The following is a 56,063-nucleotide window of genomic DNA, read 5'->3' as shown; positions in this document are numbered from 1 at the left end:
GATGCGGACCGGCTCTGGTGGACCGTAATCCACCAAAGCCGGAATCTTGGCGTTCGGATTCAGCTCGACGAATCCTGAGCCGAACTGATCGCCTTTGAATATGTCAATGAGCCATGCATCATAGTCTGCGTCTTGAACGCCAGCTGCCAAGAGTTCCTCCAAAAGGATCGTTACTTTCATGCCGTTCATCGTCCCCTGCGAATATAGTTGCAGGGCATGTCGTCCACGCGGCAGGTCCTGCTGATGCCTCGCACCTGAGACAGGACTATTAAGGGGCGCAAAGATTCCGCCATATTCCGTATTTTTTGTCCAAACTCGAGGAGGCGTATATGTATCGGCGTCGTTCACTTCGATTCTCCTTGCCGCGCGCAAACATCACGTGACTGCCACCGTGACGAAACCGCCGCCGTCCCGAGGACAACTCGGTTCCTTCCCGTTGAGCCCCTGAGCTTTTGCTCGGCCCCCCCCTGCGAGGTTGACAATTAATGCGAGTTGCGTTGCCACTCAGTCTTTCAACATAACGGCCGGAAGATTTCGCCCGTGAGGCCTCAAGCAACGACCATGGCGAGCCGACTCGCGGTCGGGTAACTCTATCTACTGATAGATTGATGCCGCTGTCAACTCAACTTTTGTTCTTTGTCTCTCTGGCGGTAGATAGAATGAGCAGACTCATGTATGATCGCTGCCGGATTGCGAGCTCAGCTTGCGATTGCCTTCGCCAGCTTGCGGGGCAAGCAGTGACTCGTCAATCTAAGAACAAAGGTCAAAAGCAACGCGGGCACCTGACGGTAGGTGCGAAATTGAGATACCGATCCGGGAAAAGCTTTGAGTGCACCTTTTGCCGCGCATGCGCCGATTCAAAATTACTGGATCGATTAATTTTATCGACCCATGAGCGAGGGAGGCGATCGATCTAATGTTAGATAGGCAAATCGATTTTCTGAAACCTACCCAACCGATCTTGCCGCCAGAGCAATTACTAATCGCGGCGCGTTTGTGAAGCGGTCAGCCCTTGGGCATTTTGCCTCACCGGCGAACGCAGAATGCTTACTCGGAGCAACGTCTCAGGAGATTACGCTAATAATCGATTTCGTCTCACTTTCACAGGCACTAGTCGTCCTCGATCATGGAAGTTTCAGTCGGGCGGCGAAGACTCTCGCTGTCCGACAGTCCGCTGTCAGTCGTCGGATAGCATCGCTAGAAAACGAACTTGGTGTTTCGCTGTTCGAACGCCATTCGGACGGAATTCGACCGACAATAGCGGGAAGACGGTTCCTCGAAAGGGCGCGCGCTGCGCTCTTGGAAATCGATGCTGCGGTAAAGAATGCGTCTGCTGCGGGTCGTGGTGACCAGGGCACGATTCGGATTGGACTTCTTCCGTCCGAAGATTGGAAATTCATATTTGACGTGGTTTGTGCGTTCCGTGATAGGCATCCAGCCGTCTATTTTGAATTCATTGAGAACTCTCCCAGGCAACTTATCTCGGGAATCTCAGGCAGAAGTCTTGATGTTGCAATACTGACGGACAATATCGGGGCTCCGGGCTGCGACACAGAGAGGCTATGGGAGGCTCAAATTGGCGTCGCTTTGCCGGCGACGCATCCCCTCTCGGTCTGCGAGGCGATCGAATGGGAACTGCTCAAAGACGAATGTTTCCTTTTTGGGATGGAGGCGAGAGCGAGGGAACTTGATCGTCATGCGCTTGAGAATCTGAAAAGATTCAGAGGTCATGCAACGCTGGCAACGTATGAGATCTCACAAGATTTGCTTTTGACACTAGTAGCGCGAGGATTCGGGGTCACGCTTATCACGCTCCCGGGCACAGATGTTTCAATTCCTGGCGTTAACATTCGGCCAATTGCAGGCCACGCTGAACGCTTTTCCTTTTGCGCAATATGGCTTCCAAGAAATGATAATCCGGCTATGCGCCGTTTTCTTAGTCTCGTGCGTTCGACGTTGCGGGAGGGGTCGAAGGCTCTGGAGCTGGGTCAGCGGGGAGACGCGTCTTCCGCGCTTTGCGGAATGCCCGATCACTTGCAATGAATTTCTCCAGCATTGGCGCGATAAGCTTTTCCGGCTCGATCGCGTTCCCCAAGTCGCGCGCGAGTATTTCCGCGTAAGCGATCAAGTTCCGATGCAGCGTTGCGGACAGCGTCACGGTGACTTTTCTTGGTTTTTCGTCTTCGACCGCGGAGAGTTTCAGCTTGGTCATGGCGCGCTCCCTGTCGCTGCGACGTCACCGGGCTCGCGGTACGGAGCCAGCACGAGATCGCGCGTGACGATCACCCGCACCGGAAACCCTGGCCGAATGGTGAGCGTAGGCTGGATATTGAGATTGCGCCCAACGATCTGTTGTCCCGTCTGATTGAGGCTTTGCGCGCCGCCGCGGCGCAGCGCCTGAATGAGGGCGTTTTCGGTCCCTGTCGTCCCGATCTGCGTCCCGACGCCGAGGATGGTCGACAGCGCAGCGGCGCCGGCGAGACGAAGCCAGTGATGATCGACGCCATCTTCGAGGCCGGAATAACCAGCGACGTCGGCGCCGGGCTGGCGCTCGAGAACGATGGAGCGTCCGTCGGGGAGAATGAGGCGATTCCAGACAAGGAGCACGCGCGATTGCCCGAAGGCAATCTGCGAGTCGTAGACGCCGACGAGCTTTGAGCCCTGCGGGATGAGCAGGAAGCGCCCGGTGGGGCTGTCATAGACGTTCTCCGTGATTTGCGCAGTGATCTGCCCGGGAAGATCGGAGCGGATGCCAGTGAGGAGCGCGGCGGGAATAGCCGCGCCCGCCTGAAGGACATAGCGCGACGCCGGGGCGGCGAGACGATCGGGGCTGACGGTGCGCCGATCGGCTGGCGCATTGACGAAAGCGAGCTTGAGATCCTGCATGTTCTGAACGTCGCCGGGATCGACTGGGGCCGGCTCGGTTGGAAGCGGCAACGTTTGGACGCCTATCGATCTCTGAGCCGCCTCGGCACTTGCCAACGGCCGCTCGCGCACGTTCGTCGTCGCAAAGAGTTTCGCCGTCCGCGCCGCCTCGCGCTCCTGGCCGATGCGCTGCTGCTCGGGATCGGGGCCGGTCGACGGCAGTTGCCCCTGGGCGGCGAGGATCGGACGGCCGAGATCGCCCGGGAGCGGCGGCCCCAGCTTGGAGACGTTCTTCGGCAGGCCCGCGTAATCACGCGGCAGGGACGCAAGGCCGTCGGGAGTGATCTTCGCTTCCGTATTGATGAGCTCCGGCGCAGGGCCCGAGCGGGAGCGCCCCTGCAACGCCCAGATGGTCATGCCGAGAAAGGCGGCGGCGGAGACGCCGGCGAGCGCGATCAACACGCGCCGCGACAGGCGCGTCACCGGCGGGCGTTCGGGCCGCAGGCGCAACTCCTCCGCAAGCTTCTTCTCATGCTCCGGCGCGCTCATATAGCGGACCTTCCATCGCTGCGCACTATGCGGACGATCTTCTGGTCGTCGGAGCCGAAGCGCAGTTCGGCGGCGGCGAAGAGCCGGTCGACGATCATGTGATTGCCGCGCACGCGATAGTTGACGAGCTGGCTGTCGCCCGAAGCCCCGGTGACGAAGAGCGGGGGCATTTCGCCCTGAGAGACGCCACGCGGGAATTCAATATAGACCTTGCGGCCGTCGTCGAAGGCGCGCAGCGGCCGCCAGGGCACGGCGTCGCCATCGATCGCGTAGCGGAAATTGAGCCGGGCGAGATCGAGGCCGACATCGACCGGCGCGGCGGCCTCCGCGGCGACGTTCTGGCGGCGCAGCGCAATGAGTTCGTCCTGCGGATATTGCCATGAAACCGAGGCCATATAGGTCTTCTCGGTCGAGCGCAGCTCCAGATGATAGGTGCGCCGGTCGGAGTTGATGACGAGATTGGTCATCAGATCGGCTCGCGTCGGCTTGACCATGATGTGGGTCTTGCGGGCGTTCCCCGCGCCGCTCTCCGTGTCGCCGATGATCCAGCGCACCGTGTCGCCGGCGGCGACGGGGCCGGAGCCCACGAGCTGCTCGCCGTCCTGCAGGGCGATGTCGGTGATCTCGCCGGGGGCGGCATAGACCTGATAGAGCGCGCCTTCCGTGAAGGGATAGATCTGGACGGCGTTGATATAGCCGGCGCGGCGCGGCTCCATGCGCGCGGCGGCGTTGGCCTGTTCGATCCGCGCTTTCGGATCGATGGGTTCGGGGCGCTCGCTTTTGCCCCGCGCAAGGGATTTAAGCTGGCCGGGCAGCGGCAGGATCTTCGGCACTTCGACGATCTTGACCGGGCCGGGCGGATCGCTCTGCAGGCTCGCCGGAACCGGCAGATCGTCATAGGCGATCTCGGGCCGCTTGAAGCTCGAACAGGCGCCGAGCAAAGACGACAAGAGAGTGAGGCTCATGAAAGCCCGAAACGAGAGTGGCGTCATTGGCCAAGCTCCTTCGACCAGTTGATGGCGTGAATGAAAAGGCCGAGCGGGTTCTTGCGCAGGCGCTCGGCGTCGCGGGGCGGCTGAACGGCGATGGTGAGAATGGCGGTCCAGCGCTCGGTCGCGGCGAGGCTGGCGTTCTCGTAGCGTCGCTCGGTCCAGGCGACGCGAAAGGAATCGTCGGAAGCGCGAATGACGCTGGCGACGTCGACGGCGGTCTGAACCTGTCCGATCTTGGCGAAGGGATCGTTGGCGCGCGCGTAGTCGTTTAGGGCCAGCGCGCCCTTGTCGGTGACGAAGTCGTAGGCCTTGAGCCAGTTCTGCCGCACCACGATGGGGTCTGCTGGGATCGAGCGGACATGCTCGACGAAGCGGGCGAGAAGCCAGGCGATTTGCGGATCGGTCGGCCGATAGTCGGCGACAGCAGGGGCGACGGCCTGCGCTTCGCCAGATTTGTCGATCTGAACGACCCAGGGAACGACCAAGCCGCGCGCATTCTGCCAGACGAGGGCAACGGCGAGACCGCCCGCGAGGAAGAGATTGCCGAAGGCGATCAGCCGCCAGTTCTTGGCCTGCACGCGCGCTGAGCCGATGCGCTCGTCCCAGACCTGTGCGGCCTTCTGATAGGGCGTTTCGGGTTCGGGCGTGCGCCCGTAGCGGACGGAAGATCGTTTGAACATTAGCGGGCCTCGGACAGATTGACGGAAGCGCCCCCGCCATGGGCGTCGCCGGAGCGAAGGGCGTGGGCGGCGATGGAGACGCCGTGCGAGATGGATTGGGAGCGCTTAAATCGCTTCGCCCAGGCGGGTTCGACGGATGGCGCTGGATTGACGCCAACGCCTGCGGAGGCGCCATCAAGCGGAGGGGCCGACGCGGCGTCTGGCGCAGCGAAAGGCCGCGCAGCCGAACCTCCCGACCCTCCGCCAGGACCGCCAGGGGGCGCAGAGGGCGGCGCGCCGCCTGCGGGCGGCTGCGGTTCCCGCGAAGGCGGCAATGCCGCCGCGGCCTGCGTCTCGCTCCTTCCAGCAAGCCCCGAGACCGTCCCGCCCGCAAGACGCAGGGCCCCAAATCCGCCGGCTCCTGCGCCGCCCGCGACAAGCCCGGTCCCGACAACGGCACCGGCGCCAAGCTGGGGCCCGCCCGAGACGATCCCATTGGCGATGCCGGGGCCGAATATTCCAAGACCGAGAAGCGAGAGGGCGGCGAGCACCAGCGCCATGGCGTCGTCGACAGTGGGTTGGTCCGTGAACCCTTGCGTGAATTGCGCGAAGAGCGTCGAGCCGATGCCGACGATGACAGCGAGCACCAGCACCTTGACGCCCGAGGAGACGACATTGCCGAGAACGCGCTCGGCGAGAAAGGCGGTCTTGCCGAAGAGGCCAAAGGGAATGAGGACGAAACCGGCGAGCGTCGTCAGCTTGAATTCAATGAGCGTGACGAAGAGCTGGATCGCCAGAATGAAAAAGCTCAGGAGAACGATGAGCCAGGCTATGAGGAGAATGGCGATCTGGATGACGTTCTCGAAGAAGGAAACATAGCCCAGAAGCTGTGAGAGGGAATCGAGCAGGGGCCGGCCGGCGTCGATGCCGACCTGGGCGACGCGGCCGGGCCGTAGGAAGTCGGCGGCGGAAAGCCCGGCGCCGGCGGCCTTGAGGCCCAATCCCGAAAAGCTTTCGAAGACGATGCGAGCGAGATTATTCCAATTGTCGATGAGGTAGGCGAAGACGCCGACGAAAAGTGTTTTCTTGACGAGACGGGCGATGATGTCTTCGCCGGGGCCCATGCTCCAGAACAGCGCGGCGAGGGTGACGTCGATGACGACGAGCGTCGTCGCCAGAAACCCCACCTCGCCGCCGAGCAGGCCGAAGCCTGAGTCGATGTAGCGGGTGAAGGTCTCGAGGAAGCGATCGATGACGCCGGTTCCGGCCATGGCGCTACTCGCTCTTGCGCGCGGGCTTCGGCGACGCGCCGTCGGTGGGCGGGCGATAGGACGGGAACATATCGATGAGACGCTCGGCAGGTTGCGCCGGCACGCCATTCCGGAGAAACCTCTTGCGCTCCTTCGCCCACAGAGCCTTACAGGCGGGATCGCCAGCCTCTTCGATGGGAAGCTGGGCGCAGCGCAACAGCTCGGCGTCGATCGCAGGCTCTGTCGACGGCGGCCCGATCGGCGAGAGCGAGGCGGGTTTCGTCCGCGCCGCGACATCGGCGTCACAGGCGGACTCGACGCCAAGGAGCGCGATCGCGCCGATGACAATCCCAACGGCGACAAAGCCGATATTCTCGGGCGCGAGCCATTCTCTCCAGTTCATGACGTCGCCCTCGCTCAATGAAACATCGCGACATTGCCGGCCTGATAGGCCTGGCCGGGCGCAACGAAGCGGCGTATCTCTTCGCGCGCCTGTTCCTGCGCCTCGGCGTTGCGCGCGAGTTCGAGCGATTGGGCGCGGCCTTGCGAGGCGAGGAGCGCCGTGACGTCTGCGAGCTGCTTGCTTTGGAGCGCAAGAAGCTGATTGCCGGCCTGCGACGCCTGAAGCGCACCGAGAGCGGACTGGCTCGACGAAATCAGCGCGCCGGCTTCCGAGCGGGCGGTGTCGATGGATTGAACGATGCCGGCCTGAACGCGCATGGCGTCCTGAAACGCCGACAAGGAATTTTGCCAGCGCTGTTTAGCGCCGTCGACAAGGCTCGCCAAACTCGTTGAGGCGTTAATGGCGCCATATTGGGCCGAGAAGGCCTGATCGATCTGCTGCACGTCATAGGCGATGCGCTGGGCCTGTCCTAGCAACTGCTGTGTTTGGGAGACGGATTGCTGGATCGTCTGCAGCGACGAATAGGGAAGGCTCGCGAGGTTCCTCCCCTGATTGATCAGCATCTGTGCCTCGTTCTGGAGGCTGGTGATCTGATTATTGATCTGCTGCAGCGTATTCGCCGCGGTCATGACGTTCTGGGCGTAATTGGTCGGATCAAACACCATGAATTGCGCCACCGCGGGCGCGCTTAAGTATGCAAGCGACAATGCGAAGGCGCTTGCGGCTGTAAGGCGACTAATGCGGGTCATGACGACGTCTCCAACTCGGTGGGGGCAGGAAGAAGATCGGCGGCCCAATCGAGGCCGCGCACAGACAGCCAGGCGCGGGCGAAGCCTTCGCGTCCGGCGCTCGCTGAAATCTCGGCGATGAGTTTTTGGTCGGTCTTCGAAGACGCGGCGCAAACGGCCAGAGCCACGGAACCGAGCCCCAATTCGAAGAGGCGATTGCCGCGCCGCGACTGGCAGTAATAGTCACGCTTGGGCGTCGCCCGCGCGATGATCTCGATCTGCCGGTCGTTGAGGCCGAAGCGGCGATAGATCGACAGGATCTGCGGTTCGATCGCGCGCTCGTTGGGCAGAAAAATCCGCGTCGGGCAGCTCTCGACGATCGCCGGCGCAATCGGGCTCGTCTCGATATCGGCGAGCGACTGGGTGGCGAAGACGACGGAAGCGTTCTTCTTCCGCAGCGTCTTGAGCCATTCGCGCAATTGCGCGGCGAAGCCCGGATCGTCGAGGGCGAGCCAGCCTTCGTCGATAACGAGAAGCGACGGCCCGCCGTCGAGCCGGCCTTCGATCCGGCGGAAGAGATAGGAAAGGACGGCGGGCGCGGCGGCCGAGCCGATCAGCCCCTCCGTCTCGAAACATTGGATGTCGGCGGCGCCCAGAACCTCCGCGTCGGAATCGAGAAGCCGCCCATGCGGACCGCCGAGGCAAAAGGGTTTGAGCGCGCGCTTGAGCGGGTTTGATTGCAGCAGGACCGAGAGGCCGGTGAGGGTGCGTTCCTCGATCGGCGCGGAGGCGAGAGACGAGAGCGCCGACCAGAGATGCTCCTTCGCCTCCGGGGTGACGGCGACATTTTCGCGGGCGAGGATGGAGGCAACCCACTCGGCGGCCCAGCCGCGCTCCGCGGGATCGTCTACCGCGGCGAGCGGCTGCAAGGCGACCGGATCGACGTTGTCGGCCGATAGCGCGCCGCCGAGATCATGCCAGCTGCCGCCCATGGCGAGCGTTGCCGCCCGAGCCGATCCCCCGAAATCGAAGACGAAGATCTTGGCGCTTTCGTAGCGGCGGAACTGCAGCGCCATCAAAGCGAGCAGCACGCTCTTGCCCGCGCCAGTTGGCCCGATGACGAGCGTATGGCCGACGTCGCCAACATGCAGCGAGAAGCGAAACGGCGTCGAGCCCTCGGTCCGGCCAAAGAACAGCGGCGGCGCGTCAAGATGCGCGTCCGTCAGCGGTCCCGCCCAGACCGCCGAAAGCGGGATCATGTGGGCGAGATTGATTGTCGAGACGGGCGGCTGCCGGACATTGGCGTAGACATGGCCGGGAAGCGAGCCGAGCCAGGCTTCGATGGCGTTGACCGTCTCGACCATCGATGTGAAGTCGCGGCCCTGGATAACTTTCTCGGCGAGTCGCAGCTTCTCGTCGGCAAGCCGGGGATCTTCGTCCCAGACAGTGATCATCGCCGTCACATAGGCTTCGCCGATCAGATCGGAGCCCAAATCCTGTAGCGCCGCATCGGCGTCGAGCGCCTTGTTATGGGCGTCGGTGTCGAGGAGAACGGAGGACTCATTGGTCATCACCTCCTTCAGGATCGCCAGGATGGATTTGCGTTTCGCGAACCATTGCCGGCGGATGCGGGTGACGACTTTGGTGGCGTCCGTCTTGTCGAGCGTGATGGCCCGGGTCGACCAGCGATAAGGAAAAGCGAGGCGATTGAGCTCGTCGAGAATCCCGGGATGGGTCGCCGACGGAAAGCCCATGACGGTGAGAATGCGCAGATGCTTGCCTCCGAGCCGGGGCTCGAGGCCGCCGGTCAGCGGCTCATCAGCGAGGATCGCGTCGAGATGCATCGGCGTCTCGGGAGCGCGGACCTTGTGGCGTTTGGTGGAGACGCAGGAATGGAGATAGGTCAGCGTCTCGCTGTCGGAGAGCCATTCGGCTTCTGGCGCGAAGCCGTCGATCAGCTGCAACAGCCGGTCGGTTCGGTCGATGAAGCTGGAAAGAACGGCGTTTGGTGCGCCTTCCTGCGAGCGGCCTTCATAGAGCCAGCTCTCCGCTCCTGCCGCGTCGTCTTCCGGCGGCAGATAAACGAGGGTGACAAAATAGCCGCTCTCGAAATGCGCCCCTTCCTCTTCGAACTGGGCGCGGCGCTCTTCGTCGACAAGGGCGGAGACGGGATCGGGGAAGGCGCTCGCTGGATAATCCTGCGCAGAATTGCGCTGCGCTTCGAAGAAGATCGCCCAGCAGGACCCGAGGCGCCGCAGCGCATTGTTGAGCCGCGCCGTGACGCCGACGAGTTCGGCTTGCGTCGCGCTTTCGAGATCGGGACCGCGAAAGCGCGCCGTTCGCTGAAGCGAGCCATCCTTGTTGAGGACCACGCCCGGCGCGACGAGCGCCGCCCATGGCAGGAAATCGGCGAGGCTTTGCGGCTTCTTGCGATATTCGGCGAGGTTCAGCATGCTCGCTTCTCCTCACACCCCGAAATGTGCCGGGTAGCGCAGATGCCGACGCACTACCTCGACGAAGTCGGGATCGCGCTTGGCCGCCCAGACCGCCGCGAATTGTGCGAGGACCCAGAAGGCGAGGCCGGCGAGCCAGAGTCGCAGGCCGAGGCCGAGCGCGGCGGCGAGCGTGCCGTTCAGGATGGCGATCGACCGCGGCGCCCCGCCGAGAAAGATCGGTTCGGTGAGCGCGCGCCGGACGGGAACGCGAAAGCCCGCGATGGCGCCGTCGATGGGAAGGGCCTCGTTCTCCATCAGATCAGCGCTCCGCCGCCAAAGGAGAAGAAGGACAAAAAGAAGCTCGAGGCGGCGAAGGCGATCGAGAGGCCAAAGACGATCTGCACGAGCCGCCGGAAGCCGCCCGAGGTGTCGCCGAAAGCCAGCGTCAGGCCGGTCGTGATGATGATGATCACCGCGATGATCTTGGCGACGGGGCCTTCGATCGATTGCAGGATCTGCTGGAGTGGCTGCTCCCAGGGCATGTTGGAGCCGGCGGCGAAGGCCGGCGTGGAAAGTGCGGCGGCCGAGATGAGGAGGGAAAGCTCAAGACAAATACGAGCGCGCAACCGATTTTGGATCGGAAACCTATTCATGGACGTCTCCAAAGGTGACGGAGGTGAGGTCGGCGAGTGCGTAGTCGCCGCGGGCGTCGAGGCCTTGGACAGCGGCGAGTTCGATTAGCCGCCGCTCCTTCCCGCGGCCAGCGAGGACGGCGATGATCTGGATGGTCTCAGCGATCAGCGCGCGCGGTACGGTGACGATCGCTTCCTGAATGAGCTGTTCGAGACGTCGCAGTGCGCCAACCGCCGAGCCAGCGTGAATGGTGCCGACGCCGCCGGGATGGCCGGTGCCCCAGGCCTTGAGCAGATCGAGCGCCTCGGCGCCGCGCACTTCGCCGATCGGGATGCGGTCGGGTCGAAGCCGGAGCGACGAGCGAACCAGATCGGACAACGAGGCGACGCCGTCCTTGGTGCGGAGAGAGACGAGGTTGGACGCGGCGCATTGTAGTTCGCGCGTGTCTTCGATTAGGACAACGCGGTCGGAGCTCTTGGCGATCTCGGCGAGCAAGGCGTTTGCGAGCGTCGTCTTGCCGCTGGACGTGCCGCCGGCGACGAGGACGTTTTTGCGCTCAGCGACAGAGGCGCGAAGGATAGCTGCCTGATGTTTCGTCGTGACGCCAGCCGCGACGTAGTCCTCGAGCGAGAAGACCCCGACCGCCGGCTTGCGAATCGCAAAAGCCGGGGCAAAAACGATCGGCGGCAGAACCCCTTCAAAGCGTTCGCCTGACTCCGGGAGCTCCGCTGAGACGCGCGGCGTCCCGGCATGCACCTCGGCGCCGACATGGTGTGCGACCAGCCGGATGATCCGCTCGCCGTCCTCCGCCGACAAACGCGCGCCCGTATCCTCGAGCCCGCTGGTCAAGCGATCCAGCCAAAGCCGCCCATCGGGATTGAGCATGATCTCGACGACGCCTTTATCGTCGAGCCAGCCTGCGATCTCCGCGCCGAGCGCGGTGCGCAACATGCGCCCGCGGCGTGATAGCGCTTCGGCATTGTCGTTTTGAGAGCGCACGTTCGTCCCCGGTTTCCGCCGAACCGCGAGGCGGCGGTTCGGAGCCGGGGTCGATTAAGAAAGGCGCGAACGGGGGGAATGCAACAAGAGAGTCAACGGCGTAGGGTTCTGGCGAAAAATGACAGGGAAAAGGGAGGGAGGCAATGCCTCTAGCCGGGTCGTTGAAAACCACCGAGCCATCAAGGCTGCTTTGCGTCGATTTCGTTGAAAAACGTTGCGGTTCGGCGTCGACAGCCTCCGTTGAGGCGTTTTCCGAGACTTTGAGACTGCGGGTTCTTCGCCTGAATGGCCGTGAACCCGCCATCGCGGACGGCTCATGCCGCCACTTCAAGCACCTCCGCTCGCAGCCGGGCGAACCGTCGCAGTCTTGCGCGGTAACAGCGAGTAGGAATTCGTCTTTGGCGTCACACGAGCCCCGTAGCCGCAAGCGCCCAAGTCGCAATACGCGTTTGAAATGGGCGAACAACATCTCTATTTTCTTTCATCGTCGACAGGCCGTTTCATATTCACGCGTCCCAACGAGCGCCCGCGCAACGTCGTGGGAATCTTCATCCATGTCGCGAGGAATCTTCCGCGCCACTGCATTCGGGCAGCACCTCGCTTTGAGCTCACAGACGTCGTAATCTTTCTTGCTGGCGCGGTAACGGCGCGTGCCGTCGCTTGCGGCCGAAGCGCTCTGCCGCGCGCTCCAACATCGTTCGCGCAGCTTCGCGCCGCGCGGAACGCGCCATCTTTCTCGGCAGGATCCCAATCGCGGGTCGGAACCGAGTGCCGCTTGTTGGCGCCGGCGGCAATCACGAGATTGAGATGCACTTCTTCGCACAGGCGACGTTCGAGCGAATGTCCAGGCTGTAGCCGACACGAAGCATGCGGATCATCAGGTCCAGATCAACCGAAGGGCGGCCGGTGCTGCTGTAGAACGGCTTCGACGCGGCGCGGATGCCGTCGAAAGTGAGATGTCGATCGATCCCGCGCAACCGATGGTCCGTGGCGCCACCTGGAACCCGATGACCGGCTGCACGAAGATCACGGCCGGGTGCGGCCGCAGCTATGCGGCGCGCTCTGCCGAGCGATTTCGCAAGTCTCGGGACATCCCGTATGAACCGGGCGCAGATCTCACCCTACGACCCGAGCGATTAAAGCAGCCCCTGGGCTGGAAGCGGTCGCGGATGATCTTCGTCGATTCGATGAGCGACCTTTTCCATAATGATATCCCGCCAGCGCATATCGAGATGTTCGATACGATAGAGGCTGCCCACTGGCACTGTTTCCAAGTGACCAAGCGCGGCTCGCTGATGCACGACTACGCGCGGGACCGATACAGGAGGCGCTCGCCGCCTGCGCACATCTGGCTCCGCGTCTCCGTCGAGGACGCAGCGTTGAAGAGCCGGATCGAGCATCTGCGCCCGACGCCCGCGGCCGTGCGCTTTCTCTCGACCGAGCCGATGCTCGGGCCGTTGGGCTCGGTCGACTTCACCGGGATTCATTGGGTGCTGCTCGGCGGCGAGACCGGCCCCGGCACACGTCCGATCGACATTGCGCGGGTCAGCGAAATCCGCGTCCAGTGCGTGGCGCAGTCGGTGGCGTTCTATTTCGAGCGATGGGGCGGTTCACGGCCGAAGACCACCGGGATGTCGTTGGACGAGCGCGAGTGGAAGGGGTGTCCGCGCATGCCGATCGCCGAAAAAGTCGCCGCTTGAGTTCATCGGCGGCTCCGCGGCTCGCACCTCGCTGCGTGGCAAGCGGAAGCGGTCAGGGGCTCAGAACCGCACCGCTTTCGGTCGCCCGGCCACGCGCCTGCATGTAGTAGCCCCACAGCAACAGGGCGGCAATCCCGCGATATGGCTTCCAGATCTCGGCTCGCGCATAGAGCGCCTTTTCCGTCGGACGCGATTCCGAGCCTTCGAGCAACCGAAAGCCTTGCTGCAGCGCGATGTCGCCCGCGGGGAAGAAGTCGAGCCGTCCTTCCGAGAACATCAGATAGGTTTCTGCAGTCCATCGGCCGACGCCCTTGATTGCGACGAGCGCTGCGACCGCTTCCTCGTCCGACATGGAGTCCAGCCGCTCGAACAGGTCCGCGGCCTCCGCGATCGCGCGGACATAGCGTATCTTCTGGCTCGAGAGCCCGAAGCCCCGCAGTTGGGCATCGTCTGCGGAGAGTACCGTCTCGGGGCTGAGCGTGCCGAGGCCATCGATCATCTTTCGCCGGATCGCGTCGGCGGCGGCCATCGAGACCTGCTGGCCGACGATCTGACGCACGAGGCCTCGGAATCCCCGCTCGCGGACGACCCAGGTGCTTGGCCGCACCTCGGCATGAGCCTTTGCCATGAGTGGATCGAGTTGAGACAGCTTGGCGCGTGCGGCGTGAAGTTCAACGTCGGTGGGAATCATAGAATGAGAACCTTGTCGATGAAAATCGCAGTTCCTTGCACGTTCCGCTCGCACTCCCACTACGGAAGAGCCTCGCCCGTCCCGTCACGGAAGGATTCCCGAATCACCGGCAGACAGGTGTTCGTGCCCTACCGGTCCGTATCCGGCAGAGGTGCTGCGAGATTTTTCTGCGTGCAGTGGATCGGGTGGCGGCTCCTCGTAACACGGATAATCGGTATAGCCGCGGCTGTCGAAGCCGTAGAACGTGCTGCGATCATAGGGATTGAGCGGCAATCCGAGTTCGATCCGCTTGGGCAGGTCGGGATTGGCGATGAAGTGCCGGCCAAAGGCGATCAGGCTGGCATCGCCATTGGCGACGCTCGCCTCCGCGGTATCCGGGTTGAATCCGCCCGCGGCGATCACCGGTCCCCGGAAGATCTTGCTCAGTTCCTGCGCGGCGACGGGCTCCTGCGTTTCCGCGATCGTTTCGCCGCCCTTTACGCGCGGCTCGATGAGATGCAGATAGGCAAGGCCGAAGTCGTTGAGCCGTTCCGCAACGTGGCGGAAGAGGGCGCGCGAGTCGCTGTCGCCCATGCCGTTGAATGTGCCGCTCGGCGCGAGTCGGACGCCGACGCGATCCGCGCCCCAGACGTCGACCAATGTCTGCACAACTTCGGCAAGAAGCCGCGTCCGGTTCTCGATCGAGCCACCATACTGATCGGTGCGCTTGTTCGTGTTGTCCTGCAGGAACTGGTCGAGCAGGTGGCCGTTCGCGGCCATGAGCTCGACGCCATCGAAGCCGGCGGCCTTCGCGTTCTGCGCAGCGGTGTGGTATTGGTCGAGGATCGCGGCGATCTCCACCGTCCCGAGCGCACGGTGCGGCGACGTCGGCTTGAAGCCATCGGGCGTCTCGACAGTGATGCTCGTATCGGCCCAATAGGCGGGGTCGACCGAGGCGGCGACAGGCTGCGATCCGGTGATCGAGATGTGCGTGGTGCGGCCCGCATGCCAAAGCTGCGTGAAGAAGTAGGCGCCTTTCGAATGGACTGCATCGGTGATGCGCTTCCACCCGGCGACCTGCTCGTCGGCGTAGAGACCAGGCGCATGATAGTAGCCGCGGGCGGAAGGCGCGATCGCGGTTGCCTCCGTGACGATGAGACCCCCATCGGACGCCCGCTGCGTATAATATTCGAGCTGCAGATCGCTTGGGATGCCGGTCCCTGGTTGTGCGCGGAGCCGGCTCATCGGCGGCATGACCACGCGGTGCTTCAGCGTGAGTGGCCCGACCTGCACGGACGTGAATAGTTTCTTGTTACCCTGTCTATCCATGGAAGCTCTCCGAGTACTGAAATTTCGCTGATGAGCAGCTTGAAGCTCGCGGCCGAGCGGCATGATCGCGCCGAGGTGATCATGTCGCCTGTGCGCCAATAGATGTTGACCTACGCGTGCAGACTGCCGAGATACGCATGGATCTGAGCCACCGCGGCAGCGCCTTCGCCAACTGCGGCCGCGACACGCTTTACCGAACCGGATCGGACATCGCCGATCGCGAAGACGCCAGGGCTACTGGTCTGCAGTGGGAATTTCAGATTGTCACCGGTCGTGACGAACCCTTTGTCGTCTAGCGCGATCCGTTGATCGAGCCATTGTGTATTCGGATCGGCGCCGATGAACAAGAACAGGTGCTGAGCGTCGACGCTCTGGTTGTCGTCGATGTCGCGAGATTTCATGTCGACGCTGCTCAACGTGCCATCCGCGACGCCTGACAGTCTTGTCACGGTGGTATGCACTCGCAGCTCGATACTTGGAGTCGCCTTGATCCTGTCAATCAAGTAGCGCGACATGGAGGCATCCAACCCGGAGGATCGGACTATCAGGTATAGCTTTCGTGCATGGGCGGACAGATAGACGGCGGCCTGTCCTGCCGAATTTCCGCCTCCGACAAGCACGATATCGCGCCCCTCGCACAGCGTCGCTTCGATCGGCGTCGCCCAGTAGGAGACGCTTGTTCCCTCGAAGCGATCGAGGTTCTCGATCTCCGGCCGACGATAGCGCACACCCGATGCGATTACCACCGTTCGGCCATAGATCGAAATCCCATTGTCGAGCGCCACGCGGTGCAGCGGCAGTTGTGAGCAGTCGAGTTCGAGCGCCGAGACGGGCACCGCAAACTGCGCACCGAATTTCTGAGCCTGTAGAAACGCGCGGGCCGTCAGCGCCTGACCGGAAATGCCGGTGGGAAATCCGAGATAGTTCTCGATTCTCGACGAGGCACCGGCCTGGCCGCCAAACGAGCGGCTATCAAGAACCAGGACGCTGAGACCCTCGGACGCCGCATACACGGCGGCCGCCAGGCCTGCGGGCCCTGCCCCGACGACGATGACGTCGTACACCGTATTCGACTCGATATCGGGCACGATCCCGAGGCCGAAGCCCGCCTCGGCATCGCTCGGGTGCCGCATCACCGTTCCATTCGGGCAGATCAGAATCGGCAGATCGTCCGGCAGCACGCCAAGGCGCTCAACGAGAGCCTTACCGTCATGCCCATCAGCGTCAATCAATGAGTGGGGGTAGCTGTTTCGCGTGAGCAGGCCGCGAAGACGAACCGTGTCCGGCGACGCTGCTTCCCCAAGTATGACCGAGCCCACGCTGTCCCCCTCCAGCAGCGCCGCGCGCCGCAGGATGAAGGCCCGCATCATCACCTCACCGATATCGGCACTGCTGATGAGCAGGGTACGCAAGTGGGGCAGATCAAAGGGATAAGCGGAGCATCCATCCGGACCAGCGCACACCATCGCCAAGGAGGCATGACCGGCGAGATCGCTGACCTCGCCGCTGAACTGGCCTGGACCGCCGGTAGCGAACAGCCCTTCCCGCCCGAGGCCGTCGCGTCTGCTCGCAACGATGCTGCCTTCGATGACGAGCCAGACGATCGTATTGCGGTCGCCGACATCGAGAAGCTTTTCGTCCGGCGCAAAAACCCGCTTGGGACCACTCGCGAAGCGCAGCGCAAATTGAATCTGAGCGGGCGTCAGCGTAGGAACGATTTGCGCAAGTCGGTCTTCCAGCAGCATGCTGTCTGCCTCAGGACTGGTTCGTTGTGTGCGACTGGATCGTCACTTTCGGCGCGGGTCAGGCAGTCCAATGATCACGCAAGAGTTCATTGAAAGCGTCCGCTCGTTCGAGCGGAAAGAAAAGTCGCGCCCCCTCCAGCTCTACAGGCGGCTTCGCGCCCGGGATCGTTTTTGCCAACCAATTCGCCCACTGTACCGGAAAATAGACATCGTCGGTAGCCCAAACGATCAGCGTTGGCACGGTGAGCTTAGCCAGCATATCGTGGATTGCCAAAGTATGCTTGTTGTCGAAGGCGCCGACGAAACGTTTCAGATCAAGGGTACGCTGCTCGCTGCGAACGTGAGGCCGCAGATAGATCTCGATGTCTTCGTCACGCTCGATGCTCGGATCCTCATAAGCGGGGCCCAGCGCGCCAGGCGAACGGTATATGGACTTGTCACCGAGCATCGCGTTGATCGTCTTCGGCAGTCCACCCGCCGCCACCATTTCGACGAACGGCTTGAACGCCTCAGGCGGCCAGTTGTCGTGCGTATCGCAGTTGGTCAGCGTCAAGCTCCGGACGCAATGGGGATTGAGCGCTGCGAAGATTTGGCAGATTCCACCCCCGCTATCGTTCCCGATCAGATCGACCTGAGTGATTTGCAGCGCATCGAGGACTTCCTTCAGCATCTTTGCGTTGGCGGTCACAGAGACGTCCTGGTCAGCCCTAATCTCGGTGTCACCGTGTGCGAGCAGGTCGACCGCTATGCAGCGGCGGATGTCCGAGAGTGCGTCAAGCTGACGCCTCCACATGTGCTTGTTGAGCACGACGCCATGCACGAAGAGAGCGACGGGTCCGGAGCCCGCCTGCACATAAGCGATTCGCCCTGAAGGGGTCTCGACGTTGGGAACAATCGACGAATCTTGGACAGTACTCATTAGCTCGCTCTCGCCTCTATCGATAGGTAGAGAACCGATAACTCTGGAAACTTCCGTCGTCAACATCTATCTATCGATAGGCAGGCGATTGCAACATGAGTGACGGGCAGTACGCCTTGACCGTACACCGGGCGGGGCTGGTTAAGCACTGAGGCGGATGAACTCCCAAGGGGATTGGAACTTCAGGCCCGAGTGCGGGTGGCCCTCACAATAATCCTCGATCTAGCCGGGCAACTTGGCAAGGAACGTTTCCTCGTCCGGCAAGACGGCGAGCCGCGCATAGTCGCGCTTGAGCGTCTTCACGAAACTCGCCGACATTCCATTGCTCTCCGGGCGGCGGACCGGCGTGAACAGCAGCGTCAGGCCGAGCGCACGCGCCGTATCGGCGGTGTCGGCGGAGATGTAAGCGCTGCCATTGTCGGAGAGCCTCTCGACTTGGTGCGGGACCTTCAAGGCGTCGAAGCGTCGCTCGACCGCTGCGATCATTTGATCACGCACACGCCCGAGACGCCTCCATTGGCCACGCCCGACTAGGCGATGATCTCGCGGTCGCAGCCGTCGATGACGAACAGCACGCACACGACCTCGCCGTTGCGGGCTCCGATTTCAAGATGATCCGAACACCAGCGGCAATTCGAGCGCCGGTTCGTCAGCGCGCAGATTCGCCGATAGCCATAGGTTGGCCGTTCGTCGACGATGGCGCGGGTAAGCGGCGTCAGTTCCGCGGCCGCGGCTTTGCGGAAGCGCCCGCGGGGCTTGGTCGCACCTTTCTTGCGCTCGGCGAGATTGGAGCGAGCGACGCCCAGCGATTTGGCGCGCAGCTCATTGGGAAGCATCCTCCTTCCACCACACGAGCGGCAAGGTCGGTTTTTTGCGCGCGCTGCGTCGAGAGCCTCCCGGAGGATTTCCGCCTCCATCGTTTTCTTGCCGAGCAGACGCTCCAGCTCGCGGACCTTTCTCTCGAGGTCGGGACCTTCAAGGCGCCGACGACGTCCTCGTCGGTGCCTCTCTTTAGGACAACGGTTTGTTTGCTTTGGGCACCTTGCTCGCCCGCGCCATCGTTTACCTCGAGTCAACTAATTCATGGACGCTGAACAAGCTTTGATCGTCCGTCCACACCCGCCCGGCGGTCCAGCCCGCCGACTCGGCGATGCCGTGAAACTCCTCAATCGTGTATTTGTAAGCGTTTTCGGTATGGATCGTTTCCCCTTTACGAAAACCTAATTCCCCGTCGCCAACGCCGACAATCTGATCCTTCAGGCTGACAAGATGCATTTCAATCCTGCCTTCGATAGGATCGTAGATCGCCTCGTGGCGAAACGCCGGAAGATCAAAGGCGCCGCGTAGCTCCCGGTTGATGCGAGAGAGCAGATTGAGGTTGAATGCGGCGGTGACGCCCTTTGCGTCATTGTAGGCTCGAAGAAGTTGACGAACGTCCTTTTTTAGATCGACGCCGATGATAAGCCTCTTCCCCGGGGACAGTGTAGCGCGCATAGCCCCAAGCAGCTGTGTCGCCTCTGACGGCGCAAAATTCCCGATCGTCGATCCAAGGAAAAGTCCAAGTTTTTTTCGCTCGGCCAACTCCTCAGGAAGATTGATTTGATGTGAAAAGTTCGCGAGCAACGGGCGGACCCTGATCTGGGGAAAACGGTTCTGCAGCCGCTGTCGAGAGTCCTCAAGAAAGCTTTCCGAGACGTCAATTGGCGCATATGCATATAGCCAGTGCATCTCACGCAGGAATATCTCCGTCTTCACACTAGAGCCGGGCCCGAATTCGATCAGAATGGTTTCATTCAACGATTTCTTGAGCATTTGCGCCACATTTGAATTGAGGATGGCGATCTCCGTTCTTGTTAGATAATATTCCGGTTGCCGCGTGATTTCTTCAAATAGCGCGCTACCGATCGCGTCATAGAAATACTGGCAGGGAAGGCATTTGCGTCGTCGTGACAATCCTTCCAGCGCATCAACGGAGAAGCGGTCGCCGCACCCCGCGAGCGGAGCCATGCTTTCTGTCGCATTTGACATCAGGCTATCTCCGAAGCGAGGCGTAGGCCAACGAATTGCCAGCGTTGATGAGGGTAAAAGAAATTGCGGTAGCTCGCGCGAATATGGCGTTCCGGCGTCACGCAAGAACCGCCGCGCAGCACGTGCTGATTGACCATAAACTTCCCATTATATTCTCCCAGCGCGCCCTTCGGGGAAGTGTAGCCTGGGTAAGGTAGATAGGCGCTCTGGGTCCATTCCCAGACATCGCCAAACATCTGGCGGGGCGAGCCACTCGGTTCGATTGCCGCCGGCCGGGGACGCAATGCGCCTGTCCCGAGAGAATTTCCATGTTGGGATACTGTTCTCGCCGCGACCTCCCACTCGAATTCGGTCGGTAACCTTTTGCCCATCCAGCGGGCGAAGGCGTCGGCTTCGTAGTAGCTTACGTGCGCAACCGGCGCATCGAGACTGAGCGGCTGCAATCCTTCGAGTGAGGTCTCAAGCCACTCGTCGTCGCGTGGCTCCCAATAGAGCGGCGCACGCCAGTCTTCGCGATTAACGATAGCCCAGCCATCCGACAGCCATAGGCCCGGCGCCTTATAGCCTCCGTCGGCGATGAATTCTAACCACTCCCAGTTGGTGACCAGGCGATCCGCGAGTCGAAATGGGCAAACCAACGCGTCGTGGCGGGGTCCCTCATTATCCCAGGCGAAGCCATCTCCATCATGGCCGATCCGACAAACGCCGCCCGGAAATTCAATCCATCCCCCCGGCTCCCTGCGACATTTTAGGGGGAGTTCCTGCGCAGGGCGGTAAGCGGGCTTGAGTGGATTGGCGGCGAAGAGGGAAAGGATGTCCGTGAGCATGAGCTCCTGGTGCTGCTGCTCATGGTTGATACCAACCTCAAGCAGGCTCTCCCAGAGCGGGCCCGACGCGCGTTGTTCAACGATGAGCGTCGCAAGCGCCGCGTCCACATGCTCTCGGTAAGCGAAAATTCGATTCAGCGACGGTCGTGTGAGAAGTCCACGCTTTGATCTCGCCTGGCGAGCCCCCAGGCACTCGTAGTAGGAATTGAAGCAATAGTGGAAGGTCTCATCGAATACGGCATAGCCTGGAAGATACGGGGCCAAAACAAAGACCTCGAAAAACCAGCTTGTGTGGGCGAGATGCCACTTTGTCGGGCTGGCGTCCTCCATCGCTTGGACGGCCATGTCTTCGGCGCTTAAGGGCGCCGTTAGATCGATCGAAAGCTGGCGCGTTTCCCAAAGGCGCGCACTCAAGTCCTGAGCGGATAATGTAACAGGAGCCGGAGCCAATCCAACCATCTACAACTCCCTGGATGTCGGCGGCTGCAAGACCAATCAGGTAGATTCCAGGATGCATTGCCTGACTCGTATTAGATCGATTGCTTCCTCGATCAGGTATCCACTAAATTAATCCGCCCAAGAAAATCCATCTTTCCGACATCGACGCCATTGTTGCGGAGGATTGCGTAAGCCATAGCGATATGAAAAAATACATTCGGGACAGTCATTTGGAGAAGATAGTCTTGACCGTTCATGATCTTACCCGGGGTCCATGATAGGCTTATTTTGCGATCGATCGCCCCGATATATTGCTCCTCCGTTACGCTTTGTGCGAAAGCGATGGTCTTGCATATCCGCGCGCGCAGTTCATCAATCGTCTGTTCAAAATCCTCGTGTTTGGGCGGCGTTTGTCCAGATAGCCAGCCTGCCGCCGCTTTGACGTAGTCACACGCACTCTGGATTTGATAGATTAGCGGCTTCATGTCGGGTGCAAGTCGCCCATGTAATAGGATAGAAACATCGAAGCTCTTCATGGCAGCATATTCTTCCGCCTTGTCGAGGCAAGTCTCGAAATTTTTCAAAGACTGCGCGCATTGCGCCACTAACTGATAATACATAGACTGCCCTCCGTTTTAATTGGTCGGCGGATTGTCCATAGGCACCTTTGATCGGTGTCCGACGCAGCCCTCTTGTTTGAGCACCCGCACCTTAGTGGGTGGAAACTCTCCCAATTTGCTCGCGGGCCGGATCGGCCGCCGCTCGAATCCGCCTCCGCAGTTTGGGCAAGCACCGAATAATTTTGAATCGGCGCATTCCCGGCAAAAGGTGCACTCAAAGCTGCATATCACCGCGTCGTCTGCATCTGGCGGGAGATCCTTGTCGCAGCATTCGCAATTAGGCCGAAGCTCCAACATACTTGCTTCTCCTGTATCGGATTCTCGATTTCGGTGAGATAGAGCACATACCGTCAGGCGCCTGCGTTGCTTCTCGGTCTTTGTCCATAGATTGAAGCCACCCCGCAAGCTGAGCTTGCAATCCGGAAGCGATCATTTATGAGTCTGCGCCTTCTATCTACCGCCAGAGAGACAAAGAACAAGGAATTCTCTCATAGGTTTCCGAATGCGCGTCCTCATCAACCGCGCGGGTGTGTGCCCGTTTACAGCGACGTCAAGTTATCGTTAGATAGATCGTCGGACCGCGCATCCTCCGGCCGCCATGTTGTAAGGGCGAGAGGCAACGCAACTCGCTTCAATTCCTCCGCACTCATTAGCTCGCTCTCGGCTCTATCGATAGGTAGAGAACCGATAACTCTGGAAACTTCCGTCGTCAACCTCTATCTGCCGATAGGCAGAGATTGTAACATGAATGAGACAGCCGGCCGACTAATGGAAACTCTAATCCGCGAGGCCGACTACCAGGGCTTCAGTTTTCGCGACCTTACCGAGGAAATCGACTCCAAGAGCGTGACCGTTCATCACCATCTTCGGATAAGGAATGGCGGCAGTCGCCCGTCGATATGGCAAGCGATTCTTTGATGTTGTCGCTCCGCCGCGTGATGGCAGCCCGGACGATGTCCGAAGTTGTCGACGAAATCGAGACTTTCCCGCGGTGGTGCATCGACGACTTTCGAAGCGGATTGGCGGGCCCGATGTCGTGGCCCCGCGCCTTCCCGTCGTGGGTGTCTTGGAGGGCGGGCGCGTCGTCGCGCGAGCCTATCGCGAGATCAGCGCATTCGACCATCAATCACGAACTTGACGGAACTGGCCACCGACGGCCTAGCTCGTCGGGGCTCAAGGTCAGCACATGAGTGAATACGACCCGGATATCCTCGCCAAGAACCTGACGGTGATTTTTTGCGGTCTCAATCCAGGAATGACCGCTCAGACGTCAGGGTACAGCTTCTCAACGCCGAGCAATCGTTTCTGGACTGTCCTTCATCTTGCGGGCTTCACAGATGTACGTCTTGAGCCCAACGACGAACGCCAGTTGCTCGCTTATCGATGTGGGGTTACGGCGATTGCTCGCAGGGCAACACGACGCGCAAGCGAAATCCCGCTTCAGGAATTCCGCCAGGCTCGACCGGAATTCGAAAATCGAATGCGCGACTTCGCGCCGCGTTCGCTCGCCTTCCTTGGCAAGCGTGCATATGCGGCCATGATGGACGTCGACGACGTCCAATGGGGCCGCCAGCGCGAGACGTTTGCGGGGATCGCCACGTGGATCCTGCCGAATCCCAGCGGCCTCAATCGAAGGTTTACGCTCGGCGCGCTCGTACGCGCATATTCCGAGCTCCGGATCGCGTTTGGAAGCTGAGGGCGTTCACCGGGCAAGAAGCTTCGCAGCATCGGCTTCAAGGGCGGACATGGCCTTTATGTACGGAACGAGGCCGTGGCTGATCCGGGAAACACCCGCTTTGACCAACTTTGAAATGGACGGCATTCCGTCTGAAATCTCGACATTCACCGGCAGCTGCACTTCTTTGGCGATCTGAGCGATTGACGCGATATCTGTGAGTCCAGGAATAAAAAAACCCGACGCACCCGCGGCGCCGTAAACTACTGATCGTTCAATTGCCTCACGAATTGATCTGTGCGACACCCGGCCCTGAAGAAAGACATCCGTTCGCGCATTTATGAAGAATGGAAGACCTTTCTGATCAGCGATCCGCCGAATGACGGCAATACGCCCCGCCTGCCGTCTCGCCGAGTAAAGTCCGCCTCGCCCGATGACCTGATCTTCGAAGTTGATCCCAATTACGCCCAGGTCCATCAAACGTGCGACGTTTGAAGCTAGCTTTTTGTTGTCGCTGCTGTAGCCTCCCTCGAAATCGACTGTCACTGGAACGTCGACAGTCGCCGCAATTCGCGCTACGATTTGCTCAACAAACTCGCGGGGAATTTGCTCCCCGTCCTCATACCCTTGAGCGTCTGCAACCGACCAGCTGCTGGTGGCGATCGCCTTCGCGCCAGCTCCCTGGATCGTCACCGCACTGCCAGAGTCCCACGCGTTGTACAACAGAATTGGTGCCCCCTTTTTATGAAGGGAGGCGAAATATTTGGCTTTTTTGGTTTGATTCATCGCTCCTCCTCTCTCTCGTTGGCGACCCAGTTACGAAACCCGTGCGCGTGGTCGCCATTGCTTCTCACTATCGATAGAGCGGCGCCGGGAATGAGCGGAGCTCCAGCGGACTTACTCGCCCGATGGACCGCGGCCGAGTCTAAAAGTCCGAAGCGTAACAGAATAACGCAGCACATCCATTGGCGCGAGGCTGTGCTGCCAGACGGTGCGCGCCGGCCCATGAAGCAAGTAGACCGACCGCGGCTCGATGTATGCGGATCGGCGCTCCCAGCCCTCGCCCATTTTCCGTCGCAGGCGCAAGGTACAGGGCGCGAGAAACGACACGGCGACGATATCTTCATACGATGCCCGGTCGAGATGCCAGCCGATCCCCGCGCCGTGGGCGTACTCGGTAATCATAAGCTGCGCAAAAGCCTCCGCCGGCTCCCCGCTGATCTGGCTCGCTATTTCGGTTAGCGGCAGGAGGTAATCCGGAATGCTTGCATCATCGCGCGGCTCCTGTCCCGCGAAGATATACTCGTGGCCAAAGGTATAAATGCGACGGTTGCCTTGGTAACCATAGAATTCGAAGGGCTTCAACGGTAGCTTTTCGAATTGCGCGACGAGGCTCTTTTCCTGTGCCGGCGTGATGACATCCGGGATGTAGCGGAAGCCCGCGGGCAGCTTCGCTGAGGGTTTGGCCCGCAGATCGGGTTGACCGAACAGGTCGCTCATGCCGGCGCCGGCGCTTCTGGTGGATCTCTTCGCCGAAGGGGAGTTCGTGGGCATTGCTTCATGGAAAATCGCGTTGTTGGGAGTCGGATGAGGAGAGCGGGCCTATTTTTCGCAAGCCTTACCTTCGTTCCGAGCGTTGACGGCTTGCAGTGGGGCTGCCGCGAGCTTCACCTCGACAATCGAGCTTCGCTCTATGACGCGCTGGGCACCGCCTCAAGTGTCCAACAGCCTCGCGATTTACTCGTTGAGCTGGTCTTGCCAGTCCGCGGGAACACGACCCTCCGGTCCAAGACAAGGCTGGTCGAGCGGCCGCGACCGCGGTGGCGTATGTATGGGCCCATAGAACGGCTTTTCCGTGCGATAATTCCAGAACCAGTCCTCGCCCGGCTCGAAACTCGTCGTGACGAAATGACCGGTTTCGCGGAAATGCGCTGTCGCGTGCTGATTGGGCGATGTATCACAGCAGCCATTGTGCCCGCACTTTGCGCAACGCCGCAGGTGAAACCACCACTGGCCGTTGGCGAGGCATTCGACACATCCGGTCCCGCTTGGAGTCACATGAGGGTCGATGGCTTCTGATACGTCGTTCATTTGCCGCTCCGATATCGCGCGTGCGGAAGTGATCTAATCATTTTCCAGATGCGCGCGCGGTCTGCAAGCTCTCCTTAGCCCGTAACTTGACGCCTGTCTATCGGTAGATAGATGTTGACCGATATTTTCTCCCGAGCTATTCAACAGTGACTATCTATCGATAGGTCATGAGCACAAGGGAGAATGGCATGCGTTTCAAGGACAAAGTTGCAATCGTTACCGGCGGAAACTCCGGCATGGGCAAGGAAGTGGCGCGCCGCTTCGTGGCAGAGGGTGGCCGGGTGGTCATCAACGGCCGCAACGCGGCAAAGACAGAGGCAGCGGTCCAAGATATCGACCCAACGGGTGAGCTAGCGGCCGCCCAAATAGGCGATGTCGCGTTGCCGGCGACCGGGGAGGCAGCCGTGAAAGTGGCTCTCGACCGCTTCGGGCGGCTTGACGTGCTGTTCAACAACGCGGGGATTTTTGCCCCGAGGCCGTTCCTCGAGGTCGATGAAGCCGAGTACGACCGTTTCGTCGACGGCATCCTTAAGGGGAGCTTCTTCACCGCGCAGGCCGCGGCCAAAGCGATGAAGACCGCCGGACGAGGCGGCGCGATCGTTCAAACCGGTTCGATGTGGGCCTTGCAAGCGATCGGCGCCACGCCGTCGGCGGCGTACTCTGCGGCCAAGGCAGGCGTGCATGCTTTGACGAAAAATCTCGCCATCGAGCTCGCGCCGGACAAGATCCGGGTAAACTCCATCGCGCCGGGCGTGATCGAAACCCCAGTGTTCAACACCTTCCTCACGGACGAGCAGGTCGCCAAGGTGCTTCCGACATTCAATGCGATGCACCCTCTTGGCCGCAACGGCCAGCCAGAAGATGCCGCGGAGGCACTGCTGTTTCTCGCCTCGGATCAAGCGAAATGGATCACCGGCGTCATCCTGTCCGTCGACGGAGGCATCATGGCCGGGCGACAGTAGACACCCAGCGACGCTGAAGCTCGGCTACCGAAGACGGCGACTGCCCTGTTGTGGCTTGATAGACCGCTGACGATGGTCGTCGCCAGGCGCAATTCAAGGGTGGCGGGCAGATCCACAAGCGATGCTACCAAAGCGGGCGCGTGATGGACTGAGGTTTTGCGCAATAGCGAGAAACGCACATGGACGCACGCAATAATCAGAGCGCATCCTGCTACAAACTGGAAGTCGATCGAGAAACGGCGATCGCTACATATCCGGCTGAAGGGCAACATCATCACCTTCATCCCTACAGAAGCGCTGCCGGAGATAAGCGGCCAGGGAGCTGTCGCTCGTCTCATCGCGGTCGCACTTGAGGATGTGCGCGCGCGTGGCCGGAAACTCCGCTCGATCTGCCCGTTGGTTACCTCCTATGCCCAACGTCATCCAGAAGTCCACGACCTGCTCGCAGGAGGAACGACGTGAAGCGCAGTGCGGCCAAGAGCCCGCCCAGCTCTGAGCCCCGCGTCTCGGCAGATTTCTTTTCTCAAGATGTTGAGAGGGTCGCGCGCGGCTTGATCGGGATCACACTCCTTATCAACGGCGTGGGCGGGCCCATCGTCGAGACGGAAGCATATGACGCCGCCGATCCTGCGTCGCACAGCTATCGCGGCCGATCAGCTCGAAACGGAAGCATGTTCGGACCTCCGGGGCACTCCTACGTCTATCGCAGCTACGGCATTCATTGGTGCCTGAACCTTGTCTGTGGCGCCAAGGTTGGCGGCGCGGTTTTGATCCGGGCAATCCAACCGGTGTTCGGCGTCGATGTCATGGCAAAAAGGCGAGGCCTGACTGATCCTCGCGGCGTCTGTTCCGGACCCGGCCGACTTTGCCAAACACTCGCAATCGATGGAAGGCTTGATGGCCAGCCGCTCGACCGCCCGCCGTTCGACCTCGCTGGCCTTCCCCTCACGAGCGTTCGGGCAGGTCCGCGGATCGGCCTCACCCGGGAGAAGGAGAAGCTTTGGCGCTTCTGGTTGGCGGAATCTCCCTTTGTCAGTCGGCCCGTACCACGCGCCCCTCAGAGGAAAGCGCAGGGATGATCCCAGGTAATGTCCGAAGCTCTAGCGCTTCAAATGAGCCCGCATCGGCGCCATATTGCAGGGGGACAAAGCAGCATGGTGCTGCGCACTCATCTTCAAACGCCCGTCGTCTAGGAGCAGCGCATGAGCAATGCGTTCAAATCCATCGCGTCCCCGGTCGGGTTGCTCAAACTCGTCGCGAGCGACTCAGCTTTGATCGCGGTTCTGTGGGAAAACGGCGATCCGAAACGGGTCTGGCTCGGGCCCCTTGTCGAAGACCTCGAACACCCCATTCTTTGTGAGGCGGAGCGACAGCTCGCAGAGTATTTTGCCGGAGCGCGCAAGTCATTCGATCTCCCGCTCGCTTTTGTCGGAACAGCCTTCCAGAAACAGGTCTGGTCTGAGCTGCTCAATATCCCGTTTGGACAAACACGGACCTATGCCGATGTTGCTACCGCGATCGGCAGGCCGAGCGCCTTCCGCGCCGTCGGCGCGGCAAATGGAAAAAATCCGATCTCCATCGTGGCGCCGTGCCATCGCGTGATCGGCAAGGACGGCTCGCTCACGGGCTTTGCCGGTGGCCTCGAAGCCAAGGAGTTCCTCCTCGGAATCGAAGCTGTATAGGTTACGTTCGGTGGCCTCGGCGCAAGTCATGGCGGAGTCCTGCCGTTTCGCCTTTCATTAGGTCACGAACAAGATCTGGCGGCTTTTTCTGACGCGGTCGGAGAAGCTGCCCAGAGGTGTTGCGCGGCATAAGCACGCCAAGGGCGCCACGCTTCGGCGCGGGCCAGCAGCTCGACGGCGTTCGGGCGTATGCCCGCCTCATTGGCCAAGGCGCGCATGAGACCGACATCGGCGGCCGGAAAGGCATCGGGCTCACGCATGCCTCTGAGGGCGATGTATTGCGCCGTCCATTCGCCAATGCCCGGCAACGCTCTCAGGCGCGTGATCCCGTCTTCGAGACTGCGACCGATGTCAAGTAGCTTTTGGTCGGCGGTGACAGCCGCGGCAATGGCGCTTATCGCACGCGCGCGCGCATTGGGCATGCCGAGCTGTACCTCTGCATTAGCAAGGCGTTCGGGCCTTGGAAATGCGTGGGTCAGCCGCGTGTCTCCAGTGGCGGAGGTTTGCGCGGACTCACCATAGTCGGCGACAAGCTTGGTAGCGAGGTCAATGGCGGCTCGCACTGTGACCTGCTGGCCGAGGATCGCGCGCACGGCCAATTCAAATCCATCCCATCCACCAGGAGCTCGCAGGCCCGGCCTTGCGGCGATCAGCGGCGCTAGAGCGGCATCACGCAACAGGTGTTCGTTGATCGCCTGCGGGTCGGCGGAGAGATCGAATACCCGACGCAGCGTCGCGATAATGACGGGCAGCCGGGAAAGGTCGTGGAATCGCACGCGGGCGATTAGCGCATCCTCGTCTCGAGCTGGCGTTATCTGGACGGCACCGATCTTGCCATCGATATCGATCACGCGGTTGTATGCGCCGCCATCGACCAGCTCCACGCCTGGAACAGCACGGGCAGCGAGGAAGCCGAGCATAGCCTGCCAGTCGTACGGCGGCCGATAGCGCAACCGCACAGTCACTTCGCCTCCCAGGCCCGCCGAAATCTCCTCGGCCGATGCGCGCCGCAGCGCGCTCGGGCGCCGACCGAAGAGTTTTTCGAATGCCATGTTGAATCTGCGGATGGTTCCGAAGCCGGATGCCAGCGCGATCTCACTCATCGGGAGACGTGTCTCGTGCAACAACTGTTTGGCCAGATGTACTCGGCGTGTCTGTGCGACGGCGGTTGGTGACGCCCCAAGATGTTGACGGAAGAGCCGGCGTAGCTGCCGCTCGCCGACGCCAAAGCGTTTGGCGAGCGAAGTTACATCGCAGCCGTCGTCAAGCGCTCCATGCTCGATCAGAGTAAGTGCGCGATTGACCGTATCGGACGCCCCTCGCCAGGCACTGACGTCAGGAGCGGTCTCCGGGCGGCAGCGCAAACAGGGCCGAAACCCCGCTTCCTCGGCCGCTGCTGCCGTAGGATAGAAGACCAGGTTCTGTCGTTTCGGCGTGGTAGCCGGACAGATCGGGCGACAGTAGATCCCCGTAGTCTTTACCGCGCCGAAGAATCGGCCGTCGAACCGCGCGTCGCGTGTCCTGACAGCGCTGTAGTAAGCATCCTGACCGAGGTCCATGACGTGCAATATGGGGACGCGCGACCCGACAGTCTCGCGGCTTTGGGACGTCGTCGGCTCGCGCAATGGAGCGAACCGAGTGCCTCTACAACGCTCTTTCACGCGCTCTCAAGCAACGCCACGGTGCCTTCGCCTCCGTCAGCGCATACGCTGACGATTGCTCGTGATCCCTTCGGCATCAACGCGAGCTCCTTGACGGCTTGGCTCAAATCGCGCGCCCCGGTCGCACCGAATGGATGTCCGATCGCCACAGAGCCACCGTGCGGATTGACGCGATTCCAAGGGAAGCGGCCGAAATCACGTGCGATCTTCGTATGCTCGGCAATCCAGCCCGGCTTTTCCATGGCTGCAACGTTTGCTAACACCTGCGAGGCGAACGCTTCGTGGATCTCCCACAGGTCAATGTCCTCGAAAGTAAGGCCGTGCCGGTCCAGGAGTCGCGGGATGGCAAATGACGGGGCCATCAAAAGACCGTCGATAGAAAAATCGACGGCCGCGATCTCATAGTCGACGAGTTTCGCCGAAGGTACCGTGTTGGGCAGCCGTGCGCGGCCCTTGGCGGACACGACCCAAACGGCGGCCGCGCCATCGGTGATCGGGGACGAATTTCCCGCCGTGAGCGTGCCACGTCCGCTCGTTCGATCGAATGCAGGGGGAAGTGCCGCAAGCTTTTCGAGCGACGTGTCCCGGCGCGGATTGGCGTCCTTTGCAAGTTCTGGAAGCGGCAGGACGAGGTCATCGAAGAAGCCGTTGTCCCAGCTAGCCACGGCGCGCATGTGGCTCTGATAGGCCCAATTGTCCTGAGCATCGCGACCGATGCCCCACTCCTTCGCGGTGTCCTCCATGTGGTCGCCCATGGTGCGCCCGCTCATCCGGTTCGCCCAACCTTTGGTCGGGAGGATGAAATCCGCCGGCGTCAAGCTGGAGAGCGCCGTCATTGCCTCAGCCGGGTTCTTAGCGATCAGGCTGCGCAGTCGATCGCTCGTCGTCAACGAAATGCCAATCGGTGCGCGGCTCATCGTCTCGGCGCCTCCCACCAGCACGGCATCGAGATCTGGGCCGATCATGCCGGCCGCAGCGAATGTCGCCGTCATGCTGGTCGAACAAGCGAGCACAACCGAGTACGACGGCACCGTCGCGTCGAGCTTCGCCTCTAGCCAGATCTCTCTTGCGATGTTGCTCCAGCCGAGACTCGGAAGGACCGTGCCCCAGACCATGAGATCGGGCTTTTGATCGATCACTTGCCTTGCCATTGCCTTGACAATAGGCACAGACAGGCCGATCGCATCGTACCCCGCAAGCGCACCACCTCCGCGGCCGAACGGAGTCCGCAGCCCCGAAGCGAGATAGATGTCTTGAGCAAAACGCCCCATGGATCATTCCTCAGATAGGCTTTGACTTTATTAGCCATTGCGTGGAGGTCAGTCGCTCCCGACACGCGCCGGATGTCTCGCAGAGACCAATTGACCGGGATCAGTCGTTCTCAAAACATCGCAGAGGCTATGAATAGATCTGAGCAGCCTTCTTCTGCAGCGCTTCCATTGTCTCGATGTACGGGATTGGGCCATAGCTCACGCGAGCAACACCCAGCTTCGAAAGTTCGTCGATTGGCGGCACGCCCTCCATCACCATGACATTAACGGGCAGCGTCGTTTCCTCGACGATGCGCCTGATCTGATCCGCGTTGGTCACGCCTGGGATAAAGAAGCCGGACGCTCCGGCGACGGCATAGGCATTTTCCCGGTGAAGCAGTTCTTCGACATCAGCACTATTTCCGAGGAAGACGTCGGTCCGAGCATTGATGAAAAGAGGGACATTCTTGTTCTCTGCCGCACGCCGAATTGCAGCAATGCGCTTCGCCTGCCTATCGATATCGTAAAGGCCTTTGCCTTTCACGATGCGATCCTCAAAGTTGACCCCGACGACTCCGAGATCGATCAGCCTTGAGATATTGGAGGACAGCGTGTGATCATCATCGCTGTAGCCACCTTCGAAATCAATAGTGAGGGGCACATCGACGCTTGAGGCGATCTTTCCAATCACCTGCTCCACGATGGAGATCGGAAGATTTTCCCCATCGTCATATCCTTGCGCAGCGGCAACAGACCAACTGCTGGTGGCGATCGCCTGCGCGCCGGATTTGACGATAGCTTTAGCGCTGCCTGCATCCCAGGCATTGTAGAGAATAAGCGGCGCCCCCTTGACATGAAGCGCCGTGAACTTCTCGGCTTTTTCGAGTTGTCCCATCGTCCATTCTCCTCGTTCGGAAAGCCGCACTACCCCTATCGATGCGAGTAAGGATGGGGACAGTTCGCTTGCCCAAAAGCCCTATCTGTCGTTAAATCGGTGGAAAATTAGTGCTTTGAATCGGGACTGTCAACGCCTATCTATCGATAGAGAGCCGTGATTTAAGCACTGGCAGTCGCGGTTTAGGCCGGTTGGCAATTTGCAATCGACACTAGGTGTCCGCTTTCACTGCAAAGGTGAAGACAGAAGCAGCGAAATGGCGCACCCGGAGCCCTTTTTGGCAAATTTGCCCACCTGTGGCCGGCGGGGCCTTTGCTAAGTCTCTGTAAGCAATGTCCACGAGCGCGATGAGCGAGAACAATCCATCATGAACCAAGATGCGAAGCGCGAGTGGCTCAATACCAATGTCCTTTACGCGGTTGCGGTCGCAATCTGGATCGTAGCGATCTGGATAACAGCGTTTTATGTCGCAAGCGCTGCTGTCGCGGATGAAAGCGCTGGCGTCGGCGGGAATAGCTTCCTGCTAGGTGGTTCCTTGGCGACAGCTGGTGTTCTCACAGTCTTTTCCGTTCGCGAACTCATCGGTGCCTATAGAGCCTGCTTCGCAACGAGTGCAGAATACTCTGCAAATAGAGTTCAACCCACCCCCACAAAGGAGACAAAAAAAATGACTAAACCTGGACTGTTTGTTGCTCTTGAAGCCAAGCCTGGAAAAGAACAGCAGTTGGCAGATTTCTTGAGAAATGCGTTACCCCTCGTCGAGGCTGAACCGGCCACGGCAAGCTGGTTTGCGATTCAAATAAGTCCATCGAAATTCGGAATTTTTGACACCTTCTCCGATGAGGCCGGACGGGAAGCTCATCTGGCGGGAGAGGTGGCCAAAGCTCTAATGGGGCGTGCGGCGGATCTATTGGCGAGCGCCCCGTCGATTGAAAAGCTCGAAGTATTGGCGGAAAAGCTCCCGAATCTGCGGTGAACGCATATCAAGGTTGCGTTCAGATGTCGGATGCGGCGCTTGTGGAAAACAACGAAAGTCCTTCGACTTCCAACGGGATCGCTATGGAAATCGTCGTCCTCGGTTTCAACAGCTGTTTAGGAGCAGGATTCGTTGGGTCCGTCGATATGTTGAAGCTCGGCTCGCAAATTATCAGCAAGGAAGGCAGATATCAGTCTTTCAAGGTTTTGACCGCAAGTTTCAATGGCAAACCGTTCGAGGATAGCAGTGGGCGACTTTTGAATGTCGAAACAGAGATAGCAGCGCTTACTGGTTTAACTGCGATACTGGTGCCGGGCTACCTTTGCGATGATAACGCTAAGTACCTTTCGACTCCAGAGATTGCGGCCCTGGCAGCGTGGATTCGTCGCCAGCACGCAATGGGAGCGTTGGTATGCGCATCGTGCAGCGGTGTATTCATACTTGGCGAAGCGGGCCTGCTCGATGGACGTCGCTGCACCACCACGTGGTGGCGTCACGACGAGTTGAAGGCAAGATATCCAAGAGCGGACGCTATATGGGGTGCTCCGCTCATCGAAGATCAAAGGGTCGTAACCTCTGGCGGTCCGCTGTCGTGGATTGACTTGTGTCTACATATTATTCGTTCGCTTTGTGGTGACGATGCGGCGAAGTTAGCTGCTGATTTTGCGGTCGTAGATACCGCGCCCTCAACGCGCACGGTGTATGTTCCGCTTAGCCATTTATCGGCAGCCAATCCATTTTTACTTGAAGCGGAACATGCGGTCAGGGTTGCAGGTGAAGAAACTGTGACAGCGCAAGATCTCGCTCGAACGCTGGGTACTTCGGATCGGACACTGAATCGGCGATTGAAAGAAGCCACCGGCGAGACCCCCAAGCAATTTATAGACCGTGTACGTTTCGAAACCGCGCGCCTGTTGCTCGAAACAACCAACTTTCCTGTGAAGCAACTAGCTGCAAATTCCGGGTACTCGGACGCAGCGAGCTTTCGTCGAGCGTTCTATCGATACTCCGGCATGACGCCTGGTGCCTACCGCCGAAATCACGGCCGAGTAAATTAGTGCGACCGTAGCTGCTCAGACACTATATCGTCGACGCGCCATCTGGCGAAAGTTACTAAGCACGGAGCGACTCGACCCCAATCGCCCAGCAGAAAATGATGTGAAATTCCGTGGTGCGCCAGGGTCAAAGCTTGCTCGTGAAAGTGGTTATGTTGACGCGCGCCGGGAACCACGGCGGTCGCAGGCGCGAAGACTGTCTTTTGTTTTCGTTCGCGAAGAAGATTCTGACAAGGCATCTGGGTCAGGAACCCGCTCGAAGAGAAACACGTGTTCGTCATCGCTGCCGCCATGGCGAACAAAAATGGCGGATTGCCACGGGCGGTCATGATCAAGCGAAATGTAAACCGCGCGATGTGGACTACCAAGGAACCTCGAGACATTACGCTGCACCGTAGCCGAGACGATGCGAAGCGCGAACGGAAAATTGAGGCAAGCTAGCGAAGCGAGGGATCGAAACAAGCGCCCGTGAGGGCGAGAGCCGATCTCGGATTTTAATCAAGACCAGTGGGCATATGGGCTGCTCAAAAGCGCGGGCTTATGACTGCAACCGACCAAATTGAGAAAAAGCCCCAAACGTCCTTGCTGAGGACGCGTCCATACATGCACTCCAGGTGATTGACATTTGTTCAGTTCCCAGCATATTTTCATGACATCTATCTATCGTTAGATAGCCCATGCGCGAACATCAGTGGGGCCAACGATGAAAAGTCCGCTTTGGCAATTAGGGGCAGGTTCGGTCGCTCGTCATCGCTTCGCAAAGCTAGGCGTGAGGTTTTGGACCGGCTCGACAATAGCGGCTTTAACGAGCGCTTTTATTCTGACCGCATATTGTCTCACCGCACCCAATAGCACGGCCGTAGCGCCAACTCCCCCGAGCGTTACTGTTAGCGTGCCACTTCTTCGCGATGTCGACAGCAAAGCACAATTCCTTGGTCAGTTCTCTGCCGTCGATTATGTTGAATTGCGGCCTCAAGTGGGAGGCACACTCACGCATATCGGCTTCAAAGACGGAGATATCGTCGAGAAGGGAGAACTCCTGTTCGAGATCGACCCCACGCCCTACCAAATTAAGTTGAGCGAGGCGACGGCACAATTGAAAAGTGCAGTTGCGCACCTCGATCTTGCGAATCGGGAAAAATTGCGGGCGACAACGCTCGGTCGGACCGGCGCAGGAACTACTCAAAGCGTCGATCAGCGCAACGCAGAATTTCAAGCCGCGCAAGCCGCCGTGGACAACGCAAGAGCCATGGTGCGGGATGCGCAGTTTGATTTAGATCACTGTCGAATCGTCGCGCCTTTTAAGGGCCGCATGGGTTCCCACCTCGCATCCATCGGAAATCTCATCGCGGGCAGTCGCGCGGGAGCAAGCCCCGCTACTCTACTTGCCACGATCGTGTCGACTGATCGCATATATTTAAATTTCGACATGAGCGAAGCCGACCTCCGGGACTTCTTACTCCTCCATCACAAGATCCAGACCCTCGCGAGCATAGTGGATGTATCTCTAAGCGACGAGGCCGGCTTCACCCATCAAGGCGTGTTAGACTTCGTCGATAATTCAATTGACCGTTCCAGTGGAACAATACATGCGCGTGCGACCATTCTCAACGAAGATCTATTGTTGACACCAGGTGGGTTTGCTCGAGTCCGGCTGCAAACCACGCCCCCCTCACCCACCTTGCTTCTGCCAGACGCTGCTATCCTTCCCGATCAGTCGCAACACATCGTCTTAACCGTAGGTCCGAACGACACTGTCGTGCCAAAACCCGTTCAATTGGGCGATCTTCGAGGAGGCCTCAGAGTCATTCGTTCAGGGCTGACTTCGACTGATCGTGTCCTAATCGACAGCATTCCCACGGTCGCGCCAGGGTTAAAAATCATTCCCCATACCGGCTCGATCCGATTCGTCTCCGGTCGGGACTAAACTAAGGTCTACCTATGAAACTGTCACATTTTTTTATAGACCATCCTCGGTTCGCCATAGTGGTGAACATCTTCATCGTCGCATTCGGATTGCTTACGATGGCATCCTTGCCCATCGCTCAGTACCCGAACATAGTACCTCCGACGATCCAGATTACGACGCGTTATCCTGGTGCCTCAGCCGAAACCATAGCCCGCACTGTCGCAACGCCATTGGAACAGGCCGTCAACGGCGTAGAGAACATGGATTACATCTCTAGTCAGTCCACAGGAAACGGTTCGCTTTCCATCACAGTGATATTCAAAGTCGGCACCGACGCGAATACTGCGCTTATGCTTACTCGCAATCGTGTGCAGGACACGCTATCTCGACTCCCGCAGGAAGTTCAACTCCAGGGCGTACAAGTCAAGAAGACAATCCAGGCGCTCCTGCTCGGCGTGCACGTCTATTCACCGGATGGCTCTCGTAGTGCGGAATATCTATCAAACTACATGCTACGTGTCAGGGATGAGATCGCGCGCATCCCGGGTGTGGCCGACTTCTGGGCCCTTGGCGAACGACAGTACGCTATGCGGATTTGGATCGATCCGGATAAGGCGGCCGCTTATAATATCAGTGCAAACGAAATTCTGAACACTCTTCGAGCCCAAAACGCGCAAGTTTCCGCCGGCACGCTAAACCAGCCGCCGGTCACGACAGACGCTGCCTATCAGGTAAATGTCGAAGCGCTTGGTCGCCTCACAACACCCGAAGAGTTCGCTAACATCATTGTGAAATCAGATATTCATGGGCGCGTCACTCGCATTCGCGACATCGGGCGTGCCGAGGTCGGTTCGGTAGATTACGGCTCCAAGGCTTATGCGGATAACTATGTATCGGCACCGTGGTGGGTCATCGCCACTCCCGACGCAAACGTCGTGCAGCTGCACCACGCGATCTGGGAAAAAATGGCTGAGCTCAAGAAAGACTTTCCAACCGGGGTTGACTATATCGATCACCTCTATGACCCGACCAATTTCGTCGATCAGTCGATCGAAAATGTCGTCCTCACGATCTTCGAAGCAGTCTTGCTCGTGGTCGCAGTAGTCTTCCTATTTCTGCAAAGCGTTCGGGCAACGATCATTCCCGTGGTGGCCATCCCAATATCACTCGTGGGTACCTTCAGTATTCTTGCCGCTTTCGGCGCATCGATTAATAATCTGTCGCTGTTCGGTATGGTGCTGGCCGTTGGCATCGTAGTGGATGACGCCATCGTGGTGGTTGAGAACGTCGAACGAAACATGGCGCTCGGCAAGACGCCTCGAGAGGCAGCCCATCAGACAATGGATGAAGTATCTACAGCGCTGATCGCAATTGCACTGACGCTGTGCGCTGTGTTCATTCCGACGGCTTTCATCTCGGGCATTTCGGGACTGTTCTTCAAGCAGTTTGCGATAACGATAGCCGCCTCGACGTTGATCTCTGCCTTTGTTTCTCTCACACTAAGTCCGGCACTTTGCGCAGTTTTTCTCAAGCAACACAGCCATCATTCCGAACGTTTCGAGAGCCGGATTCTGGGGACTTCTTTTCAACGTTTCAACAGCGCCTTTGAATGCCTGTCTTCGAACTACAGCGAATTGACGCGTCGGCTGGTCCGAGGGACTGCGGCTATGTTTGCTGTATACATCGGGCTAATAGCCTTAACGGGCCTGCAGATGGCTCGAATGCCGACAGGCTTCATTCCAGATCAGGACATCGGGTATCAGGCGATCGTTGTTATGCTGCCGCCAGGCTCGAGCTTGGAGCGCACTGACGCGGTCGTCCGCCAAGTCAATGAAATCGCCCTGAAAACACCAGGCGTAAAACATACTTCTCCAACGACTGGGTTTGACGTGACAACCAATACAGTCGCGCCAAATGTTGGAACGATCTTCACATCGTTACCTTCACTCTACGGTGAACACGAGGCCGGCGTTAACGCAGCCGCGATGTTGCCAAGATTGCGAAAACGGTTGGCGGGCATCAAGGACGCAGTTATCATTGTGGTCAACCCGCCTCCTGTCCAAGGCTTGGGAGCGCCGGGTGGCTTCAAATTTATTCTCGAGGATCGAGCCGACCTCGGAGCCCAGGCGCTCGCGAAGGCGGCCAACGATCTTGTCGCCGCGGCCAATAAGGATAGTAGGTTCGCGAACGTATTCACTCTCTATAATTCTGGCGCGCCGTCTTTGTACGCCGATATCGACCGGATGAAGGCTGAAAAGCTTGGTCTCGCGCCATCAGATGTGTTCTCGACCCTACAGCTGTATCTTGGCTCCCAGTATGTAAATGATTTCAACTTTTTGGGCCGAACATATCCGGTATTCGTCCAAGGGGACCAGCAATTTCGACAATCGGCGCAGCATATCGCGGGATTCAAAGTCCGCAATGCAAGCGGGGAAATGGTGCCGATTGGAGCGGTGACAACGTTCAAAGATCGCACATCGCCGTACCGTGTCCCGCGCTACAATCTCTATCCGGCGGCGGAGATACAAGGCACTGCGGGGCTCGGCGTCGCATCCGGCACTGCGATGCGAGCCATGGAAGATCTTGCGAGGCACGTACTTCCGCCTGGAGTCGCATATGAATGGACGGACTTGGCTCACCAGCAAGAGCAACAGGGTATCTCTACCCTCGCGATTTTCGCGGCCTCTGCCGTCTTCGTCTTCCTCGTACTCGCAGCCCAATATGAGAGTTGGAAGACACCGTTGTCGATCGTACTTATCGTTCCAATGTGTCTGCTTGCCTCGGTCACCGGCTTGCAAATCAGGGATATGCCCATCGACATTTTAGCTCAGATCGGATTCATCGTGCTGATTGGACTTGCAGCGAAGAATGCGATCCTGATCGTGGAGTTCGCAAGAAAGCGAGAGGATGAAGACGGTGTAACAAGCGAAGAAGCTGCGACACATTCAGCTCGAACCCGACTCCGTCCGATCTTGATGACATCATTCGCCTTTATCCTTGGCGTTGCGCCTCTTGCCGTTGCCACTGGCGCGGGAGCGGAGATGAGGCAATCACTTGGGACAGCGGTCTTGTTTGGCATGCTCGGCGTCACCGTGTTTGGGCTCCTATTCACGCCGACGTTCTACGCCTTCGTGCGAAATTTCGGTCACGAGGAGCGAGCTTAATGCGAATTCTAGGAGCTCTCCACCTAATTCGGTGCTGGCTACTCATAGGCATGACCTTGACGAGCTGCACTGTTGGCCCGAATTATGAACCGCCGCGACTTGAATTCGTCTCCTTTCGGTATGGAAGCGAAAACTTGGAAAAGAGGGAACGCGCTGCTCCACCCCTCGATCGCTGGTGGGAAGGATTCAGTGATCCAGTACTGGTCGCGATTGTGCAAAGGGTGTTGGATCAGAACTTTGAGCTCGCAACAGCTTTCGCTCGAGTGCAGGAGGCGCGCGCTGTCGCAGCCGAATCCGACGCACAACGCCTACCCACGGTTGCTTTCGATACTTCGACGACATTCGAACATCAGAGCCTTGATGGTAAGTTAGGTACGATTGCAAATGGTCTTCCTACCTTTTACCGTGATCAACGAGATTATCGTATGGGCCTTGTCGCGAGCTGGGAGATAGATCTCTTCGGAGGGATTCAACGAGGCGCCGCCGCGACGCAGGATGAAGCACAGGCAGCCGAAGCTGACCAGGCGGGGAGCCGTGTAATCGTTGCGGCTGATGCGGCGGATGCCTATTTTCAAATATGTGGCTTTCGTGGGCGGCTTGCTATTGCCGAGAGCCAAATTCAAACTGATGAGCGCCTTCTCAAATTGGTACGAGATCGTTTTAAAGCCGGTGCTGCGCAAGCGCGGGAAGTAGCGCAGGCGGAGGCGCTTTTGCAACAAGCCCGCGCAACTGTTCCATCACTCCACATCGCGCTCGACCGACAGTTGAACCGGTTAGATGTTCTTATGGGTGTCCAACCTGGCACATATAGCCGTGAAATCGCGATTTCACGTGACATTCCATCTGTCCCGGCAATCCCACGAAAGGCTCAACCAACCGAGATCCTCCGTCGTCGACCTGACGTGATTGCCGCAGAGAGACGACTCGCTGCTACTAGTGAGCGAATTGGAGCAGCAATCTCCGACTATTATCCGAAAGTGTTCCTTCCTGGAGTACTGGGGCTTGATAGCGTGAGTGGCGCGCGGCTTTTCACTCCCGGAGCTCTTGGAGCGTTGGGAGCTGGCGCTCTGCGGTGGAGATTATTTGATTTCGGCAAAGTCGATGCGGAAGTCGCAAAGGCGCGCGGAACCAACGCCGTCGCACTGGCGAACTACCGACAAACCATGCTTCGCGCGATTGAAGACGTTGAAAATTCTCTATCCGTCTTTATCCAGACGCAACACGACTCGGCTGAGCTCAAAGCAGAAGTAAAAGCGCTTACCAAGGCGCGTGATTTATCGGAGCAGGCCTATCGCGCGGGTTCGATTACGCTGACAGACGTGCTAGACGCAGACCGACAACTCCTGTCTGCCCGAGATCATCTCAGCGCTAGTCGAGCCGACGTTGCAAGAGCGGCCGTAGGCGTCTTCCGATCGTTTGGTGGCGGCTGGACTCCATGAGCGCCCCTCCAGGATAGAAAGAGGCTCGTCTGAATTAATCGAGCGGCCCAAGTGTCGGAGCGGAAGACGGTTCATAATCATACGCGTTTTCGCCCTAATCAGCTTCTGCACAGGTGGAGCGAGTTGGCACCATGGCCGCGGCGGCGATCTTGGTGAGACCAGCAGCCCGAAAGCGAGATAGAGAGCGCCGGCCGCGAGCAACGCGCCCGCGGCGTTGTAGCTGAAAGCTAATAGGAGTTCTGGCGAATATTCCGTGTCGTGGCGCGACAGGCGGTAGATAAGCACAATGAAGGTTACGCCGTGGAATGCACCCTGTTTTGACCGGACACCGGGCATAGCCGATAAGGCATAGGCGTAAACCTATGAATACGACTATGACCAATGTTCTCCAGACCCCGGTTTCGCGTCGAAGCCATCACATTCGTCCGGCGTCGCCGGCGTTGGAACGCCGCCGAGAAGGTCCGTCTCGTCGAGGAGGCCTCCCAGCCGGGAATGAGCGCTTCCTTCGTCGTCCGCCGGTCCGAGATCGCGCCCTTTCAGCTCTTCGCCTGGAAGCACTGCATGGCCGAGGGCGGTCAGGGCTCCGTGGCGACCGACGAGGACGTCGTCGGCGCCTCGAAGATCGCTACCTCGAGAGAAAGGTCCGCGAGCTGGAGCGCCTGCTCGGCAAGAAAGCCATGGAGGCGGAAATCCTCCGGTTGGCTCTCGACGCAGCGCGCGCAAAAAGCCGACCTTGCCGCTCGTGTGGTGAAAGGAGGATGCTTCCCAATGAGCTGCGCTGCCAAAGCGCTGAGCGTCGCTCGCTCCAATCTCGCCGAGCGCAAGAAAGGTGCGACCAAGCCCCGCGGGCGCTTCCGCAAAGCCGCGGACGCGGAACTGACACCGCTTACCCGCGCCATCGTCGACGAGCGGCCAACCTATGGCTATCGGCGAATCTGTGCGCTAGCGAACCGAACGTTGCGGACCGAGGCAAGTCGCCCGTGAACGCAAAGCGTGTGCTGCGGATCTTGCAGAACAACGGGCTGACGCTCGAACGTCATACGGCGCGCCGGCCGGGTCTGCAGCTATTATAAGAGCACCGCTGACAACGCCGCCGTTCGAGCGAGCATTAAGAGCCTCGATTCGGATGCGCATAACCGAACTTCCTTCTATACCACAGCCAAAATCCGCCAAGAGCGCTGATGGATAGGAATGAAGTCGCTATTAATTCACGGATCGACGTCTCGCCTACCGTGAACTCGAAGGTTGCATTGTACTCTTTTGATCCATTTTCGTCCCTCGCTCTAATAAGAGCAACATACTTCCCTCGTTCTAAGAAATTGTGTTCGTAAGTTAGAGTCCCGCTGTTGAATTTTGTGGGAGGGAGATATGCTTCAAGTGATTTTTCATTCCACGTCATCTCGCCGTCTATGCTTCCAGTAGCCTTGATTAGGCGAAGCTCAATGGTCATATCACGCAGCTCATCTTGCATAGAGTCGACTACGATTATAGTAGGGCCAGTTTCCGGAATTTCCTCGCAAAATTGATTTCGAGACCTTAGCGGCTGGTAGAATGCAAAGGTAAGGACATCAGGCCCTATCCTTGCAACGCATTGCTCGACCTGCTGGATAGGGCCTCCCGTTACCTGCTGAGCTTCCACTGGCGCTTGAAGCGAGATTGCGGCGACGAAGGCAAGTAGCAACCTCATCATCGTTCTTTCACCTGCTTGATCCAACAAATTGATCGGTGCCAAGATTTGCTTCCCCCCTGACGCGATACGCAGCCATGGGCTCCATCGCTCCTTGGGGATTGGCTTGAGACACCGAATTCTCGGATAGATTGGGATTCGGGCTCTCATTGTCGGGAGGTGTGACGTCCATGCTTTCGCGCACTGGGCGTTTGCCCTGCAGAAGGTGCTTCATCTCCTCGCCCGTCAGCGTCTCGAACTCCAGCAGGCCATCGGCCAGCGTGTCGAGCTGTGCCTTCTTCTCCGTCAGGATCTGCCTCGCCTTGTCGTAAGCCTCCTGAACAAGCCGGCGCACCTCGGCGTCGATCATCTGCTGCGTCGCCTCCGACAGGGTCTGCTGGCGCCCGAGCGAATAGCCCAGGAACTGCTCCTGCTGCGGCTCGGCATAGGCCACCGTGCCCAGCTTGTCCGAAAACCCGAGCTGCGTGATCATCGCCCGCGCCACCCGCGTGCATTGCTGGATGTCGGAGGCGGCGCCGGAGGTGACCTTGTCGTGGCCGAAGATCAGCTCCTCGGCGACGCGGCCGCCCATGGCGATGGCCAGCATGGCCGTGAGCTGTTCGAAGGTCTGCGACACGTGATCGCGCTCGGGCAGGCCCTGCACCATACCCAGCGCGCGGCCGCGCGGGATGATCGTCGCCTTGTGGATCGGCATCGCGCCCGGCACGGTGAGCTGAACCAGCGCGTGGCCGCCCTCGTGATAGGCCGTCAGCTTCTTCTCTTCCTCGGTCATGCTGAGCGTGCGGCGTTCCGCGCCCATCATGATCTTGTCGCGCGAGTCCTCGAACTCCTGGTTCGTGACGATGCGCTTCGAACGACGCGCGGCGAGCAGCGCCGCCTCGTTGACGAGGTTCATCAGATCGGCGCCCGAGAAGCCCGGCGTGCCGCGCGCGACCACCTTCAGGTCCACATCCGGCGCCAGCGGCACCTTGCGGGAATGAACCTTGAGGATCTTCTCGCGGCCGATGAAGTCGGGGTTTGGCACCTGAATCTGACGGTCGAAGCGGCCCGGACGCATCAGCGCCGGATCGAGCACGTCGGGGCGGTTGGTCGCGGCGATGAGGATGATGCCTTCATTCGCCTCGAAGCCGTCCATCTCCACGAGCAGCTGGTTCAGCGTCTGCTCACGTTCGTCATTGCCGCCGCCGAGGCCGGCGCCGCGATGACGGCCGACCGCGTCGATTTCGTCGACGAAGATGATGCAGGGGGCGTTCTTCTTAGCCTGGTCGAACATGTCGCGCACGCGGCTCGCGCCGACGCCCACGAACATCTCGACGAAGTCCGAGCCCGAGATCGAGAAGAAGGGCACGCCCGCTTCACCCGCAATGGCGCGGGCGAGAAGGGTCTTGCCAGTGCCGGGCGGGCCGACCAGCAGCACGCCGCGCGGGATGTGCCCGCCGAGCCGCTGGAACTTGCCCGGATCGCGCAGGAACTCGACGATCTCCTGCAAATCTTCTTTCGCCTCGTCGACGCCCGCGACGTCGTCAAATGTCACCTTGCCGGACATCGCTGTAAGGAGCTTCGCTTTTGACTTCCCCAGTCCTGTTGATCGGATGCCGCCGAGCCCGCCGGTTTGCGTGAAGCGCCAGAGATAAGCCCAAATTGCGATCAAAATGATCGGCAACCCGATTGTCAGCACGGTCCACCAAAAGCGCGTCCCTGCGCTTTCAGGCCTTGCTGTGATTTCGACCTGAGAACTTAAAAGTCTCTCAGACACGTTCGTGTGCGGCGGCGAGTAAGTTTGGAAGGTGCGATTGTCGCTGAAGTGACCGACTATTTCCTGCCCGGAAATGGTAACATCGTGGATGCGACCTTCATGCAACTGCGATAAGAAATTGCTAAAGGTCATCTCGAGACCAACGTTCTTTCGCTGGCTTTGAAGGTAGAACGTCGATACGAGCAGACCAACGACCACGAAAAAGAAGATCCATGGCGATAGACGCTTCCACACGGAATTCATAATGCACCTCTTACCGCTGATCCTGTCTTGGCTCTTGCTTGTGCTCGGTGGTTCGCTAGTTCTGCGGTCGTTCAAAATCGGATGGTGCACTAAGGTCATTAAGTCCCCTCTCGGCCTGAGAACTGCCGAGAGGGGTAAGCATCGCCGGGAGCAATAGACACAATCCCCGTGCTGCCTTTCGTTAGGAGGTCCGACGGACAGCGCGGGGAACAGTCGTTACTCGCCAGTAAGAAGGGCGACGCCTTCCTTGCCCATGAGGCGATGGATGTTCAGCAGAAGCTGCAACACGACGCCAAACACACCGAGCGCCATCCACCCGAAGAACACGAAGCCCCAGTGTAGCGGAGCCACGAACAGCTCTTCCATGAACCAGAAGGTGTGGCCCCATTCATTGAGACCAACGTTCGGGATGATCATGAACGGGCCAATCGACACGATCAGGTAGGCGAGCGAGTATCCCTTCGAGAAGTAAGGAATCCGCGTCTTCGCATGGAAGAAGCAGCCGATCGCCAGGATCGAGTAGATCGGATAGCTCATGTAGAATTCGATGATATGCGACGGAGTGAAGTCAGTGTCGCGAATCACCGTCATATGCCAAGTGCCATCCTGCTCGGTGAAGAAGGAGGCACCCCAGTAAATAGCCGCGGCGTAGGCCACGAGCCACTTCACGTTATCGACAATGGCGCGCATTTCTTGACGCGGCGTCACCGTCGACATGTCACGAACGCGAGTCTTCCAGAGATAGCCTGCGAGAGCCAAACCAGAAATGAGTTCCAGCGGGATTTCTGTCCACAGAATGCTCATCCAGTAGGTCTGGAACTCGGGAGCAAAGGAGTCGAGACCTGCGCGCCAGCCATAGATCTGCTCGTAGATGCGCACGATCAGATAGAAGCTGTTGAGAAGAGCAAGTCCGATCCATAGGCCTCTGAGGTCAACGATTGGCTTGGCTTCATCAGCCACGCCGACCGCAGTCTGCGTAGATATGCTCATTTTCATCCTCCGGTTTCCGGGGGGGAACGTTTCCTCCGGTGACGCAAATGTCCTCGACCTTGCGATTGTTTGCAGCTAGTCTAGTTTGACAATAATGATACCGGGTCTGCCAGCGTGTTTGCCAGATTCGATACAAAGTTTGCCAAGCATTGGGGCGAGCGATGAATGTCGTAGTTCTCGGCTACCGCAACTGCATCGGATCAGCGTTTCTTGGCGCTGCCGACTTGCTCACGATGAGCCTCCGCATGCTCGCACGGCCGACCAAGCCTCTACCATTTGAGCTCGTCACCGCCAGCTTCAGCGGTGCGTCTTTCGAAGACGGAAGCCGAAGGCGCCTAGAGGTCGACAGAGGACTTGAGTCAATCAAATCCTGCAACGCCATTATTATTCCCGGTTACATATGTGATGGAACAAACCGTCTTGATCTCTCACCTGAGATCGGCGCGATCGCGGCATGGTTGAGACGCCAACACGCACTTGGAGCGACCGTGTGCGCCTCTTGCAATGGAGTTTTCATTCTCGGAGAAGCTGGTCTCCTTGACCGAAAGCGGTGTACAACCACGTGGTGGCGTCACGACGATTTAAAAAGCATATATCCGCGAGCGCAGGTTGTATGGGGCGCATCTCTTGTCGAAGATAATCGTATTGTTACCGCGGGCGGCCCGCTGTCGTGGATTGATCTTTCGCTCCGTGTCGTACGCTCCCTTTGCGGCGATGACGCCGCGAAAAAGGCGGCGGATTTCACGGTCGTCGATACCGCACCTTCAACTCAAACGGTCTATGTTCCTCCTGGTCATTTAGCAGCGTCCAATCAGTTCTTGCTTGAAGCGGAACGTGTGATCCGCCAAGCTGGCGACGCGGCGCTTACAGCTAGACAACTCGCCATCGCACTTAATGCATCTGAAAGAACGCTCCATAGACGTCTCAGGGAAATCTCTGGAGAGACGCCGAAGCATTTTATCGACCGTGTCCGTTTGGAAAAAGCTCGGACCCTGCTTGAGACCACGGGTCACTCAATCAAAGAATTAGCTCAGTCTTCAGGATATGCAGATCAAACAAGCTTTCGTCGCGCCTTTCTGCGATATTCTGGAATGACGCCAGGAGCCTATCGGACGTGGATTAAGGCCCGTAATGGAGGTGCGCAGAAATCGCACTCAAACGGCGAGATGCAAAAGTGATTAGAAAGTTCTGTGTCCCTCCGCTTAAACGCATAAATCGGAGCAATGCCTTGCACGTTCGAATAGACGTCTTTGACGCCTTCGGGACCATCTTCGACGTGCATTCCGCGACTATCAGGCATCCTGATGTCTTCGGCGATAGAGCGGATCAGCTTTCTTCTCTTTGGCGCGCGAAGCAGCTCGAATATACCTGGGTCTTAAACAGCCTCGGACGTTACGAGCCGTTCGACTTGTTGACCGCCAGAGCATTGGATTTTGCTCTTGAAGCTCTCGGCCTCGGCGCGAACCGTTCTGTTCGCGACGAACTTCTCCAGGCTTACACACAGCTCGCAATATTCCCTGACGTTCTTCCGGCACTCGAGCGTTTGAAAACAGCTGATCACAAGGTGGTGATATTCAGCAATGCTCCCCTCCGTATGCTAGACGCCTCGCTGGCGTTCTCAAATATTGATCATATGATTGATGAGGTGATTTCGGTTGAGCAGGCTTTAGCTTTTAAGCCTGACCGGAGAGCTTATGCCCTATTAAACCGATGGCGAGGAGACCCGAAAGGGCCGGTATTTTATTCGTCAAACCGATGGGATATTGCAGGAGCTTCATCAGTAGGGCTGCGGACCATTTGGATCAATCGGAGAGGCAGTCCGGATGAGTATTCTGATTTAGCACCAGCTTCCATCGCTGAGACGATGATCCAAGCGATTTCAATGACGTAAAGACTGCAACCAAATCCATAAAACAGAGTTGCCGCAGGTTGAATTAGCGTCACTTCTCGCGTGCTGGACCCGGTCGCCTGGCACAAGCTCAATCATTTGATGCTGCGCGCCGGCAGAGAGTGCGTTGAATCATAGAACGCCGTGCGCGCCAACCCGCTGTGGCGTCTGCTGACCCGTCCTTGCACGTGGGGTTTCGCACGACTGATAGCGTCTCGCAGTCAAGCCCGGATGCGCCCCGACGGCTCTTGGACGTTGAATCATCCCGCCGTCGTGGATCGTCGTATGAAAGCCGCTTGATCAATTTGTTTAGTCCCGGACTATGACGGCATATATTCGCGAGCAATCAAACGGGATGCCAGATACTTCACGGGAGCGCTCGCACGACAGAGGCGGCACTTCGAGCGATACAACGAAGTCAAGAGAGCATTGGGACGCTCGCGAGCCGCTACGGAACCAATCCGAAGACGGTAGCGAAGTGGAAGAAGCGGACCACGCCAGCCGATGCGCCGATGGAGCCGAAAGCGCCAGCCTCGACAGTGCTGACGCTGGAGGAAGAGGCGGTCATTGTCGCTTTTTGCAAACACACGCTCTTACCGCTGGACGATTGCCTCTACGCGTTACAGGCGACGATCCCACATGTGACGCGTTCGTCCTTGCACCGCTGTCTCCAGGCATGGGATCAGCCGGCTGCCGGACATCGAAGGCAATAAGCCCGTCGGAAAGAAGTTCAAGGCCTATCCGATCGGCTTCTTCCACATCGACATCGTCGAAGTGAGAACCGAGGAAGGAAAATTCTACCTTTTTCGTGGCGATCGACCGCACAGCGAAGATCCCCCTCTCCGGGCTCACGCCCTATGAATACGTCTGCAAAAAATGGGTAGACGAGCCGGAGCGGTTCACAAGTGATCCGATCCAGCTCACTCCGAGACTATGCACCTAAGCGGAACGCACCCCAAACCGCTCCCCAACATGAAAAAGCCCGTTCTGTGCGCGAGCGCCCGCCGACTTCTAACCGTAGATAGTCTCTTTCCCTACGCCCACTGAGCGCGGGCTTCCTCCCCCGCACGCTCGTGTTACACCCATTTCCGTGAAGGGGCGTGACCGGCAAGAATCCAGCAAGCCCAGAGGTGGCTTTAGATGATCGACCGACTAAGGAGAACAACCGCGCGCTCGACTATCAGTTTGGTCGGCAGCATGACATCGAAGCGCAGCCGTCAGTGGCGGGAGGCAGTATGGAGACCAAGTTTCTAACGCCCGAAGAAGTGAGCGAGCGTTATCGTGGAAGTGTGTCCGTGGGAACGTTGCGCAATTGGCGAGCCATGAAAGTTGGGCCCTCGTTCGTGAAGATCGGAAAGGCCGTCCTCTATCCGATTGACGAGCTTGAAGCTTGGGACCAGAGGAATAGAGTGCGCTGCCGTGCGTTCAGGCGACTCGACGAGTCTGTCGGTGATCAGGCGTGACGATCACGATTGGGCGTTCAAGACATACCCCACTCCACCACACCACCAACTGATGAAATCTGAAAAAATGGCAATATTTCATAGCGTTATGAAATCCGCAGGGGTGGCCCATAACCATCCGTCTGGCGATCCGACGCCCTCGGCCGCAGATATTCGCATGACGAAGGAGATCGCCGCCATCGCCCAGCCTTTCGGCATCTCCGTGCACGATCATCTGATCGTCGGGCGCAATGGGCAGACGAGCTTCCGGGGGCTAAAGCTGATTTGACCCCGCTCGCGGCCCTCACGCGGGCGAGACGCTCGGTCCTCGTCACCCCGCTCATCATCGCCACCGCGCTTTTCATGGAGCAGCTCGACGGCACGGTGCTCGCCACCGCTCTGCCCGCGATGGCGTCGGATCTTCACGAGGACCCCGTCTCGCTCAAGCTCGCGCTCACCTCCTATCTCCTGTCGCTCGCCGTCTTCATTCCTCTCTCGGGCTGGGCGGCCGACAGATTTGGGGCGCGCCGGGTCTTTCGGGCCGCGATCGTCGTCTTCACCATCAGCTCGGTCCTGTGCGGCTTTTCGCATTCGCTCGTCGAGATCGTCGCGGCGCGCATCCTTCAGGGACTGGGCGGCGCCATGATGGTTCCGGTTGGCCGGCTGGTGCTTCTGCGCACCTCTCCGCGTCACGAACTCGTGCGCGCCATGGCCTGGCTCGCCATGCCCGCGCTCATCGGGCCGCTGATCGGACCGCCGCTCGGCGGCTTCCTCGCGACCTTCTTCGACTGGCGCTATATCTTCTGGATCAATGTGCCAATCGGCCTCCTTGGCGTCGCGCTGACCACGCGCTTCATCCCCGATCTCAAGGAGGAAGACGCGCCCCCGCTGGACAGGACCGGCGCGGCGCTCTCCGGGGTCGGCCTGTCCTGCATCGTCTTCGGCGTCACGCTGATCGGCCGCAACGTCGCGCCGCCGCCGCTGGTCGCGGCGATCATCGGCGTCGGCGCGGCGTCGCTCCTTGCCTATGTCCGGCATGCCCGGCGCGTCGCGCATCCGATCATCGATCTCTCGCTCCTGCGCATCCCGACCTTTCGGGCCGCAATCTACGGCGGCTTTCTGTTCCGCATCGGCCTCGGCGCCGTGCCCTTCCTGCTGCCGCTGCTGCTTCAGGTCGGCTTCGGGCTGAGCGCCTATCAATCCGGGTTCCTGACCTTCATTTCCGCGGCCGGGGCCATGGTCATGAAGACCACGGCGCAGCCCATATTGAAGCGCTTCGGCTTCCGCCGCGTGCTGATCGGAAATGCGCTCATCGCCGTCTGCTTTCTCGCCGCCAACGCCTTCTTCACCCAGGCGACGCCGCATTGGCTCATCATGACGGCGCTGCTCGTCGGCGGCTTCTTCCGCTCGCTGCAATTCACGGCGCTCAATGCGATCTGCTACGCCGACGTTCCCCGTGACTCGATGAGCAACGCCACGAGCTTCGCGGCCGTGGGCCAGCAATTGTCGCTTTCGACGGGCGTCGCGGTGGGCGCCGCCGCGCTCGAGGCGGCGCGCGCCTTCCATGAGGGCGGCGCGCTGCGGGCGGGGGATTTTGCGCCGGCCTTCTTCCTCGTCGCATCCATATCCGCGCTGTCGCTCTTCAGCTTCATCCGCCTCGCGCCGAGTGCCGGGGATGAACTCACGGGGCGCGCTGGCCGGCAGCCTCTCGCCTGACTATCTCTCGAAGAGACGCGGGAGTGAAAATGACCACCATCGAGCGCTACATCGCCGGGCTTCCCAAGGCGGAGCTGCATCTGCACATCGAAGGCGCGCTGGAGCCGGAGCTGGTTTTCGCGCTCGCCGCGCGCAATCGCGTCGCCCTGCCCTATCCGTCGGTGGAGGCGCTGCGCTGCGCCTATGATTTTGTAAATCTCCAGGAGTTTCTCGATCTCTATTACCAGGCGACGCAGGTTCTGCTGACGGCCCAGGACTTTCACGATCTCGCCGCGAGCTATCTGGCGCGCGCGCGCGCGGAGACTGTTCGCCACGCGGAAATCTTCTTCGATCCGCAGGCGCATCTGCGCCGCGGCGTCGCCTTCGAGGCGCTCATGGAAGGGCTTGTCGGCGCGCTCGACGCGGCCGCCGGCGCGGGCGGGCCGACATCGCGTCTCATCATGTGTTTCCTGCGCGATCTCGACGAGGCGGACGCGCTGGAGACGCTCGACAAGGCGCGCCCCTGGCTCGGTCGGATCGCCGGCGTCGGGCTCGATTCGGCGGAGGCCGGCAACCCGCCGGAGAAATTCGCGCGCCTGTTCGAGCGCGCCCGCGCCATGGGGCTTCGCGTCGTCGCCCATGCCGGCGAAGAAGGGCCGGCGGCCTATGTCTCGCAGGCCCTCGACATTCTGCACGTCGAACGCATCGACCACGGCGTCCATGCGATCGACGATGCGGCGCTCGTCGCGCGGCTCGCCCGATCGCGCACGCCGCTCACCATCTGCCCGCTCTCGAATGTCAGGCTGCGCGTCTATCCGGACATGCGCGCCCACCCGATCCGCCGTCTGATGGCGGCGGGCGCCCTCGTGACCGTCAATTCGGACGACCCGGCCTATTTCGGCGGCTATGTGAACGCCAATTATCTCGCGATCACGGAAGCCTTCGCGCTTTCCCCGGCGGAGCTGGCGAGCCTCGCCAGAAACAGCTTCGACGCGTCCTTCCTCTCCGAGCCCGAGAAACGTGCGCGGATCGCGGAGGTCGACGCTTACGAAGCTTCGTTTTCGGCGGGCTGATCGCGGCGGCCGCGAAAGCCTGTCGCCAGCACATAGAGCTCCGCGGAATCCGCCCGGCTCGCCGCGGGCTTCACATGCCGCACGACGGCGAAATCGCGCTTGAGGCGCGCGAGGAGCTGTCCTTCGGTCCCGCCCTGCAGCACTTTGGCGACGAAGAATCCGCCCGGCGCCAGCACGTCCATGGCGAATTCCGCCGCCAGCTCCGCGAGCGCGACGATGCGCAGATGGTCCGTCTGCTTGTGGCCGGTGGCGTTGGCCGCCATGTCGGACATGACGCCGTCCGCCTCGCCGCCGAGCATGGCCGTGATGAATTGCGGCGCGTCTTCGTCGTTGAAGTCCTTCACCGCGAATGTCACGCCGGGGATATGCTCCATGTCGAGGAGATCGACGCCGACGACCTTGCCCTTGCCGCCGTCCTTTGCCTTCACGCGGTCGGCGGCCACCTGCGACCAGCCGCCCGGCGCGGCGCCGAGATCGATGATGCGGCCGCCCGGCTTCAGAAGATGGTAGCGGTCGTCCATCTCGATGAGCTTGTAGGCGGCGCGCGAGCGATAGCCCTCGCGCTTGGCGCGCGCCACGTAAGGGTCATTGAGCTGGCGCTCGAGCCACAGCGTCGAGGAGAGCGAGCGCTTGCGCGCGGTCTTCACGCGCGTCTTCAGCGAGCGCCCGCCTTCGCGCCCCGAGCCCTTGCCCTCGCTCATGCATGCACCTTGTCGCGGGGGACGAAGAGGCCGTCGGCCCCCGCCTCCATCTCGATCTGGCGATCGTGATAGTCGAGCAGGGTCGAACGATGGCCAATGGAGACGATGGTCGTCTCGGGCAGACGCTCGCGCAGGGTCGAATAGATTTCGCCCTCGAGCTTTTCATCGAGCGCCGAGGTCGCCTCGTCGAGAAACAGCCAGTCCGGCTTCGCCAGCAGCGCACGGGCGATGGCGACGCGCTGCTGCTCGCCGCCCGAGAGCCTCTGGCCCCAGTTGTTGCTCTTGTCGAGCTGATCGACGAAAGGCGCAAGCCGCGCCGCAACGAGCGCGGCTTCGATATCATCGCGCACGAAATCGTCGACCGCCGCCGGATAGACCACGGCCTCGGCGAGCGTTCCCATCGGAATATATGGCCGCTGCGGCGCGAGCATGAGCGTCGCGCCCTGCGGCAGCGCGACCGAGCCCGTCGCATGCGGCCAGATGCCGGCGACGGCGCGAAACAGCGTCGATTTACCGGAACCCGACGGGCCGGTGAGCAGGACCGACTGGCCCGGCTCGAAAGACAGCCTGTCGACGTGAACGATGCGCCGCCCGTCGGGCAGCAGCAAGGTGAGATCGTTCAACGCCAGCGCCTTTCCGCTCACGCGGGAGACGATGCGGGCGCGCTCGCTCTCCGCGCGCGCGACGTCGATCGCCGTGTCGAAGGAGGAGAGACGATCGAGCACCGATTTGAACTGCGCCAGCGACGTATAATAGTTGATGAAGAAGGTGAGCGCGCTCTCCACTCTCGCGAAAGAGCTCGCCGTCTGCGTCATGACGCCGAGCTGAATGCGGCCGGCGAAGTAGAAGGGCGCGGTGATCACGTAAGGAATGATCGGCGAGAGCTGGCCATAGGTGGCTGTGAACATCATCAGTTGCTTGCGCTTGATGACGATCGCCAGATAGTTGAACACGATCCCGCGGAAACGCTGCAACAGCGTACCCTGCTCGGCATGCTCGCCCGAGAGGAGCGCGATCTGTTCGCTATATTCGCGCAGGCGCGCGAGCGAGAAGCGGAAATCAGCCTCGCGCCGCTGCTTGTCGAAGTAAAGCGTCGTCAGCCGCCGGCCGATCAGATGGGTAATGACCGTGCCGAGCGTCGCATAGGCGAGGACGACCCAGAACAGGAAGCCCGGCAGGTAGAAATTGGTGCCGGGAAGCGGGTAGTTGCCCGAAAGCTCCCAGAGCACGAAGGAGAAGGAGACGAGCGAGCTGACCGTCGAGATCAGCAGGATCGAATAGGAATAGACGCCATAGCCGTCGTCGCCGCCGTTGATGAAGCGGTTGACGTCTTCAGCGATGCGCTGGTCCGGGTTGTCGGCCGGCCCGCCCGCGAGAGTCATGCCGTAATGCGTATGTCCGCCGAGCCAGCGGCTGACATAATGCTCGGTCAGCCAGCGGCGCCAACGGATGATCAGCATCGACTGGATGACGAACTCCATCACCGCGATGGCGACATAGAAGAAGGCCCAGGGCGTGAACACGAACAGCAGCTGGCGCCAGAATTCTGCGGCGTTCTTCTCCTGAATGGCGTTGAACCAGTCTCGATTGAAGAAGGACAGGCGCACGGTGATGCCGACCTGGCCCTGGTTGATGAGCACCAGCACGACGATCATGGCGATGGCGATGGCGCTCTCCTGCGCCGCGAAGCGGGGAAACGGCCACACGCGCCCCTCGCCGCGATCCGAGGAATCGAAGTAGAGATCGGCGATCCGCGTCATCTCCTGCACGACGGCGATGCGCGAGACGGCGTAAACGGCGATCGAGAAGACGGCCACCGTGACAGACATGCTCTCGGGCGGCGCATAGGCGACCAGCGCGCCAGGCCAGGCCGCCTCGGCCTGCAGCAGCCTCACCAGGCCGAAAACGATCGTCTCGGTCGAGAAGATCGCCGCGAAAATCTTCATGAAGCTCGAGATCTCGGCCGCGCGCCAGGTCGTATAGGCGCACAGCCCTGCCGCGGCGGCGAGAACAAAAAGGTCGGTGTCCGCCTTGTGCGCGCCGATCAGCGCGGCAAGGACGGCGAAGGCGGCCACGGCCGCACTCAATTTCCGCATCTTTGGCCCTTTGAGGATGGCGGCGACGGCGCTCCCGGCCCCGTCGCGGAGGCTCTCCCCTCACTTTTGCACGGCCGGCGGCTTCTGCTCAATCATCCTCTTCCGGGATGATGGCGTCGCCATTCACATGCGCAACGAGCACGGGAGAGGCCTTGAAGGTGAGGACACGGCGCGGCGTAATTGTGGCCTCCACGCCGGTTTTGGGATTTCGGCCTACCCGTTCGCGCTTCGCGCGCACGTTGAAAGTGCCGAAGGATCGCAGCTTGACCGATTCTCCGCGCAGCAGCGCATCGCTGATCTCCTCGAATGTGGAATCGAGAATCTTGCGGGCTTCCGCCCGGGACAGCGTCGGACAGCAGCTATACACGGCCTCACGCAGAGCCGCGCGCGTCAGAGTGCTTCCGGACTCGTTCTTTCTTACCATGAGGGACAAACACGAACTCGAGGGGCTGCCGCGATCAGGACGACCGTCGTGGACACGTTCTTCACAACTCCCCAACGATGCGGCAAAAGGGATTTATGTACGCAAGCACAACAGCTTACGAAAAGGCATACTATTCAGAAACCTATTATTTGACAAGGCCGCGGCGAAGCTTCGCCATAATATTGGCTCGGCTCCGCCGCAATTTGATTGCCCAATTAATGATCAGACGGCAAGCTTCACCTTGTGCTGCGACACGGGGATCATCGACCGGACCTTGCGGATACGATCGACATCGACGTAGGACGACACGAGCCCCGGCCCCTCCGACGCCTTGGCGACGACATGGCCCCAGGGATCGGCGATCAGCGAATTGCCGTAGGTGAACCGGGTTTCATGCCCGGCCTTGTGCGCGCCTGTCTGGGCGGGCGCGCAGAGATAGGCCTGCATTTCGATGGCCCTGGCGCGGCACAGCACTTCCCAGTGATCCTTGCCCGTGACCAGGGTGAAGGCCGCAGGAAGGGCGACGATGTCGACGCCTTTGTCCGCGAGCGCCTGGAACAGATAGGAGAAGCGCAGATCGTAGCAGATGGCGCAACCGATCTTGAGGCCCTCGCAATCATAGGTCACGACTTCGTCGCCCGGCTTGAAGGCGGCGCTTTCGTGATATTTGGCGCCGTCCGGAGCGGTGATGTCGAACATGTGGATCTTGCGGTAGCGCGCGACTTCCTTGCCCTCGCGGTTGAAGGCGACGCTGGTGTTGTGCAGGCGCTCCTCACCGGGAATTTTCTCCAGAATGGAGCCGGCGTGGATGAACACCTTGTGCTCGCGCGCCAGGCTGCTGCACATTTCGTAAGCAGGCCCGCCCGGCATTTCCTCAGCGGCGGCCATCTTCTCGGCGCGTGAGCCGCCGATGAAGTCGAACACTTCCGGAAGGCAGATCCAGTCGGGCTTCTCCTGCTCGACCGCGCGCTCGATGAGCGCCCTGGCGTTGGCGAGATTGACCGCCTTGTCGCCGATCGAATTCATCTGAACCAGTGTGACTTTCATAGCCCTGTGCTGTTCCCTCTGCGCGCGCGATGCGTCATCGTTCTGTTGCATCATACACAAGCGTCGCTGGCCGCGTATAGCCCCAGCCCTGCGGGCCCGGAGCAGCCCGCAGGCCGGCTAGCGCGACACGCCCCCTCGCAGGGCGGCAAGACAGAACTCGACCATCTGGGCGCTCGTCGGCTCCGGGCGGTCGGCGGATTCCACCATAAGCCGTGGATGGCAAAACCGGATGCAGGCGGCATGCACGAGCTTGGCCGCACGTTGGGCGTCGCCCCTTGCGAACTCGCCGGACTCCATGCCGTCCGCGATGACCGCCTCGAACAAAGCGTCGACGCGGTCGATATGCTCGTCGATTGCGGGCCAGTGCTGGTCCAGCGCCGCCTCGACCATGTCGTGAAGCTTGCGGTCGGCGATGTAGCGGTCCGCGTTCATCGACTCGATGGAAAGGATGAGCGCGCGCAGCCGCTGCGCCG

Annotated in this window: 53 protein-coding genes and 4 pseudogenes (2 of these 57 only partly in view); 21 read left to right on the top strand and 36 right to left on the bottom strand. The window is 60.0% G+C overall.

What is annotated here, in order from left to right; genetic code table 11:
- Positions 1-348: the beginning of a glutathione-dependent disulfide-bond oxidoreductase gene (yghU, locus tag WOC76_RS06520; RefSeq protein ID WP_341108170.1), read on the bottom strand. It extends 507 nt beyond the left edge of the window; only the first 348 of its 855 coding nucleotides appear in the window; the start codon lies at positions 346-348; its stop codon lies off the left edge, out of view.
- Positions 349-996: 648 nt separating this feature from the next.
- Between yghU and WOC76_RS24270 the strand changes: the two genes are divergently transcribed.
- Entirely contained in the window at positions 997-2,043 is a 1,047-nt protein-coding gene (locus tag WOC76_RS24270; RefSeq protein WP_445730648.1) for a LysR family transcriptional regulator, read from the top strand.
- On the opposite strand, the gene WOC76_RS06515 is transcribed toward WOC76_RS24270, so the two are convergent.
- From WOC76_RS06515 to WOC76_RS06460, 12 genes are all read right to left on the bottom strand, one after another.
- Complete coding sequence (locus WOC76_RS06515; RefSeq protein ID WP_341108171.1) at positions 1,937-2,212, bottom strand: DUF2274 domain-containing protein; 276 nt, start codon at positions 2,210-2,212, stop codon at positions 1,937-1,939. The genes WOC76_RS24270 and WOC76_RS06515 overlap by 107 nt on opposite strands.
- Positions 2,209-3,414 carry a TrbI/VirB10 family protein gene (locus tag WOC76_RS06510; protein WP_341108173.1) on the bottom strand — a complete coding sequence of 402 codons (1,206 nt, stop codon included), beginning with the start codon at positions 3,412-3,414 and terminating at the stop codon, positions 2,209-2,211. The genes WOC76_RS06515 and WOC76_RS06510 overlap by 4 nt, the downstream gene beginning before the upstream one ends.
- Positions 3,411-4,406, bottom strand: coding sequence for a P-type conjugative transfer protein TrbG (gene trbG / locus WOC76_RS06505; RefSeq protein ID WP_341108174.1), 996 nt, complete (start codon positions 4,404-4,406; stop codon positions 3,411-3,413). Before trbG ends, WOC76_RS06510 begins: the two co-directional genes overlap by 4 nt.
- Positions 4,403-5,086 (bottom strand): conjugal transfer protein TrbF, encoded by a 684-nt coding sequence (gene trbF, locus WOC76_RS06500; protein ID WP_341108176.1) that lies wholly within the window; start codon positions 5,084-5,086, stop codon positions 4,403-4,405. Before trbF ends, trbG begins: the two co-directional genes overlap by 4 nt.
- Positions 5,086-6,336, bottom strand: coding sequence for a P-type conjugative transfer protein TrbL (trbL, locus tag WOC76_RS06495; protein ID WP_341108177.1), 1,251 nt, complete (start codon positions 6,334-6,336; stop codon positions 5,086-5,088). Before trbL ends, trbF begins: the two co-directional genes overlap by 1 nt.
- Positions 6,337-6,340: 4 nt before the next feature.
- On the bottom strand, positions 6,341-6,718 hold the full coding sequence (gene trbK-alt / locus WOC76_RS06490) for a putative entry exclusion protein TrbK-alt (protein WP_341108178.1): 378 nt from the start codon (positions 6,716-6,718) through the stop codon (positions 6,341-6,343).
- 14 nt (positions 6,719-6,732) lie between these two features.
- Positions 6,733-7,467, bottom strand: a complete 735-nt coding sequence (trbJ, locus tag WOC76_RS06485) for a P-type conjugative transfer protein TrbJ (RefSeq protein ID WP_341108180.1) — start codon at positions 7,465-7,467, stop codon at positions 6,733-6,735.
- The gene (gene trbE / locus WOC76_RS06480) at positions 7,464-9,899 is read right to left on the bottom strand and encodes a conjugal transfer protein TrbE (RefSeq protein WP_341108182.1); all 2,436 of its coding nucleotides are present in this window, start codon (positions 9,897-9,899) and stop codon (positions 7,464-7,466) included. Before trbE ends, trbJ begins: the two co-directional genes overlap by 4 nt.
- Positions 9,900-9,911: 12 nt before the next feature.
- On the bottom strand, positions 9,912-10,196 hold the full coding sequence (locus WOC76_RS06475; RefSeq protein ID WP_341108183.1) for a VirB3 family type IV secretion system protein: 285 nt from the start codon (positions 10,194-10,196) through the stop codon (positions 9,912-9,914).
- Positions 10,196-10,534, bottom strand: a complete 339-nt coding sequence (locus tag WOC76_RS06470; RefSeq protein ID WP_341108186.1) for a TrbC/VirB2 family protein — start codon at positions 10,532-10,534, stop codon at positions 10,196-10,198. Before WOC76_RS06470 ends, WOC76_RS06475 begins: the two co-directional genes overlap by 1 nt.
- A complete protein-coding gene (gene trbB, locus WOC76_RS06465; protein ID WP_341389793.1) occupies positions 10,527-11,465 on the bottom strand; it encodes a P-type conjugative transfer ATPase TrbB in 939 nt (312 codons plus the stop codon). Before trbB ends, WOC76_RS06470 begins: the two co-directional genes overlap by 8 nt.
- Before the next feature lie 842 nt (positions 11,466-12,307).
- On the bottom strand, positions 12,308-12,490 hold the full coding sequence (locus tag WOC76_RS06460) for a hypothetical protein (RefSeq protein WP_341108187.1): 183 nt from the start codon (positions 12,488-12,490) through the stop codon (positions 12,308-12,310).
- Between WOC76_RS06460 and WOC76_RS06455 the strand changes: the two genes are divergently transcribed.
- Positions 12,470-13,213 (top strand): DUF5131 family protein, encoded by a 744-nt coding sequence (locus tag WOC76_RS06455; RefSeq protein WP_341108188.1) that lies wholly within the window; start codon positions 12,470-12,472, stop codon positions 13,211-13,213. The genes WOC76_RS06460 and WOC76_RS06455 overlap by 21 nt on opposite strands.
- Positions 13,214-13,265: 52 nt before the next feature.
- Here the strand turns inward: WOC76_RS06455 and WOC76_RS06450 are convergent, their stop codons facing one another.
- The 9 genes and pseudogenes from WOC76_RS06450 to WOC76_RS06410 form a co-directional block, all read right to left on the bottom strand.
- Positions 13,266-13,904 (bottom strand): DNA-3-methyladenine glycosylase family protein, encoded by a 639-nt coding sequence (locus tag WOC76_RS06450; RefSeq protein ID WP_341431335.1) that lies wholly within the window; start codon positions 13,902-13,904, stop codon positions 13,266-13,268.
- A gap of 84 nt (positions 13,905-13,988) precedes the next feature.
- Complete coding sequence (locus tag WOC76_RS06445; protein ID WP_341108832.1) at positions 13,989-15,212, bottom strand: alkene reductase; 1,224 nt, start codon at positions 15,210-15,212, stop codon at positions 13,989-13,991.
- A gap of 110 nt (positions 15,213-15,322) precedes the next feature.
- Positions 15,323-16,957: an FAD-dependent oxidoreductase gene (locus tag WOC76_RS06440; RefSeq protein WP_341108191.1), complete on the bottom strand. Its 1,635-nt coding sequence runs from the start codon at positions 16,955-16,957 to the stop codon at positions 15,323-15,325.
- Positions 16,958-17,015: 58 nt separating this feature from the next.
- Positions 17,016-17,876 (bottom strand): alpha/beta fold hydrolase, encoded by an 861-nt coding sequence (locus tag WOC76_RS06435; RefSeq protein ID WP_341387719.1) that lies wholly within the window; start codon positions 17,874-17,876, stop codon positions 17,016-17,018.
- A 141-nt stretch (positions 17,877-18,017) separates the two neighbouring features.
- Positions 18,018-18,876: pseudogene (locus WOC76_RS06430) on the bottom strand (DDE-type integrase/transposase/recombinase); the annotation flags it as partial.
- Positions 18,877-18,938: 62 nt separating this feature from the next.
- Complete coding sequence (gene egtD, locus WOC76_RS06425) at positions 18,939-19,904, bottom strand: L-histidine N(alpha)-methyltransferase (protein ID WP_341108194.1); 966 nt, start codon at positions 19,902-19,904, stop codon at positions 18,939-18,941.
- Complete coding sequence (gene egtB / locus WOC76_RS06420) at positions 19,904-21,190, bottom strand: ergothioneine biosynthesis protein EgtB (protein WP_341387717.1); 1,287 nt, start codon at positions 21,188-21,190, stop codon at positions 19,904-19,906. The genes egtD and egtB overlap by 1 nt, the downstream gene beginning before the upstream one ends.
- Positions 21,191-21,282: 92 nt before the next feature.
- Positions 21,283-21,789, bottom strand: coding sequence for a DUF1993 domain-containing protein (locus WOC76_RS06415; protein WP_341108197.1), 507 nt, complete (start codon positions 21,787-21,789; stop codon positions 21,283-21,285).
- A 15-nt stretch (positions 21,790-21,804) separates the two neighbouring features.
- Positions 21,805-22,086: a DUF1272 domain-containing protein gene (locus tag WOC76_RS06410; protein ID WP_341108198.1), complete on the bottom strand. Its 282-nt coding sequence runs from the start codon at positions 22,084-22,086 to the stop codon at positions 21,805-21,807.
- Between the two features lie 889 nt (positions 22,087-22,975).
- Here WOC76_RS06410 and mug point away from each other — a divergent pair.
- Entirely contained in the window at positions 22,976-23,485 is a 510-nt protein-coding gene (gene mug, locus WOC76_RS06405) for a G/U mismatch-specific DNA glycosylase (protein WP_341108199.1), read from the top strand.
- Between the two features lie 6 nt (positions 23,486-23,491).
- Here the strand turns inward: mug and WOC76_RS06400 are convergent, their stop codons facing one another.
- From WOC76_RS06400 to WOC76_RS06390, 3 genes are all read right to left on the bottom strand, one after another.
- Entirely contained in the window at positions 23,492-24,250 is a 759-nt protein-coding gene (locus WOC76_RS06400; protein ID WP_341108200.1) for an isocitrate lyase/PEP mutase family protein, read from the bottom strand.
- 111 nt (positions 24,251-24,361) lie between these two features.
- A complete protein-coding gene (locus WOC76_RS06395; RefSeq protein WP_341108202.1) occupies positions 24,362-24,964 on the bottom strand; it encodes an alpha-ketoglutarate-dependent dioxygenase AlkB in 603 nt (200 codons plus the stop codon).
- A 237-nt stretch (positions 24,965-25,201) separates the two neighbouring features.
- The gene (locus tag WOC76_RS06390; protein WP_341108203.1) at positions 25,202-25,555 is read right to left on the bottom strand and encodes a UBP-type zinc finger domain-containing protein; all 354 of its coding nucleotides are present in this window, start codon (positions 25,553-25,555) and stop codon (positions 25,202-25,204) included.
- A 188-nt stretch (positions 25,556-25,743) separates the two neighbouring features.
- Between WOC76_RS06390 and WOC76_RS06385 the strand changes: the two genes are divergently transcribed.
- From WOC76_RS06385 to WOC76_RS06375, 4 genes are all read left to right on the top strand, one after another.
- A complete protein-coding gene (locus WOC76_RS06385) occupies positions 25,744-26,517 on the top strand; it encodes an SDR family NAD(P)-dependent oxidoreductase (RefSeq protein ID WP_341108204.1) in 774 nt (257 codons plus the stop codon).
- Between the two features lie 156 nt (positions 26,518-26,673).
- Positions 26,674-26,979, top strand: coding sequence for a GNAT family N-acetyltransferase (locus WOC76_RS24265; RefSeq protein ID WP_341108205.1), 306 nt, complete (start codon positions 26,674-26,676; stop codon positions 26,977-26,979).
- Complete coding sequence (locus WOC76_RS06380) at positions 26,976-27,596, top strand: DNA-3-methyladenine glycosylase (protein WP_341108207.1); 621 nt, start codon at positions 26,976-26,978, stop codon at positions 27,594-27,596. The genes WOC76_RS24265 and WOC76_RS06380 overlap by 4 nt, the downstream gene beginning before the upstream one ends.
- 123 nt (positions 27,597-27,719) lie before the next feature.
- The gene (locus WOC76_RS06375; RefSeq protein ID WP_341431334.1) at positions 27,720-28,199 is read left to right on the top strand and encodes a methylated-DNA--[protein]-cysteine S-methyltransferase; all 480 of its coding nucleotides are present in this window, start codon (positions 27,720-27,722) and stop codon (positions 28,197-28,199) included.
- 62 nt (positions 28,200-28,261) lie between these two features.
- On the opposite strand, the gene WOC76_RS06370 is transcribed toward WOC76_RS06375, so the two are convergent.
- The 3 genes from WOC76_RS06370 to WOC76_RS06360 all read right to left on the bottom strand — a co-directional run bounded on the left by WOC76_RS06370 (position 28,262) and on the right by WOC76_RS06360 (position 32,005).
- Positions 28,262-29,758 (bottom strand): DNA-3-methyladenine glycosylase 2 family protein, encoded by a 1,497-nt coding sequence (locus WOC76_RS06370; RefSeq protein WP_341108833.1) that lies wholly within the window; start codon positions 29,756-29,758, stop codon positions 28,262-28,264.
- 98 nt (positions 29,759-29,856) lie between these two features.
- A complete protein-coding gene (locus WOC76_RS06365; RefSeq protein ID WP_341108210.1) occupies positions 29,857-31,131 on the bottom strand; it encodes a thiolase family protein in 1,275 nt (424 codons plus the stop codon).
- Between the two features lie 127 nt (positions 31,132-31,258).
- Positions 31,259-32,005 (bottom strand): isocitrate lyase/PEP mutase family protein, encoded by a 747-nt coding sequence (locus WOC76_RS06360; RefSeq protein WP_341108212.1) that lies wholly within the window; start codon positions 32,003-32,005, stop codon positions 31,259-31,261.
- 367 nt (positions 32,006-32,372) lie between these two features.
- Between WOC76_RS06360 and WOC76_RS24260 the strand changes: the two genes are divergently transcribed.
- From WOC76_RS24260 to WOC76_RS06325, 7 genes and pseudogenes are all read left to right on the top strand, one after another.
- Complete coding sequence (locus WOC76_RS24260) at positions 32,373-32,981, top strand: putative quinol monooxygenase (protein WP_445730649.1); 609 nt, start codon at positions 32,373-32,375, stop codon at positions 32,979-32,981.
- Entirely contained in the window at positions 32,978-34,039 is a 1,062-nt protein-coding gene (locus tag WOC76_RS06350; protein ID WP_341108214.1) for a GlxA family transcriptional regulator, read from the top strand. The genes WOC76_RS24260 and WOC76_RS06350 overlap by 4 nt, the downstream gene beginning before the upstream one ends.
- Positions 34,040-34,306: 267 nt before the next feature.
- Positions 34,307-34,477 (top strand): hypothetical protein, encoded by a 171-nt coding sequence (locus WOC76_RS06345; RefSeq protein WP_341431333.1) that lies wholly within the window; start codon positions 34,307-34,309, stop codon positions 34,475-34,477.
- Positions 34,478-34,739: 262 nt separating this feature from the next.
- A complete protein-coding gene (locus WOC76_RS06340; protein ID WP_341387711.1) occupies positions 34,740-35,963 on the top strand; it encodes an efflux RND transporter periplasmic adaptor subunit in 1,224 nt (407 codons plus the stop codon).
- A 14-nt stretch (positions 35,964-35,977) separates the two neighbouring features.
- Positions 35,978-39,109 carry an efflux RND transporter permease subunit gene (locus tag WOC76_RS06335; protein WP_341431332.1) on the top strand — a complete coding sequence of 1,044 codons (3,132 nt, stop codon included), beginning with the start codon at positions 35,978-35,980 and terminating at the stop codon, positions 39,107-39,109.
- A gap of 50 nt (positions 39,110-39,159) precedes the next feature.
- Positions 39,160-40,548: a TolC family protein gene (locus WOC76_RS06330; protein ID WP_341108219.1), complete on the top strand. Its 1,389-nt coding sequence runs from the start codon at positions 39,160-39,162 to the stop codon at positions 40,546-40,548.
- 381 nt (positions 40,549-40,929) lie between these two features.
- A pseudogene (locus WOC76_RS06325) lies at positions 40,930-41,606 on the top strand (transposase); the annotation flags it as partial.
- A 50-nt stretch (positions 41,607-41,656) separates the two neighbouring features.
- Here WOC76_RS06325 and WOC76_RS06320 read toward each other — a convergent pair.
- The 3 genes from WOC76_RS06320 to amoC all read right to left on the bottom strand — a co-directional run bounded on the left by WOC76_RS06320 (position 41,657) and on the right by amoC (position 45,224).
- Positions 41,657-42,235, bottom strand: a complete 579-nt coding sequence (locus tag WOC76_RS06320) for a hypothetical protein (protein WP_341431331.1) — start codon at positions 42,233-42,235, stop codon at positions 41,657-41,659.
- 10 nt (positions 42,236-42,245) lie between these two features.
- On the bottom strand, positions 42,246-44,234 hold the full coding sequence (gene ftsH, locus WOC76_RS06315) for an ATP-dependent zinc metalloprotease FtsH (RefSeq protein WP_341387698.1): 1,989 nt from the start codon (positions 44,232-44,234) through the stop codon (positions 42,246-42,248).
- A 216-nt stretch (positions 44,235-44,450) separates the two neighbouring features.
- Complete coding sequence (gene amoC, locus WOC76_RS06310) at positions 44,451-45,224, bottom strand: bacterial ammonia monooxygenase, subunit AmoC (RefSeq protein ID WP_341387696.1); 774 nt, start codon at positions 45,222-45,224, stop codon at positions 44,451-44,453.
- Positions 45,225-45,385: 161 nt separating this feature from the next.
- Between amoC and WOC76_RS06305 the strand changes: the two genes are divergently transcribed.
- The 7 genes and pseudogenes from WOC76_RS06305 (at position 45,386) to WOC76_RS06275 (ending at position 51,322) form a co-directional block, all read left to right on the top strand.
- Positions 45,386-46,402, top strand: coding sequence for a GlxA family transcriptional regulator (locus WOC76_RS06305; protein ID WP_341108220.1), 1,017 nt, complete (start codon positions 45,386-45,388; stop codon positions 46,400-46,402).
- A 50-nt stretch (positions 46,403-46,452) separates the two neighbouring features.
- A complete protein-coding gene (locus WOC76_RS06300) occupies positions 46,453-47,115 on the top strand; it encodes a haloacid dehalogenase type II (protein WP_341108221.1) in 663 nt (220 codons plus the stop codon).
- Between the two features lie 329 nt (positions 47,116-47,444).
- A pseudogene (locus tag WOC76_RS06295) lies at positions 47,445-47,962 on the top strand (IS481 family transposase); the annotation flags it as partial.
- A gap of 385 nt (positions 47,963-48,347) precedes the next feature.
- Entirely contained in the window at positions 48,348-48,575 is a 228-nt protein-coding gene (locus WOC76_RS06290) for a helix-turn-helix domain-containing protein (protein ID WP_341108835.1), read from the top strand.
- Between the two features lie 103 nt (positions 48,576-48,678).
- Positions 48,679-48,843 (top strand): annotated as a pseudogene (locus tag WOC76_RS06285) (JAB domain-containing protein); the annotation flags it as partial.
- The gene (locus WOC76_RS06280; protein WP_341108223.1) at positions 48,840-50,270 is read left to right on the top strand and encodes a DHA2 family efflux MFS transporter permease subunit; all 1,431 of its coding nucleotides are present in this window, start codon (positions 48,840-48,842) and stop codon (positions 50,268-50,270) included. The pseudogene WOC76_RS06285 and the gene WOC76_RS06280, both read left to right, overlap by 4 nt.
- Before the next feature lie 29 nt (positions 50,271-50,299).
- Positions 50,300-51,322, top strand: coding sequence for an adenosine deaminase (locus WOC76_RS06275; protein ID WP_341108225.1), 1,023 nt, complete (start codon positions 50,300-50,302; stop codon positions 51,320-51,322).
- On the opposite strand, the gene WOC76_RS06270 is transcribed toward WOC76_RS06275, so the two are convergent.
- The 5 genes from WOC76_RS06270 to WOC76_RS06250 form a co-directional block, all read right to left on the bottom strand.
- Positions 51,295-52,023, bottom strand: a complete 729-nt coding sequence (locus tag WOC76_RS06270; protein ID WP_341108227.1) for an RlmE family RNA methyltransferase — start codon at positions 52,021-52,023, stop codon at positions 51,295-51,297. The genes WOC76_RS06275 and WOC76_RS06270 overlap by 28 nt on opposite strands.
- A complete protein-coding gene (locus WOC76_RS06265) occupies positions 52,020-54,119 on the bottom strand; it encodes an ABC transporter ATP-binding protein/permease (RefSeq protein ID WP_341387693.1) in 2,100 nt (699 codons plus the stop codon). Before WOC76_RS06265 ends, WOC76_RS06270 begins: the two co-directional genes overlap by 4 nt.
- A gap of 88 nt (positions 54,120-54,207) precedes the next feature.
- Positions 54,208-54,543, bottom strand: a complete 336-nt coding sequence (locus WOC76_RS06260; protein ID WP_341108836.1) for an integration host factor subunit alpha — start codon at positions 54,541-54,543, stop codon at positions 54,208-54,210.
- 222 nt (positions 54,544-54,765) lie between these two features.
- Entirely contained in the window at positions 54,766-55,590 is an 825-nt protein-coding gene (locus tag WOC76_RS06255; protein ID WP_341108230.1) for a carbon-nitrogen hydrolase family protein, read from the bottom strand.
- A gap of 117 nt (positions 55,591-55,707) precedes the next feature.
- Positions 55,708-56,063 carry the 3' portion of a TetR/AcrR family transcriptional regulator gene (locus WOC76_RS06250; protein WP_341108233.1) on the bottom strand. It continues 259 nt past the right edge of the window, so the window shows 356 of its 615 coding nt (coding positions 260-615); its start codon lies beyond the right edge, outside the window — the gene reads right to left on this strand; its stop codon occupies positions 55,708-55,710.

Origin of the sequence: Methylocystis sp. IM3, assembly GCF_038070105.1 — a bacterium.
Lineage (GTDB): Bacteria > Pseudomonadota > Alphaproteobacteria > Rhizobiales > Beijerinckiaceae > Methylocystis.
Note: the sequence above shows the minus strand (reverse complement) of the source record. Positions and strands in the feature narration are given on the sequence as shown.

What these genes read in the sequence shown, in the direction of transcription:
- WOC76_RS06515 (WP_341108171.1), bottom strand. Translation starts at nt 2,212, where the DNA reads ATGACCAAGCTGAAACTCTCCGCGGTCGAAGACGAAAAACCAAGAAAA.
- WOC76_RS06510 (WP_341108173.1), bottom strand. Translation starts at nt 3,414, where the DNA reads ATGAGCGCGCCGGAGCATGAGAAGAAGCTTGCGGAGGAGTTGCGCCTG.
- trbG (WP_341108174.1), bottom strand. Translation starts at nt 4,406, where the DNA reads ATGACGCCACTCTCGTTTCGGGCTTTCATGAGCCTCACTCTCTTGTCG.
- trbF (WP_341108176.1), bottom strand. Translation starts at nt 5,086, where the DNA reads ATGTTCAAACGATCTTCCGTCCGCTACGGGCGCACGCCCGAACCCGAA.
- trbL (WP_341108177.1), bottom strand. Translation starts at nt 6,336, where the DNA reads ATGGCCGGAACCGGCGTCATCGATCGCTTCCTCGAGACCTTCACCCGC.
- trbK-alt (WP_341108178.1), bottom strand. Translation starts at nt 6,718, where the DNA reads ATGAACTGGAGAGAATGGCTCGCGCCCGAGAATATCGGCTTTGTCGCC.
- trbJ (WP_341108180.1), bottom strand. Translation starts at nt 7,467, where the DNA reads ATGACCCGCATTAGTCGCCTTACAGCCGCAAGCGCCTTCGCATTGTCG.
- trbE (WP_341108182.1), bottom strand. Translation starts at nt 9,899, where the DNA reads ATGCTGAACCTCGCCGAATATCGCAAGAAGCCGCAAAGCCTCGCCGAT.
- WOC76_RS06475 (WP_341108183.1), bottom strand. Translation starts at nt 10,196, where the DNA reads ATGGAGAACGAGGCCCTTCCCATCGACGGCGCCATCGCGGGCTTTCGC.
- WOC76_RS06470 (WP_341108186.1), bottom strand. Translation starts at nt 10,534, where the DNA reads ATGAATAGGTTTCCGATCCAAAATCGGTTGCGCGCTCGTATTTGTCTT.
- trbB (WP_341389793.1), bottom strand. Translation starts at nt 11,465, where the DNA reads ATGTTGCGCACCGCGCTCGGCGCGGAGATCGCAGGCTGGCTCGACGAT.
- WOC76_RS06455 (WP_341108188.1), top strand. Translation starts at nt 12,470, where the DNA reads ATGTCGATCGATCCCGCGCAACCGATGGTCCGTGGCGCCACCTGGAAC.
- WOC76_RS06450 (WP_341431335.1), bottom strand. Translation starts at nt 13,904, where the DNA reads ATGATTCCCACCGACGTTGAACTTCACGCCGCACGCGCCAAGCTGTCT.
- WOC76_RS06445 (WP_341108832.1), bottom strand. Translation starts at nt 15,212, where the DNA reads ATGGATAGACAGGGTAACAAGAAACTATTCACGTCCGTGCAGGTCGGG.
- WOC76_RS06440 (WP_341108191.1), bottom strand. Translation starts at nt 16,957, where the DNA reads ATGCTGCTGGAAGACCGACTTGCGCAAATCGTTCCTACGCTGACGCCC.
- WOC76_RS06435 (WP_341387719.1), bottom strand. Translation starts at nt 17,876, where the DNA reads ATGAGTACTGTCCAAGATTCGTCGATTGTTCCCAACGTCGAGACCCCT.
- egtD (WP_341108194.1), bottom strand. Translation starts at nt 19,904, where the DNA reads ATGTCAAATGCGACAGAAAGCATGGCTCCGCTCGCGGGGTGCGGCGAC.
- egtB (WP_341387717.1), bottom strand. Translation starts at nt 21,190, where the DNA reads ATGGTTGGATTGGCTCCGGCTCCTGTTACATTATCCGCTCAGGACTTG.
- WOC76_RS06415 (WP_341108197.1), bottom strand. Translation starts at nt 21,789, where the DNA reads ATGTATTATCAGTTAGTGGCGCAATGCGCGCAGTCTTTGAAAAATTTC.
- WOC76_RS06410 (WP_341108198.1), bottom strand. Translation starts at nt 22,086, where the DNA reads ATGTTGGAGCTTCGGCCTAATTGCGAATGCTGCGACAAGGATCTCCCG.
- mug (WP_341108199.1), top strand. Translation starts at nt 22,976, where the DNA reads ATGAGTGAATACGACCCGGATATCCTCGCCAAGAACCTGACGGTGATT.
- WOC76_RS06400 (WP_341108200.1), bottom strand. Translation starts at nt 24,250, where the DNA reads ATGAATCAAACCAAAAAAGCCAAATATTTCGCCTCCCTTCATAAAAAG.
- WOC76_RS06395 (WP_341108202.1), bottom strand. Translation starts at nt 24,964, where the DNA reads ATGAGCGACCTGTTCGGTCAACCCGATCTGCGGGCCAAACCCTCAGCG.
- WOC76_RS06390 (WP_341108203.1), bottom strand. Translation starts at nt 25,555, where the DNA reads ATGAACGACGTATCAGAAGCCATCGACCCTCATGTGACTCCAAGCGGG.
- WOC76_RS06385 (WP_341108204.1), top strand. Translation starts at nt 25,744, where the DNA reads ATGCGTTTCAAGGACAAAGTTGCAATCGTTACCGGCGGAAACTCCGGC.
- WOC76_RS06375 (WP_341431334.1), top strand. Translation starts at nt 27,720, where the DNA reads ATGAGCAATGCGTTCAAATCCATCGCGTCCCCGGTCGGGTTGCTCAAA.
- WOC76_RS06370 (WP_341108833.1), bottom strand. Translation starts at nt 29,758, where the DNA reads ATGGACCTCGGTCAGGATGCTTACTACAGCGCTGTCAGGACACGCGAC.
- WOC76_RS06365 (WP_341108210.1), bottom strand. Translation starts at nt 31,131, where the DNA reads ATGGGGCGTTTTGCTCAAGACATCTATCTCGCTTCGGGGCTGCGGACT.
- WOC76_RS06360 (WP_341108212.1), bottom strand. Translation starts at nt 32,005, where the DNA reads ATGGGACAACTCGAAAAAGCCGAGAAGTTCACGGCGCTTCATGTCAAG.
- WOC76_RS24260 (WP_445730649.1), top strand. Translation starts at nt 32,373, where the DNA reads ATGAACCAAGATGCGAAGCGCGAGTGGCTCAATACCAATGTCCTTTAC.
- WOC76_RS06340 (WP_341387711.1), top strand. Translation starts at nt 34,740, where the DNA reads ATGAAAAGTCCGCTTTGGCAATTAGGGGCAGGTTCGGTCGCTCGTCAT.
- WOC76_RS06335 (WP_341431332.1), top strand. Translation starts at nt 35,978, where the DNA reads ATGAAACTGTCACATTTTTTTATAGACCATCCTCGGTTCGCCATAGTG.
- WOC76_RS06330 (WP_341108219.1), top strand. Translation starts at nt 39,160, where the DNA reads ATGACCTTGACGAGCTGCACTGTTGGCCCGAATTATGAACCGCCGCGA.
- WOC76_RS06320 (WP_341431331.1), bottom strand. Translation starts at nt 42,235, where the DNA reads ATGAGGTTGCTACTTGCCTTCGTCGCCGCAATCTCGCTTCAAGCGCCA.
- ftsH (WP_341387698.1), bottom strand. Translation starts at nt 44,234, where the DNA reads ATGAATTCCGTGTGGAAGCGTCTATCGCCATGGATCTTCTTTTTCGTG.
- amoC (WP_341387696.1), bottom strand. Translation starts at nt 45,224, where the DNA reads ATGAGCATATCTACGCAGACTGCGGTCGGCGTGGCTGATGAAGCCAAG.
- WOC76_RS06305 (WP_341108220.1), top strand. Translation starts at nt 45,386, where the DNA reads ATGAATGTCGTAGTTCTCGGCTACCGCAACTGCATCGGATCAGCGTTT.
- WOC76_RS06290 (WP_341108835.1), top strand. Translation starts at nt 48,348, where the DNA reads ATGGAGACCAAGTTTCTAACGCCCGAAGAAGTGAGCGAGCGTTATCGT.
- WOC76_RS06275 (WP_341108225.1), top strand. Translation starts at nt 50,300, where the DNA reads ATGACCACCATCGAGCGCTACATCGCCGGGCTTCCCAAGGCGGAGCTG.
- WOC76_RS06270 (WP_341108227.1), bottom strand. Translation starts at nt 52,023, where the DNA reads ATGAGCGAGGGCAAGGGCTCGGGGCGCGAAGGCGGGCGCTCGCTGAAG.
- WOC76_RS06265 (WP_341387693.1), bottom strand. Translation starts at nt 54,119, where the DNA reads ATGCGGAAATTGAGTGCGGCCGTGGCCGCCTTCGCCGTCCTTGCCGCG.
- WOC76_RS06260 (WP_341108836.1), bottom strand. Translation starts at nt 54,543, where the DNA reads ATGGTAAGAAAGAACGAGTCCGGAAGCACTCTGACGCGCGCGGCTCTG.
- WOC76_RS06255 (WP_341108230.1), bottom strand. Translation starts at nt 55,590, where the DNA reads ATGAAAGTCACACTGGTTCAGATGAATTCGATCGGCGACAAGGCGGTC.